Genomic DNA, 54,602 nt, shown 5'->3' with positions numbered 1-54,602 from the left:
CGGGCGCCAGCTCCGTGCCGTCCTTCAGCGTCATCCTCTGCCGTGCGTTGTGCGTGTCGAAGCAGTACCAGGGCTGCCCGCGCCGACAGGCGCGGCACCGCCCGCACACCGCCCGCCAGTTGAGGATGACGAAATCACCGGGGGCGACGTCGGTGACGTCTTCACCGACCGCTTCGACGACTCCCGCGGCCTCGTGGCCTAGCAGGAAGGGGAAGTCGTCCCCGATGGCGCCCTCCCGGTAGTGCAGGTCGGTGTGGCACACCCCGCAGGCCTGCACCCGCACCAGGGCCTCCCCCGGTCCGGGGTCGGGCACCAGGATGGTCTCCACCGAGACAGGGGCGCCTTTGCTGCGGGCCACGACAGCGCGGACTTCATGAGACATGTCTGTGTTCCTCTGGAAAGTTGAGTGGGTCGCCGACGCGTCGGCTGGGCTACCGGATGCTCCAGGCGCCGCGGAGATCCCGCCGCAGCCGCCCGAACTCCCGTGGGCTGTCGACCGCGAGGACGCCGGAGATCTCGCCGTCGCGCCGGTACACGGCTGCGAAGCTGTCGTCGAACGAGCCCGAGACGAGTTCGAGCACGTCGTCGACGCCGGGTCGGCCGGCGATCTGGAGGTGGACGCCGTACTGGTCCGACCACACATAGGGCAGCGGGTCGTGGACCGGTTGCGCCGTGGGGTCCTGCCCTCGCAACGTGGCCAGCAGCGATCCGGCCGCGATGACCGGCATGTCCCGCGCGTTGGTCCAGTGCTCGATGCGCAGCCGCCCCCCGCGGCAGCGGTACGCGGCCACGTCGCCCGCCGCGACGACCCCGGGCACGGTGGTCCGGCACCACTCGTCCGTGAGAACGCCGTTGTCGCAGGCGACACCGGAACCCGTCAGCCACTCGGTGTTGGGCGCGGCTCCCACGCCGACGACCACCACGTCCGCGAGAAGGGAGCGGCCGTCGGACAGCTCCACCGCTCGCACCCCGTCCTCGCCGACGAGGCCCGTGACACCCACGCCGGTCACCAGAGCGACCCCGTGGTCCGTGTGCAGGCGACCCAGGATGCCGGCGGCATGCGGCCCCAACTGACGTAGCAGCGGCTTTTGTTCGTACTCGACGATGGTCACCTCGTGTCCGAGGGCACGCGCCGAGGAGGCGACCTCCGCGCCGATGAACCCGCCTCCCACCACGACGACCCGGCCGGGCCGGGACAGGTCCTCGCGCAGTCGGTGTGCGTCGTCGAGCGTGCGGAGGGTGTGCACCCCACGCAGCCGCGGCATTCCGGGGAGTGTGCGAGCGCGGGCTCCCGTCGCGATGACCACACCGTCCGCGTGCAGGCCTCGCCCGTCGGCGAGGGTGAGCGCGCGTGAGGCCGGATCGAGAGCGGTGGCGCGGGTACCGAGCAGCCATTCGGCGTCGAGCACGGCACGCAGGTCTTCGTCCGTCAGCGCGATGTCCTGGCTCTCGCACTTGCCCAGCAGCACCTGCTTGGACAACGGAGGCCTGTCATAGGGCTGCGCGGCCTCCTCGCCGACCAGCACGAGACGCCCGTCGTAGCCGTCGGCGCGGAGGGCTTCGGCGGCTCTGACACCGGCCAGCCCGGTGCCGACGACGGCGATCGTGGTCATCGCGCGGTCTCCATGGTCGGAGCCAAGGACGTTGCGTCGACGCACACCATGCCGTCGACGACCTGCACGACATGTGTACGGATGGGCCGCCGCGCGGGCGGGCAGTCGGGCTTGCCGGTGCGCAGGTCGAAACGCGACTCGTGCAACGGGCATTCGATCTCGTGGCCGTCGAGCCAGCCGTCGGACAGCGAGGCGGTCTCGTGGGAGCAGGTGTCGTCGATACAGAAGACACGTTCGCCGACCTTGACGAGTGCCAGCGGAACCGGCACGTCGGGCCTGGCGATCCGGGTGACCACACCGGGGGTGAGGTCCGCGATCGGACAGAGCTGGATCACTGCGCCGCTCCCTTCACGCCCTGGGCGTCGTGACGCATGAGGACCGATTCCGGTCCGCGGAACATCCAGCCGACGAGGTTCGGAGTGCTGGTGACGCGCAGCCCGGTGAGCGCGCCGAACAGTGCGGGCACCGCGGTACGGAGCTGCTCCCGCGCCAGATAGGTGCCGAGGCAGTAGTGGGCGCCGAGCGAGAAGGCGAGGTGGTCCGACAGTCCGGGACGGTCGATGTCGAAGGCGTCGGGGGCGGCGAACTTCCGGCCGTCCCGGTTGGCCGACGCGGCGAGCGCGAGCAGCTTGTCCCCGGCCCGCAGGGTCACGTCCCCCACCGTGTGGTCGACGGCGAGCTGGCGCGGGAAGGCTCCGACGGGGGTGAGCCAGCGCATCGTCTCCTCGATGGCCGCGTCGAGGGCCTCGGAGTCGGCCAGCACGCGGTCGCGCAGCTGAGGCTGTTCACACAGCTGCCAGACCAGGGTGGCCAGCGCGTGCCAGGGCTCGTTGAAGCCGCCGGAGATCATCAGACGCACCTGAGTGGCGATCTCCTCGGCCGTCAGCGGTTCGGCGAGCTCGGCGTGCACCATCGCGGAGATCACGGTGTGGTCCGGTAGGGCCGTCACGCGGGCGACTGCCTCGCGGACCAGCTCCCCCACCTCGGCCCTGGCGCGTCCGGCCCGTTCCCAGACCTCCGCGTCGTCGTCGTGGTTGGCCAGGCCCGCGATGAAGGCACGCGACCACTCGACCACCTGCTCGGTGGTCACGTCGGGCAGCCCCGCCGTCCGCGTCAGCGCCTGAGCGGCGAACGGCGCCGCGAAGTCCGTCACCAGGTCGAACTCCGGCTTCTCGGCCAACCGCGCGGCGAGTTCCGTGGCGTGCGAGGTGAGCCCCGCCGACCACTGCTGACGCACGTTGCGGCGCTTCAGCGGGCCGTCCACCGCCGAGCGCAGCCTGCGGTGGGCGTCGCCGTCGGTTCGGATCATGACCAGACCCATGGTGCGTTCGGCGAGGGAGTTCACCTGGTGCGCGGAGAAGATCTCGGGGTGCTCGTCGACGAAGACGACGTCCTCGTAGCGGCTGACGAGCCACAGACCGAGCCCGTCCGACCAGGCCCAGGGCTCGTCGTCCCTGAGTTCGCGGTAGACGGGATACGGGTCGGCGTAGAGGTCCTTGCTGGTGAGATTACGTGCGATGGGCATTGCGGCTCCTCACGTGTCGGCCACATCCGGACAGGGGATGTCGGCCGCATCGGGCTGCAACGACTGTGCGGTACGCCGCCTGAGCACGGAATACCCTGGAAACCAGCAATGCGCCGACAACAACCACAGGAATCCTGAGGTATGGACCATGACGCTCTCACTGCGCCAGCTCCGGTTCTTCGTGGCGGCGGCCGAGGCCGGAACCATCGCGGGCGCCGCGGCACGCGAGCACATCTCCCAGTCGACGATCGCCCTGGCCGTCAGCGAGCTCGAGCGCACCCTCGGCGTCCAGCTGTTCCTACGCCGTCAGGCCAAAGGGCTGACGATCACTCAGGCCGGCCTGGCCGTGCTCGCCGACGCGCGCCCGTTGCTCGCCCACGCGGACGAACTGGTCTCCAGTGCACGCAACCTGGGCGGGGAGCTCTCGGGGAACCTGACGGTCGGCTGCTACACGACCCTGGCCCCGTTCCTGATGCCCGGCGTCCTGGAGGGCTTCGCCACCGAGCATCCGACGGTGCGGCTGAGCTTCGCGGAGGGCACTCAGGTGGAACTGCAGGAGAAACTTCTCGACGGCAGCTGCGAGATGGCCCTGCTGTACGACCTCGACCTGCAGCCGGGCATTCAGCAGGAGACGCTGTACATCACCCGGCCGCATCTGCTCCTGCCCCGCGCACACCCTCTGGCCGGACAGGGGCCGGTGAGCCTGCACGACCTCGCCGACGAACCGATGGTCATGCTCGACAACCCGCCGAGTCGGCACTACTTCACGGAGCTGCTCGCTTCACTCGGCATACGGCCTGTGATCCGGCACACGACGAGCAGCTTCGAGACGGTGCGGTCACTGGTGGCGCGGGGCCTCGGCTACTCACTTCTGATCCAGCGGCCGGCCTCCGGCATCAGCCACGAGGGCGTACCGCTGGCCGAATGCGAGATCCGGGAGGAGGTGCCGGACATGCCCGTGCTGCTCGCCTGGCCCGCCCGCGCCAACCTCACCAGACGCGCCAAGGCGTTCGCCGACTTCTGCCGCCGGGCCCTTGCGGACGGACCGGTACGGCCGGCGGTCGGGGATCGCACGTGATCGGCTTCGGGGGTATCTCGGTGTAGCCACCCTTGCCGAAAAGCGCGCACGGGATTGCGGACGGTGCGGCCGCCACTTAATGTGAGCATGAATCGAAACGATACGTACCGCATCGAAGGGAGTGGGCCGGTCGCCCGACTCGTGCCCACCGGATCCCCCGCGACCTGCTCGGCCTCGCCGTCAATGAGCCCATGCGCGCGAGGAGATGGCGTGTTTCGGCCTGTCGTGCGCCCCCTTCCTCCGGTCGACCGGCTCACCCGCAAGGAGCTTCCCCATGGCCGTGTATCTCACCGACGACGACGTCCGTTCCCTGCTCGACTGGGAGTCCGCGCTGAAGGCTCTGCACGAGGCCTACGCCGCCCCGGTCTCCGAAGCGCACTTCCCCCCGCGGACGATGGCCAGGGGCGAGGAGGAATGGATGCGCACCCTCAGCGGGATACTCCCGAGCAGCGGTGTGATGGGAGCCAAGCTCATCGCCGTGTCGAACGGCAAGCGGCGGGGCGCCTACCTCGTGACGCTGTTCGACCTTGAGACCACGGAGCTCGTCGCCCTGCTGGACGGCCGGTCGATCACGGGCTTCCGTACCGCGGCGACCTCGGCCCTCGCCGTCCGGTACCTGGCACCGCAGAGGCCGCTCTCGGTCGCCGTCATCGGCTCGGGGTTCGAGGCGACGAATCACCTTCGGGCCCTGGCCGCGACGCGGGAGCTCACCTCCGTACGGGTCTACAGTCCGAGCGCGGCGAGCCGAGCCCGGTTCGCCGGGTCGTTCACCGACCTGGCGACCGAGGTGGTCCCCGCCGAGACGCCCGAGGACGCGGTCGACGGCGTGGATCTGGTGCTGTGCGCCGCCCGGTCCCGTGACGAGACGCCCACCGTTCGCGGCGCCTGGCTCAAGGCGGGCACGACCGTCGTGTCCATCGGGTCGACACTGCCCGAGCAGCGTGAACTCGACCCTGTCGCCATCGACCGCGCGGATGTCGTGGTGTGCGACCTTGTCGATGAAGTCGCCCACGAGACCGGCGACTTCATCGCCGCACGGGCCGAGGGCCTGGAGTTCACCGACAAGCTCGTTTCTCTCGCCGACGTGGTCTCCGGTCGCGCACCGGGCCGGACCGGAACCGATGACATCGTGCTCTACAAGTCGGTCGGGTCCGCTCTGCAGGATCTGACCGTGGCGGCGCTGTGCGCGCGTCTCGCGGGCGAACGGGGCGCCGGCGTGTCGCTGGACGCCCGTGTCAGCCGTGCCTTTCAAGAACACTGAACGGACATCAGGCCCTTGAGCCGGGCCACTACGGCCCCCGGGGGTGGTAGCCGCAGAGCAGCCACCCCGGGGGGCGGTCCGAACTCGCCGACGCCGACGCGGCCTCGTGCGTGATGTCACCCGTCTCAGGGGATAGTCCGTAAGACCACGGGGCGCGACTGGGAAAGCACGTTGTGCGGGTCGTACTTACCCTTGGCCGCGAGCAAGGCCGCCCAGGCATCACCGAAGTACCCCTCCCCGTCCCGACGGGTGTAGCCGAACCCCCGATGACGTCGGCCGCTCCGCGGGTACCGCATCCGCCGCCACGAGGTTGCTCGTCGTCCTGCACCGGTGTCGCGGTAACAGGCGGTACTACCGAAGCGGGGACGCCGAGCCGTCGAGCCAGGCCGGCTCGCGCAGGACGCCGGCCTGGGCTCCGAGCGCGGTGACGACGGCTCCGTCAGATCTTCACGCAGACCGGGCGCACGACCGAGGTCAAGCAGCGCCTCTTTGCCGCCATCGCCACATCGCTGGCACGGGTGGGTGTGGCCCCGGCGAGGACGTCTTCATCGGATACGTTGAGAACACCCCCGCCGACTGGTCCTTCGGCTCGGCCGCGCCCAGTACATCGAAGGCGATCTCCGCGCCTCCGCTGTAGCGGCCGCGTCCTGACCACCGACTGCCACCCGCCCGCGGAGCACGCGGCGCTCTGGGGGGCGGTGGCTGCGTGGTGGACGGCGGCGGCCAGGGGCGAGGGTCACGCCAGAGGGCCGCCCAGCAGTTCCGTGACGGTCGTGACGCGGACGAGCGGCCGGTACAGGTCCATGACGTGCAGGGCCTGGGCGTGATAGTCGTCGTCCACGCCCGCGCAGGCGTCGGCGACGACCAGCACCTCCACTCCGGCGTCGGCGGCGGCGAGCGCCGTGGACAGTACGCAGCAGTCTGTGCTGACGCCTGCCAGGACCAGGCGGCCTCCTGGTGCGGCTCGGGCGGCGAGTTCGGGGGTCCACTTGCCGAGAGTGGACGCGTCGAGGACGTCGTGCGCGAGGGGCGCGAACTCGTCCGTCAGCCGCCAGAGCGGGGCGTCGGGCGGTTGGAGCGCGAAGGGCCAGCGGTCGTAGTAGGCGCGCCAGGCGCCGGTGGGCTGCGCGGGGGCGATGAAGCGGGTGAAGGTGACACGCTCGCCGAAGGCCGGCAGCAAGCGTCGTACGCCTGCTGCCGCCTCGGTGTAGCGGGGAGCCGCCCAGGGGCTCGCGGGGTCGGCGAAGACGTCCTGCATGTCGATGACGGCAAGCCAGCCGGTCGTCATACGGTCACCGCCCCCTCCTGTGCGCGGACGCGGTCCCGGCCCAGGGCCGGCGTGCCGAGGAAGCCGCGGGCGGTGGCAGTGGCAGGCAGGGGGAACAGCGGCGGGACGGCGGGCACCTCGCCGTAACGGTCGTCGGGGTGGTGGAGGGACAGCGGTCGGTCCGCTGTCGTGTCGGCTCGGTGTTCCGTCATCGTCGACCTGTCTGTCCTGGTGAGCGGGTGGGTGGGGTGGCGGGAGAGTAGCCGACGCCGCGATCCACGGAGGGGGCGGCAGGGGGTCCAGCGGGAGTGGCTCTCCCCCGCGGCCGGAATCGGCTCAGGCACCGACCTCAGTGACGCGTAACGCGAAGGGGACTGGAAGGGGCGAAGACGGAGAGCGGGATGACCGCCGTCGGGTCGTCCTTCCGTGCGCAGACTCGTTCAGAGGAGTCTAACCAAGAGAAAGTTTGTTTCACAACAGTAGACAGGGGCGTCATGGGACAGCTCCGCGGCTGATCAAGGCCGAGCTTCAGTGCTGGGGGCTGTCCCCGAAGGCCGTCACAGGGAGGAACCGGGTGGGGAGACCTCTTGGGTGTCACGGCCGGATTTCCGCCGTGGAGGGTCCCCGTAAGCCGAAGGGCCGGGTCCGCCTCCGAAGGGGCGGACCCGGCCCTGAGGTTCCGTCAGGACACAGCAGCCGTCGATTCGCTGGAGCCCAGCTCGGACGAACCTCGGGAAGAGCCCCGCACCCACAGCGGCTTCAGCCGGTACGTCAGCAGGTACAGCACCGCGCCCGCTCCGGCCGCGACGAACATGCTCAGGTCGCCCGCCCCCGGATACGCGGCCGAGAAGGGGCCGGTGTAGAAGCTGGACTGCCAGAACGGCACCGAGGCGGCCACCCCGCCTGCCCACGAGACGAAGCCCCAGTCCAGCACCCGGCGGCGGTCGTAGAGCTCGGAAATACGGGCCGGGTCGGAGCGGCCGCCCAGATAGAAGTCGAGGAGCAGCACGGCCGCGAAGGGCGCGATGAAGTACGCGGTCAGGTTGAGGAACACCTTGAACTTGTCCTCCGTGCCCGCCTCGCCCCACAGGCTGATCGCGTAGGCCAGCAGACAGATGACGGTGACCGCCTGGGAGCGGCTGACCGGGATCTTCAGCGTCTGGACGGAGATCGCGCCACCGTAGACGTTGAGGAAGTTCTGCGCGAGGGCGGACAGGCCGACGGCGAGCAGGGCGGGCACGGCGAAGGGGCCGGCCAGTTCGTGCAGGGCGCTGATCGAGTCCGAGCTGGTCGTGCTGCCGCCGACGACCACGCCCAGGATGCCCAGCCAGCAGATGGTGACGAAGTTGCCGAGGCCGGTGTACCAGGCGGTGCGGGTGACGACCTCGGGGGTGTCCGGCAGATAGCGGGAATAGTCCGAGGCGAACGGCGCCCAGGCAACCAGGAAGGACAGGAACCAGCCACCGAAGGTGACCCAGCCGCCGGCGGAGCCGATGTAGCCGGCCGCCTTCGGGTCGGCGTGGAACAGGCTTCCGCCGCGCACGACCGCGACCACGGTGATGAGGAGGAAGAGCGGGGTGAGGACGTAGGTCAGCGCCTTCTGGAGGTAGTTGATCATGTTGTATCCGTAGATCGACACCACCAGCTCGACCGCCGTGAGTACCGCGCCACACAGCCAGAACGGCAGATGTGTCAGCTCGGCGAACGCCTTGCCGCCCAGGATGACGGTGACCGCCGCCCAGCCGATCCCGGCGAACACGTTGATGTATGCCACGGGCAGGAAGTTGCCGAAGAATCCGAGCGGGCCGCGCGCCTGGACCTGCTGCGCCACGCCGAGCCGTACACCCATCCGGGACATAACGGCCATCAGCAGCGAGCCGAGCGCCGCCCCGACGACGATGGCCGTGACGGCGGCGCCGAAGCTCAGCCCGAACCAGGCCGCACTGAAGCCGAGCAGGATGATCGGGAAGTTGAGACCGGCCGCGAACCAGACGAAGAACTGCGAGCTGGGCTTGCCGTGCCGTTCGCTGTCGGGGATGTGGTCGATCCCGAAGGGCTCGATCTTGGTGACCGCGCTGCCGTAGACCGGCGCCGGTGTTCCGTCTGTCATGCGGTGCTCCTGCTCGGGTGGGTCGGGGTCACCACGGCAACGGCGCCGTGTGCGAGATGTCGAAGAAACCGCCGCCGCTGTAGACCAGCGGGGCGAGGTCGTCGTGCCGGGCGGAGACCACCCGGCCGGTGAACACGGTGTGGCTGCCGGCCTCGAGCCGCTGTCCGATCTCGACCTCCAGCTGGGCGCAGGAGCCGTCGATCAGCGGGGCGCCGAAGTCACCGGGGGTCCAGGAGATACGGGCGAACTTGTCGTCGCCCTTGGAGGCGAAGGTCTTCGCCACGTCGAGCTGGTCGGCGGCCAGGATACTGATGCCGAGATGGCTCGACCGGTGCAGTGCGGGATGGGTGCTGGAGCTGTGCTGCACGCAGACCAGGACCATTGGCGGGTCGAGCGAGATGCTGGAGAAGGCGTTGACCGCGAGGCCGCGGGGCGCGCCGTCGTCGTCCGTGGTCACCACGGTGACGCCGGTGATGAACTTGCGGTGCACCCCGCGCACCAGGTCGGCGTCGACGGCGGCCTGCTGGACGGTGGAAATGATCCCGAGCGCCTCCAGGAGCTGCCGGGAGTCGAAGGTCACCCACTCCTCGGCGACCGAGGGCCCCTCGAAGCGGGCGAAGGTCGCGCCGGACACCTCGACCGGTTTCCCGGTGGGCGGCACACCGAGGAAGTCCCCGGTGTGCCGGCCGGCGCTGCGCCAGCGGATCGCCAGCCGGTCGCCGTCCTCGACGATGTCCTCGATCTCGGTCCGCAGGTCGGGGAACGCCTCACGGACAGCCCGGATGGAGTCCTTGAGCTGGTCCCGGTCCTGTGTGACGGACGCGGGCCCGCGGCGGCGGACGTAGGAGGGGCTGAGCAGCTCATCCAGCGCGTCGAGGTGTCCCTGGTCCCAGGCGGCGCGCCAAGCGGAGCGGACACGGGAGCTGCGATCGGCGGCGGCGGGGCGGTCAAGAGTGTGGGTCATGGTGGGTTCCTCAGTCAGCTCTTGTATGGCAGAGGACCGTAGGGAGGGGATGGTTCGGTGTCAACACCTCATCCGGAAAAGCCTGGTGATTACTGCAGTGGCGATCAAATGCACAGGTCAGACTTGTTTCTGAGTAGTTAACCCTTGACGGCACCGATTCCGGACTCCTAGCCTCACTGCCATGGCACAGTGAGAGAGGGAAGGTCACGGGATGCGATTCTCGGCATTCCACAACCTCGGAGCCCCCGGGCGGCTCGGCGAGTACGCCCAAGTGATGGACGAGGCCCGGGAGTTCGCAGTCGCCGCGGAACAGGCCGGCTTCTGGTCCACCTGGTACACCGAGCACCATTTCGGGCACGAGGCGATCGAGATCACGCCGAACCCGGTCCGGATGGGCGCCGACATCGCGGCCCGTACGTCACGTATCCGCATCGGCCAGGCGGCCTCCATCGCCACCTTCTGGCATCCACTGCGGCTGGCGAGGACATCGCGATGCTCGACCAGCTCTCCGGCGGCCGTGTCGAGGTCGGCCTCGGCCGTGGTCTGTACGGCCGCGAGGCACTCAACCTCAGTGCCCTGGCCGACCCGCGCGACCAGGAGCAGAACCGGGCTCTGTACGACGAGACGGTCGAGATCCTGCGCAAGGCGTGGAACGGCGAGTTCTTCTCCCACAAGGGCCGCTTCTACGAGTTCCCGGCCCCCGGCGTGAAGTGGAACTGCCCGCTCTCCCCGGCGACGGACGACTACACGACCGCCGGCCCATCACGAAGATGCAGGTCACTCCCTTCCCCCTGCAGTGTCCGCACCCGCCCCTGTGGCAGGTCATCGACAGCCCCCGCTCCATCCAGGCAGCGGCTGCCGACGGCGTGCAGGGCATGTTCTGGCTCCCGCCGGTGTCGGCCCTCAAGGACCGCTTCGAGCTGTACCGCGCCACGGCGAACATACGCCACGATCCGCTCGCACCACCAGACGATCGAGGTCCGCGTGCCGGACGGCCCGCGCGCGGACGAGATCGTCATCGGCCTGGCGGCCGCGGCGCAGGGGCGGCCGCAGGCCCGGCTGGCGCCGCTGTCGACGGAACGATGACCACGGTGGGCCCGTCGGTGGCGCTGAGCCACGAGGTGCACGGCACCGGTGCCGACCTCGTGCTGCTCCACGGTGTAGGGCTCGAGCGGTCGATGTGGGAACGCTGCCTGCCCGCACTGGCCGAACTGCACCGCGTGAAGGTGGTCGACCTGCGCGGACACGGCACCTCTCCGCCGACGGCTCCCGGGGTGTCCCTGCCGGAGCTGGCGGCTGACGTGGCGGCACCGCTGGAAGGCCCCGCGCACCTCGTGGGCTTCTCTCTCGGCGCCCTGATCGCGCAGCAACTGGCCACCGTGAGGCCCGAGTTGACGGCCTCAGTCACCCTGGTCAGCTCCGTCGCCGGACGATCGCGGGAGGAGCGGCCAGCCGTGGCACGGCGCCGGGAACGGGCCGTGACGGATTTCGAGGCGTCGGCGCTCGCGGCGGTGGAGCGCTGGTTCTCGCCGGCGTGGCGGACCAGGGAGCCCGAGCTGGCCCGGTCGGGTCCTCACCACCCTGCTGAAGAACGACCGCACGTCGTACCTGGCCTGCTCAACGCGGCTGGTTCTACTCCCCCACGGTCTTCACCGGCACGGACAACTCGATGCGCATCCGCCAGGAGGAGATCTTCGGTCCGGTCGCCACGGTCATGCCGTTCGCGTCCGAGGAGGAGGCCCTCGCCATCGCGAACGACTCGATCTACGGTCCGGCCGCGGGCGTGTGGACCCCGGACGTCAAGCGCGTCCACCGCATGGCGGCGCGCCTGGAGGCGGGCACCGTCCGGGCCAACACCTACCGGTCGATGTCGCCGATGTCACCGCGCTCGGGCTTCATGAGCAGCGGCACGGGCGTCGAACACGGCACGGAGGTCATCCGGGAGTACACCCGGCTGAAGAGCGTGTGGGTCAACACGAGCGAGGAACCTGTGGGTGATCACTTCGTCCTGCGGTCATGAGCCGCCTTGCATGGCAGAAGGCAGTGCCGAGGGTGGTTGACGCCGCGCGCCTCTCCACACTACGTTCACGTACCATGCAACAACCCAGTGGACGGGCACGGAAACCGCTGCAGCAGACCAGCATGCAGGCCAGGGTCGCCGAAGAGCTGCGCCAGATGATCATCAGCGGGGAGCTGCCGCCACGTTCCAGCCTGTCCGAGATGGCCCTGTCGGAGACGTTCGGCGTCAGCCGCACACCCATCCGCGAGGCACTCAAACAGTTGCAGATCGAGGGTCTCGTGGAAGTCCGCCCGCGGGTGGGCACGTTCGTCGCCGTGCCGTCGCGGCGCGAGATCACCGAGCTGTTCCAGATGAAGGAACTGCTGGAGGGCGCCGCCGCCCGGCTGCTGGCCTTCCGCGGCAACGTCCCCGAAGTGGCCCGCATCGAGGAGAACATGCGGGAGGCCGACGAGGCCGTCCGCGCGGGCGACGCCGAGCGGTACGCGCAACTGGTCCACGAGTTCCACGACCTGATCGTCATCGGCGCGGACAACTCCAAACTGGAGGCGCATTACCGCACGCTCATGAACCAGCTGGCCTACGAGCGCCTGGTCCGCACCTCGCTCGCCCAGCCCGGCCGACTGAGCGAGTCCGACCACGAGCACCACCGCGTCCTCGACCTCATCCTCGCCAAGGACGGCGACGGCGCGGAACGCGTGATGCGCCAGCACGTCAGCCGCAGCCACCAGGCCCTCATGGCGGGCATGGACGAACGACAGCAGCGGAGTTGAGGATCTGCCGGGGCACACACCCTGCACGGACTGGCGGCGGGCGCGAGCAGCCGGCCCGCGGAGTCGAGCAGCCGGCCGCCGACGAGTGCGGCGCGCCGGCCGCTGACGCATCCGCTGTCCAAGATCAGGCGTGAACTTCAGTCACCGTCAGCCCGTGTCCGACCCGCAACCGCACAGCGGGCGGACAGGACGCCTGTACCCGGTTGCGGCGGTCCTCGCCCCCGCTCGCCGCCGTGTCAACGTCATCTGGGCCCTCCTGCGTGATGGGCGGTGCTACCTGCCGGCGCCGCCCATCGCTTTGGCGGCTTGACGAGCAAAGCAGTACGGGAGGGCATGCGCGCTGAGTCCGGCCAGCCACGCCAGACCGAGAGTGTGTATAGCACTACCGGTTCGTCGCACGCGATGTGGGCGACCCGGTCGATCGTGGACGGCGGCGCGGATGTCGGCTCCCCGCGCAGGACGCTGGCGGCGCAATCCGTCGTCGGCAACGACCGCTCAGCGCGGCGTCAACGGGACCTGCACAAGCCAGACTCCGCAGAGCGGCCGTCCTCCACGCGACATTGTTCGATATTTCGAACGGTGAAGAACGGCCGTACTGCTGTCTCACGAGGACGACAAGATCAGCAGGTCAGGTGCCCCGGCGCAGTTGAAGATCAAGCTCAGGCCCGGTTGCGTCCAGTGAAGAACTCACGGATGGGATCCATGCTCGGCTCCAGGCCGGCGTCCACGAGTCCCTTGCGCAGGGCGGCCATCTGGCTGTCCTGGAGGCGCATCGTCGGCTGGCGGAGCGGGCCGCCGTTGTAGCCCTGAAGCCACCCCTGGAACTTCCAGGCCTGGCGGTTGAGGACCGACCCACCGTGCAGGGTCCCGAACAGTGCGGCCTTGGTCTTGCGGGCCGGGTGCAGCTGCCAGTAGATCTCCGTTGCCTCGTCGTACTTCCCGTCGCGCAGCAGTTGCATGACGCGCGGGATCATCGGGCCGAAGTACTCGTGGTCGCTGGTCGCCGACAACTGAATGGGCATCACCTGCGACAGAGGGATCAGATCGCCCTCGATCGGCACCGATATGACCACCTCGTCGCCGAAGAGCCGGTTGCACTCGACGGCGCTCTGGATGTTGGGGTATCCGCCTTCGGCCTTGATGACCGCGATGTTGGGGATGTCGTCGATCAGACGGCGGATCAGCCGGGTCGGGAGATCGGAGGGGTGGATGCGAGCGCCGAAGTTCCAGATGGTCATCGGGAACAGGATGATCCCGAGGCTCGTGGCCTCGCAGACCGCCTTGGTGTAGTCGTAGATCTCCTGCTCTGACTCCGGGTAGAAGTTGGGCGGGTAGGCCAGCAGCACCAGGTCCGCTCCCGCCGCTTCGGCACCACGGACCGCTTCGAGGTTCTGCTCGAGGTCGTTCCAGCTCGCGTGGTGGACGACGTAGAAGTCGTCGCCGGCCTCGTCCTTGGAGATGCGGAGGAACTCCAGGTACTCGTCGAGGGTGATGCTGATCTCGGAGACACCGAGGGTGCCGATGAAGCCATGTTCCTTGGCGAGGCGGATGTCGTGGCGGACGGCTCGCTCGTTGACGGCCCGCAGGTCGCCGGTGAACGAGGGGATGGTGCAGTTGACCGCGCCGACAAGCTTCTCGCGGGCCCAGTCACGTGCCTCGGCACGGGTGTATGCGGACATGCCTGTCCCTTTCGTTCGTCGTGTGCGTTGAGTCCGTGGAGGTCTACCGGGCACCCGCGCCTTCCCAGGAGAGGTACTTCATCTCCAGGTACTCGTCGATGCCGTGTACCGAGCCCTCACGCCCGAGGCCCGACTGCTTGATGCCGCCGAACGGTGCGACCTCGTTGGAGATCAGCCCCGAGTTGATGCCGACCATGCCCGCCTCGATCGCGGCGGAGACCCGCCAGATCCGCTCGGCGTCGCGGCTGTAGACGTAGGCCGCGAGCCCGTACTCGGTGTCATTGGCCATGCGGATCGCGTCCGCCTCGTCGACGAACCGGATGAGCGGGGTGACCGGACCGAACGTCTCCTCCCGCGTGATCTTCATACCGGGGGCCACGTCGGCGAGCACGGTCGGCTGGAAGAAGAACCCGCCACGTTCGTGGCCCGACCCGCCGCACAGGACGCGTGCGCCGTGGCCGGTGGCATCGGTGATGTGTTCCTGGACCTTGTCGACGGCGGCGGCATCGATGAGCGGCCCCTGCTCCGCGCCGGGTTCAAAACCGTCGCCGACAGTCAACTCGCTGACCCGCTTGGCGAGTTCCTCGGCGAAGCGGTCGTAGACGCCGGCCTGGACGTAGACCCGGTTCGCGCTGATGCAGGCCTGGCCGGTGTTGCGGTACTTGCTCGCGAGGACGCCCTCGACAGCCGCCTCGAGGTCGGCGTCGTCGAAGACCAGGACCGGCGCGTTGCCCCCGAGCTCCATCGAGACCTTCTTCACCGTCTGCGCGCACTCGGTGAGCAGGACGCGTCCCACCTCGGTCGAGCCGGTGAAACTCACCTTGCGCACCGCTGGGTTGCCGGTCAGCTCCGGACCGATCTCACGGGCCTTGCCCAGGACGACGTTGAGGACGCCCGCCGGGACGCCGGCGCGTTCGGCGAGCTCAGCGAGCGCGAGCGCGGTCAGCGGCGTCTGGGCGGCCGGCTTGACGACCATCGTGCATCCGGCGGCGAGGGCCGGAGCGGCCTTGCGCGTGATCATGGCCGCCGGGAAGTTCCAGGGTGTGATGGCGACGCACACGCCGACCGGCTCCTTGAGTACGAGGACGCGGCGTGACGGGTCGGGGGCCGGGAAGATGTCGCCGCGCACGCGCTTGGCTTCCTCGGCGAACCACTCGATGAACGAGGCCGCGTACGCCACCTCGCCACGTGCTTCCGCGAGGGGCTTGCCCTCCTCCAGGGTGATCAGGCGAGCGAGATCCTCCGCATGTTCCGTCACGAGCTCGAACCAACGGCGCAGGACCTGGGCCCGCTGCTTGCCGGACCGGGCGCGCCAGTCCGGGAGCGCGCGGCCGGCCGCCGTGATGGCATCGGCCACCTGGGCCCGGCTCATGGACGGCAGATCCGCGATCGTCGCGCCCGTGGAAGGGTTGTCGACGGAGAACCGCCCGGACTCCCCGTGGCTGACCCAGCGTCCGTCGACATAGGCCGACTCCTGGAAGAGCGACTTCTCGCTGAGGACTTCCGCGGCAGCGGTCTTGGTGCTCATAGAGGCTTTCCTCTTATCCCTGGGACATTCGATACGTTTCGGAATACGGGGCGCGGTACGCGGCAGGGTCCGGCTGGAAGGCGGGCCGGAGGATGATCGGCCGTCCGGCCTACACTCCTGGTGTGAACCACGAGCACCCGGACAACGAGGACCTGCATTTCTGGTCGTTCATCGATCACGCGATCAGCCGCGCGAGCCGTGAGCTCCCAGGCATCGATCCGCTGGCGATGCGGTTGGTGCTCACCCTCCACCGGGCCGCGAACATGCTGGCCTATGACCTGGAATCAACCGTCCACCGGCCCCGCGGATGGTCGTGGCCCGGCTTCCGCGTGCTGTTCGCGATCTGGCTGTCGAGCCCGGTCGAGGCGAAGAAGGTCGCGGAGCTGTCCGGCATGAGTCGCGCGGCCGTGTCGGCGCTGGTGAACACGCTGGAGAGGGACGGCCTCGTCACCAAGGCACGTGCCCCGCACGACGGACGCGCGGTCAACCTCAGCCTCACCGAGAGCGGTCTGCACGCGATCACCACGGCTTTCCAGGCGCACAACGAACGTGAGCAGGAATGGGCGGGCTCGCTCAGCGAGGATGAACTGAGGACGCTGATCGCACTGCTGGAGAAGCTGACCACCCACTCGCTGCGGTTCGAGGTCAAGCAACGGATGTGACGGCTGCTACCTGCAGAGGTTTCGCTGCGCGCCGAGTCCGGTGATCTCGCTGTCCATCACGTCGCCCGCCCGCAGGAAGCGGCCGTAGTGCGAGCCGTTGCCCTGCGGAGAACCAGTGATGATCATGTCGCCCGGCTGCAGCGTCACCCGGTGCGAGATGTACGAGATGAGGGCCGCGATCCCGAAGATCATGTCGTTGGTGTTGCCCTTCTGCATGACCTTGCCGTTGAGCCGGAGCGTGATGTCCAGGTCCTGCGGGTCGGGCACGAAGCGCGCCGGCACGAGGTAGGGGCCCGTGGGGTAGAACGTGGGCTGGTTCTTCGCCCGCATCCAGTCGGTGCCCATCATCGGGATCTCCGGGCGGGGCACCAGGCTGCGCGTCGTCAGGTCGTTGCAGATGGTGTACCCGGCGACGTGCTCCATGGCCTCGTCACGGCTCACCTCGCGTGTCTCGCGCCCGATGACCACGCCCAGCTCGAGTTCCCAGTCATGGTTCTCACCGAGCAAGGGCAGGATCACGTCGTCGTACGGACCGCTGATCGCGGACGGGACGCCCACCCACACGTAGGGCTCGCCGTGCGCGGCACGCTCGTCCATCTCCCGGGCCGCCTGCTCGCGCAACTCCTCCTCGGTGGCGTCCGCCTTTCCCAGGCGGTGCGCCACCGTGATCTGGATGACGTGCTCGCGATAGTTGGCTCCGGCGCCGAAGATCTGGCCCGGTGGCCGGACCGGGGCGAGCACCGTGAGCTCCCCGACCGGCCGCCCTTCGCCCTCGGGTGCGTCGGCCAGCGACTGCAGCGCGTCCAGCGATGCGTCCCAGTCGGCCAGCAGGAGCGACGTGGTCGTGGCCGCGGGCAGGACGGTCCGGGTGTCGTACACCCTGTCGTTCACGACGATGCCGGGGAACGGACCGGACGGCCCGTCGGCGAACGTTCCCAGCGAGAAGGGGGTCTGGCTCATGGTTTCCTCATGCTTTCCGGCGGGTGTGGGCGAACTCCGCGTACTCCTGGAGCAGTGCGCTGTCGTCCACCGCGCCCAGGTCCACGACGTCGTTCAGGGAAGCTCCCTGCAGCAGGCGCTTGACCGGCACCTCGATCTTCTTTCCCGTGCGGGTGTGCGGGATCCCGCGCATGGGCACGACCTCGTCGGGCACGTGCCGCGGTGACAGCTCCTCCCGGATCACCTGGTTGATGCGATGCGCCACCGCTTCGAAGTCGGCGTTCTCCTGGAGGGCGACGAACAGCGGCATGTAGTAGGCGTCCTCGCCCAGTTCGGCGCCCACGACGAGGGCTTCGCGCACCTCGGGCAGCGCCTCGACGACCCGGTAGATGTCCGCGGGACCCATGCGCACGCCCTGCCGGTTCAGGGTGGAGTCCGAGCGGCCGTGGATCACACTGCTGCCGTCGGACTCGAACTCGATGAAGTCCCCGTGCCGCCAGGCTCCGGCATACACCGAGAAGTAGCTCTGCCGATAGCGCCGGCCGTCTGAGTCGTTCCAGAAGCGGAGCGGCATCGAGGGCATCGGTTGCGTGACCACCAGCTCGCCCCGCTCGCCGACCACGGGCTTGCCGTCCTCGTCCCACGCCTCGACGGCAACGCCCAGGGCGGGCGCCTGGATGCGGCCCACGCGGACGGGCAGCGTGGGGGCTCCGCCGACGAAGATCGAGCACACGTCGGTGCCGCCGCTCATGGAAGTCAGCCACACGTCGCCGAGCCGGTCGTAGACCCAGCGGAAACCGTCGGTGGACAGCGGTGATCCGGTCACCTGTACCGTCCGCAGCGCCCCGGTTCCAGGGGCGAGGCCGGCCTTCAGGCAGGCGTGCAGGTAGCCGGCGCTGACACCGAGCGTGTCGACGTCGTGTTCGTCCGCGACGCGGAAGACGCGCCCGAGGTCGGGGCGGACCGGGTTCCCGTCCAGCAGAACGATCGTGGCTCCGACCGCGAGCCCGGAGACCAGCATGTTCCACACCACCCAGCTGGTGCTGGCGACGGTGAGATAGCGATCGCCGGCCCGTAGGTCCGAGTGCAGCCGCAGGACCTTGAGGTGTTCCAGGAGGACACCTCCGTGGCCGTGCACGATGCCCTTGGGTGCCCCGGTGGTACCGGATGAGAACAGCACCCACAGCGGGTGGTCGAAGGGCAGCTCGTCGAACTCCGGCTCGCCTCCTCCCGCGGCGACCGTGCCCCAGAGCGACACGGGGCGGTCCGCCGTGGGCAGGCTTCCGGGGTGGAGGTGATCGACCCAGAGCACGTGCTCCACCGACGGCAGCCGGTCGAGCAGGGTGCGCATCTCGTCCGTGCGTTCGTGCGTCCGTCCGCCGTAGTGGTAGCCGTCCGTGAGCAGCAGCACCTTGGGCTCCAGCTGGGCGAACCGGGAGGTCACCCCGTCCGCGCCGAACTCCGGGGAGCAGACCGACCAGACGGCCCCCACCGCCGCGCAGGCGAGGAGCCCCACGACGGCCTCCGCGCGGTTGGGCAGGACGGCGGCCACCCGGTCGCCGTGGGCCACACCCATCCGGCGCAGCGCGGCGGAGACGGCGGCGACCTGGCTGCGGAGTTCGGCTCGCGAGAGCGTGTGGGACGTGCCGTCGTCGTCCACGACGACGAGCGCCTCGCCCGGGCAGCGGCGCAGCACATGCTCGGCGTAGTTCACGGTACGCCCGGGGAACCACGTACCTCCGGGCATCTCCCGCGGCGCCACCGGACCGGTCGGGGTACCACCGAGTCGTACGTCCTCGAACGCGGCGACGGACTCCCAGAACCGGCCCAGGTCTCGCGTCGACCAGCGCCAGAGGTCAAGGTAGTCGGCACCGCCGTCGTAGTCCTTCAGTCCACGGCGGTAGCGAGCCAGTTCGCTGCCGTCCTGCCGGGCGCTGCTGGGCCTCCACAGAATGTCCTGTGCGGTGCTCATGAGACGGCGGTGTCGACAGGCAGGGCGCCGATGAGGACGAAGGCGATGCGACAGGTCGTGTCACTGCGGTTGGACCAGGAGTGGCTGGTGCCTCTCTGGATGATCACGTCGCCGGCTCTGGCGAGGGTCTCTCCCTCGTCCGTCAGCAGCCATATCTCACCCTCGAGGACAAGGGCGTAGTCCAGGCTGTCGGTGCGGTGGAACCAGAAGTGGCGGCCGCCGACGGTGTGTTGGGCGGCGTCACGGGCGTGCTCGCCGTCGATGTCGTCGAAGAGGGAGTCGGCGGCGGCGTCGGTGTAGGCGCTGTCGGGCGGGAAGCTCGCGATCCGGAAGACGGTTCCTCCGGGCTTGGGGTGCATCGGAACCTGGACGTCGGCGGAGGCCGCGTCCTGGTTGCCGTCGTTGCTGACATCGCCCGGCTCGGTCTGCCAGGGGACGATCGCGCCGAACCCTTTGACGGAGTCGGACACGAAGACGTTGGGAGCCGGGCCGTCGCTGATGACGGTGGAGCGGCCGTCGACGGTGTGGCCGGTGACGATGCGCCGTATCGGCTTGATGGCGTGCGGGTTGGTCATCTTTGTCGGTCCCGTCGTCAGTTCGCCGGCGTACCGAAGGGGTACGGGCGGGGCTCGGGCCACCAGGGGGCCTTGTCCGGCTCGGCGCTCAGTCGGTTGCGCAGGACACCGACGCCTTCCAGTTCAAGTTCGATGACGTCTCCGAGCGACAGCCGCCGGTCGATCTCCAGGCCGGAGCCGTTGGGCAGCGTGCCGGAGCCGATCAGGTCGCCGGGCTGAAGCCTGTCGTTGATGGAGACGTAGGCGAGCATCTCTTCCGGCGTGTAGATCATTCCCTCGGCAGCGGTCTCACTCCAGACCTCACCGTTGACGCGGACAACGCCCTTGAGCCCGTCGATGGAGGGCAGCTCGTCGACGGTCGTGATCCAGGGACCGATGCCGTACGCGTAGTCCTTGCACTTCTGCGGGCCCATGCTCATGGCCATCTCGTAGCCCTGGATGTCGCGCGCGCTGAAGTCGTTGAAGATCGTGACGCCGAACAGGTGGGCGCGTGCGCCGTCGGGGGTCAGATTGCTGCCCGCGGCTCCGACGATGAGGCCCATCTCCAGTTCGTAGTCGACGTATTCGGAGTAGCTCGGGTAGGGGATCTCCTCGTCGTGGCCGTAGACCACTCCGGTGGATCCCTTGAAGTAGCCGGGCGTCTTGAACAGCTGGGGGTTGGGCAGTCCGCCGCCCACCCTCTCGTGGAACCCCTTCATGTGCGCCGGGAAGGTCAGTCCGTCACGGATGACCGGCGGGTCGACGGCCGCCACCCAGGACAGGCCCTCGATCGGCAGGGAGGCGTCATCGGCGGCACCGTCCACGGCCCGGTGCGCGGCGTCGAGGAAGGCCGGCCCGGCGGCGATGGCGGCGGCCATGCTCGACGGGAAGTGGGCCGCGGCCAGTCGGCGGGCCGCGTCCGGCGTCGCACCCTCGGCCTGCCTGCCCAGGGCGTAGGCCCTGGCCAGGTCGATGACCCTGCCCTCGTCGGGCCGCGCGGCGACGATCCTGATCTGGTCGCCGTCGGGAGAAGGTACTGAGATCCGACCGAGCTTCATGTGTACGACTCCTTCATCTATTCGAAACGTTTCGTATCGTATGTCAGACTCGTCCCCTTGTCGATCCTGCGCTGACATTGGGGAATGAGGCCGTGCGTGGGTTAACTTGACTCCGTGGCTGTACGAAGCGAATTGAGTCGTCGCGCGATCCTCGACGCGACCATGGACCTCCTTGTCCGCGACGGCCGGCGCGCCACCACGGTGCAGAAGCTGACCATGGAGGCGATCGCCAAGCGGGCCAAGGTCAGCAAGGCGACGATCTACCGGTGGTGGCCGAACAAGGCCGCGGTCGTCATCGACGCCTTCATGGAGAACCACCTGGCGCACACCCGCATCCCCGAAGGGGTACCGGTGCACGACGCCCTCCTGGCACACCTCAAGTCGCTGATCTCCCGCTACGCCGGCCCGCAGGGCAAGCTGGTCGCCCAGATCATCGCCGAGGGGCAGTACGACCCCGAGACGATGGCCAACTTCCGCGAGCGCTTCTGGCAGGAGCGCGCCGCGGCCGTCGAGAAGCTGATGCGCAGGGGAATCGACGAAGGCGTCTTCCGGTCCGACCTCGATCCGAAGTCGGCCGCCCAGTTGTTCTACGCACCGGTCTACTTCCATCTCCTGTTCGGCGTCAGCCCGCTCGACGACGCGCTCGCGGAACAGCTCGTGGAACTGGGGATCCGCGGTCTGGAAGCCCATCCGTCGCCGGACGGTGAATCCTGAGCCCTCCCCCGGCGGCGCCCCGAGTGCGCCTCAGGCGCCGGCGGGGTCACACCGGTGGCGGGATGAACAATCCCCGGTCCGGGTCGTTGAACATCTCCTTGGACACGAACTCGTTCATCGGGTTGGACGTCCCCCACACGTCCGAGGTCTCCGGGTCGTCGGTGCTGTACAGGTGGGGATGCCAGGTGTCCTCGTCGAGGATCTCCAGCTCCGTGGTGTATTCCATGGTGTTGCCGTTGGGGTCGTGGAAGTACGTGAACGTGTTGTCGCCGGCACGGTGCCGACCGGGCCCCCACACTTTGTGGACTCCGTCGCGCATCAGGCGGCCACTGCCGCGCATGTACTCCTCCAGGCCGCGCATCTCGAACGACGCGTGGTGCAGCGAGACATGGGGGCAGCGGGCGATCGCGATGCTGTGGTGCTGCGGGTTGCAGCGCAGGAACCACATGATCCCGCCGAGCTGGGGGTGCACGTTGGTGTCGGTGAGCCGGAAGTCCAGGTACTTCTCGTAGAAGGCCATCATGCGCTCGGGCTCGGGGGAATTGAGGACGACGTGGGACAGCCGCACCGGGATGTCCTCGCGCTCCTCGACCTTGCGGTGGGTGCGTGCGGCGACCTCCGCGGAGATCTCGACGGTGCGCCCCTCCACGTCGAAGAACCGGAAGCCGTAGCCACCGCCGGGCGTCTGGAGCGTGTCCGGCTCGCTGACCAGCTTCACGCCGTCGGTGGCGAGGCGGGTGGCGAGGCCGTCCACCGCGGCGCGGTCGGCGGCGCCGAAGGAGACCAGGTCGAGGCGCTTGTCCTGGGAGCGGCGGACCCGGACGACGTACTGCTCGGGCGAGCCCTCGGCGGCGAAGTACGTGACATCGCCGTCGGTGCCGGCCTTGGTCAGCCCCCACTGCTGCTCGTAGAAGGCGACCTGCTTGTCGTAGTCCTGCACGGCGATGTCGACGTGCCGAAGGTGGGTGATGGGCTGGTCGTGCATGGTGAACTCCTGGGAGTGAAACAGTGTTTGCACGCGCGCGGGTCAGGCCTGCAGGGTGTTCTCTTGCTGCGGCGGGCTCATCTCGCGCCGGGGTTCCGGGGCGCCTGCGAGAGGCAGGAGTCGGAGCAGTGCTTCGAGCTCTTCGGGGGTGTGTGCCGTCCCGAGCACATAGCGATCGGGACGGACCAGGACCGCGGGGGCCTCGACCGAGGTGAGCAGTTGGCCGACGTGCTGCGGGGAGGTCAGTACGGCCACCTCGGGCTCCGCCTCCAGCGCCTTGCGTACGGGATCGGGCAGCCCGGCCGTCAGTTCGGGCGTGGCCGCGAGCAGGAACCGGCGTCCCACGAGGTCGTCGAGCCGTGTCCCGTCGGACAGCATCGGCTGCATCGAAATACGTCCGGCCTGCGGGTCGGCCGGGCCGGTGTGCACACCCGGGCCCAGGGCAGGTGCCGACGGGTAGCCGTCGGCCGGGTTGGCACGGATGTGAGCATCCCGCCGGGCGGCCATCACGGGATCGGTGGTCTGGACGAGTCCGGCCATCGTCGCCGCCTGCTGGACCCAGTACCTGGCGTGGTCCTTGCGTTCGGACTCGTAGGTGTCCAGCAGGGACTCGGAGGCTCTGCCCCGCGAGACGAGCCGGATCTTCCACACCAGGTTGGCCACGTCACGCAGGCCGGCGCACAGCCCTTGGCCGAACAGCGGAGGCGCCAGGTGAGCGGCGTCGCCCGCGAGGAACACATTGCCGACCCGCCACGACGTGGCCAACCGCGCGCGGAATGTGTAAACGGCGACGCGGTCGGGCTCGAAGTTCTGCGGTGTGAGAACCCCTCGGCTCAACCGGGCGATGCCCGCCGGTGTGGCGATCTCCTCCCGGTCGTCCTCCGGGAGAACTTTGAACTCCATGCGCACCCGGTCACCGGGGAGCCTGATCCAGAGCGCGGGACGGGTGTGCCGGCCGAGGAAGACCATGTCACCCTTGATGCCCGCCGTCCCGCGCAGGTGTCCGTCGACGACGAGCCACGGATCGTCGGTGCCGAGGTTCTCGCCGGATACCCCGAGGGTGCGCCTGACGGTCGAGGTGGCACCGTCACAGGCGATGACCCATCGCGCGGTGAGCGTCTGTGTCGTTCCGTCCGGCGTACGGACGGTGCAGCGGACTGAGCCGTCACCCTGCTGGATGTCCAGCAGCGTAGTACCGAGCCGGAGTTCCACATCGGCGAGCCGCTCGACTTCGGCGCGCAGCAGCGCGTCGATCTCAGGCTGGTGGAACAGGACCTCCGAGTGCCATGCCTGAGGTCCCATCTGCCCCGTGGCATGGGCCACCAGAGTCTCGCCGGCCTCGTTCTCCATGCGGTAGTCGCACATCGGCTTGATCCGGGCGGAGAGTTCCTCCCCCAGCCCCATGGACTGGAAGGAACGCACCGTCTCACCGTCGAAGTGCACGGCCCGCGCCTGTTCCCACAGCTCGGGCTCGCGTTCGATCCCCACGGCCCGTACACCGGCATGGCCCAGCAAAGCAAGGGCCATCACCCCGACGGGTCCACCACCCACAACGATGACTTCGCAGTCCTGTGACACCTGAACTCCATTTGCGGCTCGGGTACTTGGAAGTACCGTTTGATCTCTGCACCCGTACGTCCGCCGGACGACCTGCGCGCTCGGCGTCCGCGGCTCTAGCGGCCCGGCGTGTGTCCTGGCACGGCGGGGCCGTCCACCGCGTCGGTGTCCGCGCCCGCCGGACGGGCGCGGTGCTCCTCATGGCCTGCTCGTCCGGACAGACTGCCCGGAACCGGATGGCTCCCAGCCGACGGCGCCCCGTCCGCCAGGGCGATCTGCGCCCCCCGCCCGCTGAACTTGACGATGACCTCGTCACCGCGGCGCACCGTGACCTCACAGATCACCGAGCGGCCCTGCCAGGAGCGGGTCACCGCTTCGGCGATCAGGTCGTCGCCGAGGTGGCCGGGGCGCCAGAAAGTGATGTCCGCGCTCGCCGTGACGACCGGCGGGCCGAAGCTGTTGACGGCGCAGGCGAAGGTGGTGTCGGCCAAAGCGAACACGAGCCCGCCGTGCACGATCGCGTGCCCGTTGACCATGTCCGGCCGGACCCGCATCCGTGCGCGCGCCCGACCGTCGGCCGCCGACTGGACCTCTATTCCCAGCAGTTCGCAGGTACGGTCCTCGCTGAGCAGATGACGCACGCTCTTCGCCACCTGCCCGTCCGTGACGCACTCCGTGTCATCGCGACGGCCGTCGGGAGTGAACGGGTCGGGCGTCATGGACGCAGCTCCAGACCGAGCGGGCGGCCGTCGTACAGGTCATCGGCACCAGGCGCCCGGTCGGGCATCATGCCGAGCTTGTCGCGCATCGTCAGGACACATTCCAGACCGGCACGAGCCGGAGCCAGTGAAACGGGGCGGGTGCGCAGCGCGGCCCGAGCCGAGGCCGGTCCGTAGCCGCCTCTCGTCAGCACGTCCAGGATCTGTTCGTCCTCAGTGGCGTGCAGCCACTTCCGCGCCGCATCGAGGGCCGTGAGGTAGAGCGAGAGCTTTTCCCGCCCCGCCCCCCGCGTCGTGGGGCCGGCCACAACACCCTGCCCGGGGAAGTCCGGCACCTCGTCCTCGACCGCGAGCAGCGAGACGAACCCCTCCTGTTGCGCCATTTCGTCCAGCGGCGGCCCCAGCCACGCCGCGTCGATCGACCGTGAGCGCAGGGCCTCGAAGCGCTCGCGCACTCCGCCCACCGGCTCGAACTCGTAAGCGCCGGGCGGAAGGCCATGTTGACCGAGGAGATGACGGAGCAGGACGGCGAAGCCGTTGTCCGGCGCGTCGACGCCGAGCGTTGCGCCGCGCAGGTCTTCCAGCCCCCTCACCGAGGGCTGCGCGACCAGGCGGAGCGGCGTCGTCGACTCGATCTGGGCGACGACTCGCAGGTCGCCTCCGCCGGAGTTCCACACGATCAGGTTGTCGATGGCCGTGACGCCCGCATCGACGTCGGCGGTCAGGAGTCGGTCACGCTGGTCCGTCGACGACTCGATCAGCACGGTCTCGACCTCAAGGCCGACATGGGCGAAGAAACCCAGCTCATGGGCAACGACACACACGGGTGGCGGAACGAATACCGCCTGTCGAAAGCACGCCGTCATTGGAGTGCTCCTCTCTGCACGAGGTGGCCTCACACTAGGTCAATCGAAACGGAACGTCTAGGATCGCAGCCGGTAATCTTTTCCTGTGTATGGCACACCGGGGCGCGGGCCCAGGCCCGCAATCATCAGCCTGGATGACCTGGAGAAATAGAGACGCCTACGCCCCCATTCGAAACGGTCCGTACAGTATCTTCTGCGCTGGACAGCCGCCTTCATGCCGGCCTGCCCACACGCACCCGTTCGCCATCCTGAGAGGTGCATGACATGCCTGAAGCCGTCGTAGTCTCTGCCGTCCGCACGCCCATCGGGCGCGCTTTCAAGGGTTCCCTGAAGGATGTCCGCCCCGACGACCTCGCGGTGACGGCGGTCCGCGCGGCCCTCGACCAGCTACCCGGACTGGACCCGACACAGATCGATGACCTGCATCTCGGCTGCGCCGAGCCGAGCGGCGAGCACGGTGCCAACATCGCCCGGCGGGTGGCCGTACAGCTGGGGCTGGACGAGGTGCCCGGCACCACGGTCAACCGTTTCTGCTCGTCCTCCTTGCAGACCGCCCGGATGGCCTTCCACGCCATCAAGGCAGGAGAAGGCCACGTCTTCGTCAGCGCGGGTGTCGAGTGCGTCTCCCGCTACCGGCACTTCGGACCCACCGGAGCGGATGCCGACGACGTCTTGAACCCGGCATTCGATCAGGCCAGGGACCGTACCGCGGAGGACGCGCGAACCAACGGCCTGTGGACCGATCCCCGCTCCGACGGCCTGCTGCCCGACGTGTACATCGGCATGGGGCAGACCGCGGAGAACGTCGCGGGCCTTCTCAAGATCAGCCGCCAGGAGCAGGATCACTACGCCCTGCGCAGCCAGCAGCTGTACGCCGTGGCCGCCGAGTCCGGGTTCCACGCCCGGGAGATCACCCCTGTCCGAAGGCCCGACGGCTCGGTGATCGCGACCGACGACAGCCCGCGCCCCGGCACGACGTACGAGGCCCTGGAAAGTCTCCAGCCCGCCTTCCGGCCGGGCGGCTCGGTCACCGCCGGAAACTCCTGCCCGCTGAACGACGGAGCCGCCGCCGTGGTCATCATGAGCGACGTCAGGGCGCGAGAGCTGGGCATCACTCCCCTGGCCAGGATCGTGGCCACCGGCGTGTCCGGCCTGTCCCCGGAGATCATGGGCCTGGGACCGGTCGAGGCCACACGACGGGCCCTCGCTCACGCCGGCCTGTCGATCGGGGACATCGACCTGTTCGAGATGAACGAGGCGTTCGCCGTTCAGGTCATCGCCTCTCAACGCGAACTCCGCATCCCGCTGGAAAGGCTCAACATGCACGGTGGGGCCATCGCGCTGGGGCATCCGTTCGGTGCGACCGGCGCCCGCATCATGACCACGTTGATCAACGGTCTGCGTACGCGCGACGCGCGGTGGGGCGTGGAGACCATGTGCGTCGGAGGCGGGCAGGGCATGGCCATGGTGCTCGAACGCCTCAGCTGAATACCCCTCGCGGTCCGGGGGGCGCCTACCAGCTGGAAGGCCTCGGGCAGACGCCCGACGCAAACGGGTGCAGCTTGGCGTACCCGCCCTGGCGACCCGCGTGGAGTTCGCAAGGGCGGGTGCAGCTTGGCGTACCCGCCCTGGCGACCCGCGTGGAGTTCGCAAGGGAGCGCCTGGGGGGACGGACCGACCGGCCCAGTCCCTCCCGGATTCCGGGCGGGACTGGCTCCCCGGGGCAGCCGAGTGGGCTCCGAAAGTCGACTGAAGCGTGATCCGCGCGCAGTCCGCGGCTGCTGGGCCGGCAAGACCACTCCCATGACCGCGGCAGCTACGAGGAGGTGAATCGAGTGGAGGGCAGGGTATTCGGCCCGGCCGACGAGACGGCCGACGGAGCCGCCCCTGAGACAGCGCAGGAGACGAGTTCAGTAGAGCCCGCAGCATCTTCCGGGAAGCGGCAGTGCCGGAGGCGCCCCAGGGATCAGGACCGCCAACGCGATCCCGCGGGTACCCGACGCGCCATCCTCGCGGCGGCCGACGCCGAGTTCGGCACCCTCGGATTGGACGCGGCCCAGGTCGTCCGCATCGCCGAGGCGGCCGGTGTCAGCCACCAGCTGATCACCTACCACTTCGGAGGCAAACGCGGGCTGTACGAGGCACTGAGTGAGCGGCCGCTCGAGGAGTCCATCCAGGTCACTCGGACTCGCAGCTTCGCGGAGGCCGTACGAGGTTCCGTGCACTGGGCATGCGAGAACCCGGCGTGGGTGCACATGCTGACCCGCCAGGACCCCGGCATGCGCCCGCCCGCCGAGGACGCGCGGGTCGCCGAGTTGTTCAAGAGCGTCGAGGACATGTGTGCACGACAGGCGCGCGGTGAATTCCGCGGTGATCTCGACGTCGGAGCCGTGGCCCTCGTCTTCTTCACCGCCTCGATCGCACCGGTGGCCTTCCCGTGGCTCGCCCGTGAACTCACCCAGCAGGACCCAGCCTCACCGGAGTTCATTGACCACTACGCGAAGCAGATGAGCCGGAGCATCTCCGCACGCGCTGAAGCGACGGTCGCCGAGAGGTCGTGAGTGTCGCGCCGGCCCGGTGCCGAGCCCCGGCCGAGACCGGCACCTCGACAGGCAGACACTCCGCGTTCGGTGCGTTTCGCTCACCGGGTGGAGGCCAGAGACGCGACATGCGGACTGCGTGCGCTTCTGACCTCACGTAAGCCTCTCAGGTGTGCGCCGGCCCAGGACGCCGCCGGTCGGCGCGGCTGCCGAACGCCCAAGCCGGCACCGTCAACACGCTGAGCGTCAGACCGAGCACACACACCCCGGTCCAGGCTCCCGTCCCGTATACGGCGCCCGTCAGCCCGGAGCCGACGGCTCCGCCGATGAAGTATGCCGTCATGTAAGCCGAGTTGACACGGCTCAGCGCACCACTGTCCAACTGGTAGATGCGGCTCTGGTTGGCGACCTGGAGTCCTTGCACTGCCAGAGTGAACAGCGCGGCTCCGATGATGACCGGCGCGATGTGGTGGTTCCCGAAGAACAGGACCACCCAGGACAGGGCGAGCAACAGGCAGCTGAGGGTGGTCAGCAGGCCCCCACGTCCCGGTCGGTGAGTGATCCGACCGGTCGGGCCACCAGACTGCCTACGACTCCAAGCAGCCCGAACAATCCGATGGTTCCCATGGAGTAGTGGTAAGGCGATCCGCTCAGCAGCTTGGTCAGGGCCGTCCACAGCACCGAGAACCCGGCGAAGCTGAGACCACCGAGCGCCATCCGCACGCGAAGCACCGGCTCCCGCCTGATGATTCGGAACGTGGAGGCCAGCAGCGCCCCGTAGCCGATCCGCGTGGAGGACGTCACCACCGGCATCCGTAGCCGCAGGACCAGGGCGAGCACCCCCATGGCCACAGCGGCAGCGCCGTAGACCGTGCGCCAGCCGGCGAGATCGGCAAGGTAACCGGCCACGGTGCGCGCCAGCACAGAGCCGAGCAGCAGCCCCGTCGCCATCGTGCCGACGACCCGGCCGCGATGATGCGCCGGCGCAAGTTCGGTGGCGAACGGGACCAGCACCTGCGCGGTCGAGGCGCCTGCTCCGGCGACGGCCGCGGCAGCCAGGAAGAGCGGGGCGGAAGGAGCAATCGCCATCACCGCCAGGGCGACCGCCGTCGTCAGCGACATCAACGGCACGAACTTCGCTCGATCGACGAGGTCACCCAGTGGCAGCAGAAGGAGCAGTCCCACCGCGTAGCCTGCCTGCGTCAGCGTGATGAGGAGTGCGGCCGTGGACGAGGACGTATGCAGCCCGCGCGCGATGGCGTCGAGCAGCGGTTGCCCGTAGTAGAGATTGGCCACGCACAGCCCCGTGGCCGTGGCCAGGAGCCCGGTGACCCCTCGCGTCTTGTGCGACGTGTGCTGTTGAAGCGAGTCGGCCTTGACACCGACAGACATGATTCTCCTTGGAGTTGAGACCGTGGGGCAGTCCCGGCGGCCGGCATGCCACCGTTCGGCGCGCAGGGGGAAGCAGGTCTTCGGACGACGCCGGCCGAATCAGGTGGTCCGTGGGTGCCGCCGCGGTCGACAGACGACCGCGGCGGCACCCACGGCAATCGCTACGGTCCGCCTCCTCGCCGGGGTCTCCGGCGACGGACCTCCGTAGGCAGGGCCGTCCCTACGGTCCCCTCAACCAGGCAACCAGGTGATGGTTCCGTGGGGACGAAACGAGCGTGCCTACCTGCAGACGTTGCGCTGCGACCCGAGGCCGGAGATCTCACTCTCCATCACGTCCCCCGCGCGCAGGAACCGGCCGTAGTGGGAACCATTGCCCTCCGGCGAGCCGGTGATGAGCATGTCGCCCGGCTGCAGGACCAACCGGTGGGAGACGTAGGAGATGAGGGCGGGGATGTCGAAGACCATGTCACCCGTGTTGCCCTTCTGCATGACCTTGCCGTTGAGCCGCAGGGTGATGTCGAGATCGTGCGGGTCGGCCACGAACCGCGCCGGGACGACGTACGGTCCCGTGGGGTAGAAGCCGGGCTGGTTCTTCGACCGCATCCAGTCCGTGCCCATCATGGGGATCTCCGGGCGGGGCACCAGACTGCGCGTGGTGAGGTCGTTGCAGATGGTGTAGCCCGCGACGTAGTCCAGTGCCTCGGCAGGGCTCACCTCTCGCGCCTCGCGACCGATGATCACGCCCAGCTCGAGTTCCCAGTCGTGGTTCTCACCGATGGAGGGCAGGACGATGTCGTCGTAAGGGCCGCTGATGGCTGACGGAACGCCGATCCACACATACGGCTCACCGTTCGCCCGGCGCTCGTCGATCTCCCGGGCGGCCTGCTCGCGCAGCTCCTCCTCGGTGGCGTCCGCCTTTCCCAGGCGGTGCGCCACCGTGATCTGGATGACGTGCTCGCGATAGTTGGCTCCGGCAGCGATGATCTGCCCCGGCAACTGGACCGGGGCCAGCACCCTCAGGTCGCCGAGCGGCAGCCCGGGGCCTACGGGCGCGTCGGCGAGACCCTGCAGCGCATCGAGGGCCGCCTCCCAGTCAGCGAGCAGGTCCCGGGTGGTGGCGGCCTCGGGCAGAACGGCCCGGGTGTCGTGCACCTTGTCATCCAGGACGATGCCGGGGAAGGGGCTGCCGGACGCTTCGGCGAACGTTCCCAGGGAGAAGGGCGTACTGCTCATGGGTGTCCTCAAATTTCTGGTGATGGCGGGCGGACCAGCCGGGCGGGAATCTGCTCGGCGTCATCCGCGGTCCCCGGGGCCACGGCGTCGCTCAGAAGGCCGGCTTGAGCGAGCGGCTGACCGGGAGTTCGGTCTTGTCTTGTGTACTCATGTGCGGGATCCCGTGCGTCAGCCCGACTCACCGGGCATGCGAGGGGATCCCGTCCGGAGTCACCGGCCGTAGAAGGCCGGCGACTTGTCATGGCGGGGCGGGCTGCCGACGCATGGGCAGCCCGCCCTCGTCTCATACGGGGGGTGCGATGAACAGTCCGCGGTCGGGGTCGTTGAACATCTCCCTGGACACGAAGTCGTTCATGGGGTTGGAGGTTCCCCACTGGTCCGAGGTCTCCGGGTCCTCGGTGCTGTAGAGGTGGGGATGCCAGGTGTCCTCGTCCAGCGTCTCCAGCTCCGTGGTGTATTCCATGGTGTTGCCGTTGGGGTCGTGGAAGTACGTGAACGTGTTGTCCCCCGCGCGGTGCCGGCCCGGGCCCCACACCTTGTGGACTCCGTCGCGCATGAGACGGCCGCTGCCGCGCATGTACTCGTCCAGCCCGCGCATCTCGAACGACGCGTGGTGCAGCGAGACATGCGGGCACCGGGCGATCGCCATGCTGTGGTGCTGCGGGTTGCACCGCATGAACCACATGATCCCGCCCAGCTTCGGATGCACATTGGTGTCGGTGAGCCGGAAGTCCAGGTACTTCTCGTAGAAGGCCATCATGCGCTCGGGCTCGGGGGAATTGAGGACGACGTGAGACAGCCGCACCGGGATGTCCTCGCGCTCCTCGACCTTGCGGTGGGTGCGGGCGGCGACCTCGGTGGAGATCTCGACGGTGCGCCCCTCCACGTCGAAGAACCGGAAGCCGTAGCCGCCGCCCGGCGTCTGCAGCGTGTCCGGCGCTCCCACCAGTTTCACGCCGTCCCTGGCCAGTCGCGTGGCCAGAGCGTCCACCGTCTCACGGTCGGCCGCGCCGTACGCCACCAGGTCCAGACGCTTGTCCTGGGAGCGGCGGACACGGATCACGTACTGCTCCGGCGAGCCCTCGGCGGCGAAGTACGTGACGTCACCGTCTGTGCCGACCTTGGTCAGCCCCCACTTCTCCTCGTAGAAAGCGACCTGCTTCTCGTAGTCCTGCACCGCGATGTCCACGTGCCGCAGATGAGTGATCGGTCGATCAGGCATGACGAACTCCATTAGTGACGATGATGAGTGATTACGGGGTTGCGACGATCAGCCCAAGGCCGCCGTCTCCTCGGTCCGAGTCATGTCGCGGTGGGCCTCCCGCTCGAGTCCCAGAGGCAGCATGCGGAGCAGTTCTTCGAGGCTTCGGGCCGTCCGCGCAGTCCCGGCCACGTAGCGGTCGGGACGGACCACGACGGCCGGGGACATCACGGAATGGAGCAGCTCACCGATCTGCTCCGTCGAGGTGAGCACAGTGATTTCGGGCTCGTCCTCCACAACTGCACGGAGGGAGGCGGAAAGCCCGGCCAGCAGTTCGGGCTCGGCGGCGAGCAGGAAGCGATTCCCCACTATGTCGTCGAGACGTGTCCCGTCGTGCAGCAGCGGCTGAATCGAGAGGCGCCCGGCGTGCACGTCGACGTCTCCCGTGTGCGACCCGGGTCCCAGGGCTGGGTCTGCGGGGAAGCCCTTCTCGGGCTCGGCGAGAAAATGAGCATCCCGCTGGGCAGCGACATGAGCGTCGGTGGTCTGCACGAGGTTGGCCATCGTCGCCGCCTCGTTGACCCAGTACCAGGCGTGGGGCCGACGCTCGGACTCGTAGGTGTCGAGCAGGGACTCGGGGGCCCTGCCGCTGGAGACGAGCCGCAGTTTCCACACCAGATTGGTCACGTCCCGCATACCGGCGCACAAACCCTGACCGAACAGGGGCGGCGCCTGGTGGGCGGCATCACCCGCGAGGAACACGTTGCCAACCCGCCACCTCTCCGCAACGCGGGCGCGGAAGGTGTAGATCGAGCGACGATCCGGGGTGAAGTTCTCAGGTGTGAGGACGCCCTTGCTGAGCCGGGCAATCCCCTCGGGCGTGATGATCTCGTCCGGATCGTCGCCCGGCAGTACTTTGAGCTCGATGCGCGCACGGTCGCCGGGCAGCCTGAGCCACAGCGCGGGCCTCGTGTGCCGGCCCAGAAGCACCATGTCGCCCTCGATGTCCGCGGTCCCGTGCAGGTGCCCATCGGCCACTAGCCACGGGTCGTCGACGCCGAGGTTCTCGACGGGGATGCCGAGCGCCTCCCTGACCGTGGAGTTGGCACCGTCGCAGGCCACCACCCAGCGCGCGGTGATCGTCTGCCGCCCTCCCTCGGTCGTCCGGACATGGCAGTGGACGCCTTCCCCGTCCTCCTCGATCTCCTCGAGCGTCGTCCCGAGGCGGAGATCCACACCAGGGAGCCGGTCGACCTCGGCGCGCAGCAGCGCGTCGATCTCCGGCTGATGGAACAGGTTCTCGCCGTGCCACGCCTGCGATCCCCACTGTCCGGTCACGAAGGACAAGAGGGTGTCCCCGGCCTCGTTCTCCATCCGGTAATGGCGCATCGGACTTGTCACAGCGGACACCTGAGACGCAAGGCCGATGGGCTGGAAGGAGCGCATCGCCTCGGCATCGAAGTGCACGGCCCGGGCCTGCTTCCACATTTCGGGCCACATCTCGATACCCACGGCCCGCACGCCGGCATGGCCCAACTCGGCCAGCATCTTCACCCCGATGGGGCCACCGCCGACGACCAGGACTTCGCAGTCTTGGGACACCAAATTTCCCCTGATTCTCTCTGGTACTTGTTGGAAGTACCGCTCTTACTTGGGCACTCCGCAGGCCTGTGCCGAACCTTCCGGCCACCCCGGCTGTGCGCTCCTGTTGGCCCGGAGTCAGCCCCGGCGTGAGCGGGTGACGAAACCCGCGTCACCGCCCGGCCTTCTCCTCTGCGCGGGCTCGTGTGCTGGGCGGGGCAGTGGACGTCGGGGGTGGGCAGTGCGGGCCGATGTCACGGCCGCAACTCCGCGCCAAGAGGCCCGTCGGCGTACAGATCCCCGGCGCCCGGTACGGGCTGCGGCAGCAGGCCGAGCCCGTCGCGCATAGACAGGATCCGCTCCAGACCCGCACGCGCGGGAACCAACGACTCCGGACGCGTCCGCAACGCCGCCCGCGCCGAAGCCGGCCCGTGACCACCCTTCGCCATCAGGTCCGTCACTTGCTCGTGCGAGGCATCGCGGAGCCACTGCCGTGCGGCTTCCAACGCCGCCAAATACCGCACAAGCCCGTCGCCGTGCGCCTTCAACACCCCTGGGCCGGCTACGACACCCTGCCCGGGAAAGTCCGGCACCTCCGCCTCCACAGAGGCCAGCGACACGAAGCCCTCCCCCGTCGCCTGCTCATCCAGGGGCGGCCCGGGCAATGTCGCATCGATCGACCCCGCACGCAGCGCCTCCCACCGCTCACGCACCCCACCCACCGGCAGCAACGTGTAGTCGGCGGTCGACAGACCACGCCGAGCGAGCAGATGACGCAACACCACGGCGAACCCGTTGTTCACGGCATCGACGCCCAGCACCGCACCCCGCAGCCCCAGCACCGGTCACCGAGGGCCGGGCAACCAGCTCAAGAGGTGTTGTCGACTCCACCTGGGCCACGATCCGAAGATCCCCGCCGTCGGCGTTCCAGACCAAGAGGTTGTCCATGGCTGTGACGCCTACGTCGACGTTCCCACTCAGCAACCGGTCTCTCTGATCCGCCGACGACTCGACGAGCACCGTCTCGACGTCCACACCCATATCGGCGTAGATCCCCAGCTCGTCAGCTACGACACAGACGGAAGGCGGAACGAACACCGCCTGTCGAAGGCACACCGTCATCGGGCGCCCTCCTTCCTACGAAAGGCAAAGCAACACTACATGCGAAACGATACGTTTCGCATCTCATACGCTCCACCCGGCCCCCTCGCGCAGCAAAGATCCAGTCGCACCATCCCTGACGGAGTGACACCAGCCGCAGGCCTCCCTCGGGCCATACGAACCGTTCGGGCTGAGGAAACAGTGGAGCGCGAAATGCTCAAGAGCACGAAGGGTCACGCCTGCATGGATCGCTCGAACCGCGACGGTCGGCACGGACACCCCCGGGAGCAACCGCCTGACCGGCGTCAAAGATTCGATACGTGTCGTATCCTTTTGCACGAGCATGCCAGTCGCGCTGGCATGGGGATTGCGGTCGCGCCCGAGGTGAATTTCTACTGTGGCTGTACGAAGCGAATCGAGCCGTCGTGCGATCCTCGACGCGACCATGGACCTGCTGGTCCGTGATGGACGGCGTGCCATCACGGTGCAGAAACTGACCATGGAGGCGATCGCCAAGCGGGCCAAGGTCAGCAAGGCGACGATCTACCGGTGGTGGCCCAGCAAGGCCGCCGTGGTCATCGACGCCTTCATGGAGAACCACCTGGCGCACACCCGCATCCCCGAAGGGGTGCCGGTGCGCGACGCCCTCCTGACGCACCTCAAGTCGCTGATCACTCACTACGCCGGCCCGCAGGGCAGACTCGTCGCCCAGCTTGTCGCCGAAGGCCAGTACGACTCCGAGACGATGGCCAGCTTCCGCGCCAGGTTCTGGAACGAGCGTGCCGCGGCTGTTGAGAAACTGATGCTCCGGGGCATCGAGGAAGGCGTCTTCCGCCCGGACCTGGACCCGAGCGCGGCAGCCCAGTTGTTCTACGCTCCGGTCTACCTGCATCTGCTCTTCGGGATCAGCCCGCTCGACAACGCGCTCGCCGAACAACTCGTCGACTTGGGGATCCGAGATCTGCAGCCCGTTCAGTCCAGGACGGAAGGGCCCGCGTTCCCCGCACGCCCGCCCCACGCCGCACCGCGCAGCCCGTCCTTGTGTGCTCCTGACTGATCTGAGGTCTCGACGCCAGCTCGATCAGGGTGCGGGCACCCGTCGCCGCGGCGATCTCCCCGGAGCGGGCGACCTGGCGGTCGACTTCGCGGCGGGAGAGGAGCTGCGCACCGAGGTGTCGGCCAAGTCTCGCAAGGAGGGTGTGCGCGCCGAACTGTCCGCGGCGGGCCCGGATCTCGCCCACTGGCGGACGGACCGGGAGGGCCGGTTCGCGCTGTCGCTGAGCGTGGCGCGGTGACGGCGTGCCGCGGGCCGTCTCGCGCTCCGCCACGGCTTGGGGCACGGTGGAGTGACGCGCGCCCGGACGCACACGGACGCGCCCGGCACAGGTGACACCGCCGTCACCGCGGAGAGGAGCCCCGCATGTCGAACCACACCTACCGGGTTACGGAGATCGTCGGTACCTCGCCCGAGGGAGTCGACCAGGCCGTCCGCAACGGCATCTCCCGTGCCTCGCAGACCCTCCGCAACCTCGACTGGTTCGAGATCACCCAGGTGCGGGGCCAGATCGAGGACGGGCAGGTCGCGCACTGGCAGGTCGGCCTGAAGGTCGGCTTCCGCCTGGAGGAGTAGGACTGACGGCCCGGTGTCCCGTCGGGGCCTCAGGTCCGCCCCTCCCCCTCCTGCGCCACCTTCAGCGCGGCCGAGTCGGCCGCCCAGCGTGCCCGTACGACGGTGAATCCCGCCCGTTCGGCGTCCTGGCACACCAGCTCGTCGTCGTCCACGAGCACCCGGATCTCACGGGTGCGGGCGAGCCGGCCGAGGATCTCCAGCTTGGTGTGCCGGGCGGGCCGGCGGTCGTTGTTGCGTCTCATGTACACGCGCCCCTCGGGCAGCTTGTGCGCGGCGAGCCAGTCGAGCGTGTCCCTCCGGCAGCGCTCGGGCCGCCCGGTGAGGTAGACGACCTCGCACTCCCGGGCGCTCTCCAGGACCAGTGCGATGCCCGCGGCGAGGGGCGGATCCTGTGGCGCGGCCGCGAAGAAGGCGTCCCAGTCGCGGGGTTTGCTCTCCAGGAACCGCTGCCGGTGGGCCGTGTCGGCGAGGGTGTTGTCCAGATCGAACACGGCGAGCGGGCGTGTGCTGCTGTCGGTCACACCGTTCACCCTAGACGGATCCCGCACCCCGGCAACCTTCGCGCCCTGTGCGGCCACTGCTGTGCGACATGGCATGCACGGCAAAGGCGGGAGACCTCATGCGCAACACGTCTGTCTGGACGGCGGCACTGGTGAGCGCGGCGCTGCTGACGGGATTAGGGCCGGTGGGCGAGGCGTCCGCCGCCGCGGCGACCCTGATCGTGGCCCCGGGCGGCAGCGACTCCGCGCCGGGGACCCTCGCCCAGCCGCTCCGTACGATCCAGCGGGCCGTCGACCTGGCCAAGCCCGGCGACACCATCGCCGTACGCGGCGGCACCTACGCCCTCACCGACAACATCACCATCACCACCTCGGGCACCGCGTCCCTGCCCATCACGCTGGGCGCCTATCAGGGCGAGCGGGTCGTCATCGACGGCGATCGGCTGCCCGCGAGCCACACCCCCGTCGGCGGGAGCATCGCGCGCGCCGATCGCGGGGCGATCCACCAGGAGGCGTCCTACTGGCGGATCTCGGACCTGGAGATCGTGAACGGCCCGTACGGGGTGTACTGCGACGGCTGCAACGGCAATGTCTTCGCGCGCCTGAAGACCCACGACAACTACGAGTCCGGCTTCCAGCTCCAGGGCGCCTCCAGCAACAACCAGATCCTGAACCTTGACAGTTACGCCAACCGCGACCCGCGCAAGAACGGCGAGAGCGCGGACGGTCTCGCCATCAAGGAGGGCACCGGCACGGGCAACGTGGTGCGCGGCGCCCGCCTGTGGAACAACGTCGACGACGGCTTCGACAACTGGAAGTTCACCTCGCCGGTCGTGGTCGAGAACACGGTCGCGTACGGCAACGGCTTCAACCGCTGGGGTTTCCCGGATTTCGCGGGCGACGGCAACGGCTTCAAGCTCGGCGGCGGCAGCCCGGCCCCGGCAGTGGCGCACATCCTCCGCAACAGCGTCTCGTTCAAGAACGCGGCGCACGGCATCACGGACAACAGCAACGCCGGCGCCCTCGCCCTGACCCGCAACTCCACCCACGGCAACGCGGGGACGGGCTTCGACGTCGACGTCTCGGGCGGCAAGGCCGTCCTCACCGCCAACCTCTCGGTGGCCGACGCACGTGCCGTGGCGCTCGGCTCGGCGACCGTGTCCAGCGGTAACTCCTGGAACGTGGGCGGTACCTGGAACGCGGCCTCGGTCCTGAGCACGGATTCGGCTCCCCTCACGGGCGCGCGGGCGGCGGACGGTTCCCTGCCGTCGGCACCGTCGTTCCTCGTCCCGCGGAGCGGGGCGGCCATCGGGGCGCGGTTCTGACGCCAAGGGCACCCCGGCGGCCCCGGGTGATCACCGAAGGCCGCATGCTTGTCCCATGCCTTCGACGCCCCGTACGCGCCTGACCGGCTCCGGATCCGGTTCCTGCACCCTCGTCGTCTGCCGGGGCTGCTGCTGCGGAAACGCCCGCAAGCAGCCCGGCACCGACCCGGCGTGGCAGCTGGAGCTGCTGCGCGCCGGAGCGGCCGAGCACGGCTTCCAGGTGCGTACGACCGACTGCCTGGGCCCCTGCGACCAGGCCAACGTCATCGTGGTCCGCCCCTCGGCCGCCGGACGCCGGGCCGGAGGGCGGGCCGTCTGGATCGGGTTCGTCATGGACGACGACAGCACCGAGGAGGTCGTGCGGTGGGCCGCCGCCGGCGGACCCGGCGTGGCCGAGCCGCCGCTCACGCTGGAGATGCAGTTCATCCGGCCACCGCGGGACGCACGCGTGCGGTCGCGGCGCTGACATCCCTCGACTGTTAATGGAATCCATTTTCATGTAGCGTCCTCGGTGCTCACCCCACCGAGGAGGACCGTCATGGCCGTACCCAAGCGGAAGATGTCCCGCAGCAACACCCGCCACCGCCGCGCGCAGTGGAAGGCCGCCACGCCCACGCTGGTGCCCGCCACGATCGACGGCGTGCGTCACCTCGTACCGCAGAACCTGGTCAAGGCGTACGAGCGCGGGCTGCTGCGCCCCGAGGGCTGAGGCCGGTGTCGCACGACCTGCTGCCCGTCACCGTGCTGTCCGGGTTCCTCGGCGCGGGCAAGACCACGCTCCTCAACCACGTGCTCACCAATCGGCAGGGCCTGCGCGTCGCCGTCATCGTGAACGACATGAGCGAGGTCAACATCGACGCGGCCCTGGTGCGCGGCGGTCAGGCGGCCCTCTCGCGGACCGAGGAACGCCTGGTCGAGATGACCAACGGCTGCATCTGCTGCACCCTGCGCGACGACCTGCTGGAGGAGGTCGACCGGCTGGCCCGCGAGGGCCGCTTCGACCACCTGCTGATCGAGTCCAGCGGAATCTCCGAACCCATGCCGGTGGCGGCCACCTTCGCCTTCGCCCGCGACGACGGCGCCACCCTCGGGGAGGTCGCCCGCCTGGACACGATGGTCACGGTCGTGGACGCGGCGGGCTTCCTGCCCGAGCTGGCGGCCGGCGACGAACTCGCCGAGCGCGGACTCGCCCCCTTCGAGGACGACGAGCGCACGGTCAGCGACCTGCTGGTGGACCAGGTCGAGTTCGCCGACGTCATCGTGCTCAACAAGCTCGACCTCGTCGACGAGGAGTCCGCGGCCCGGCTCAGGGCGGCGCTCGGCCGCCTCAACCCGGTCGCCCGGATCGTCCCGGCCACAAACGGGCGGGTCGGCCTGGAGGAGGTTCTGGGCACCGGCCTGTTCGACCTGGAGCGGGCCCAGCAGGCGCCGGGCTGGGTGCGGGAGCTCAACGGCGAGCACGTGCCGGAGACCGAGGAGTACGGGGTGTCCTCCACCGTCTTCCGCTCCGAACTCCCCTTCCACCCCGCCCGGTTGTGGGACTTCGTGGTCGAGGAGCTGGACAGCGGCACGTACGGGAGGATCCTGCGGTCGAAGGGCTTCTTCACCCTGTCCAGCCGCCCGCACGTGACGGGCCTGTGGTCGCAGGCCGGCTCGGTGGCCCGGTTCGAGCCGTCGGCCGCCCGCGACCACGACGCCCCCCACTCGCAGGAACTGGTCTTCATCGGCACCCGGTTGGACGCCGACGCGCTCCGGGCCGCCCTCACCGGCTGCCTCCTGCGCCCGGCCGAACCCGCCCCCCAGGCGGATCCGTTCCCCGCCTGGGACACCTACGGCATCGACGAGGCCTGCGACCACTCCGAGGCGTAGAGGAGGCCGCGCACTCTGCGCAGCCACGCCTCGACGGCCGCCTCCCCGGGCTGCTCGGGCAGCACGGTGGGCGTCTCGTCGAAGGCCGCCTCGTAGTGCCGGAGCAGGGGCATCGCGGCCGACGGGTCGGCGGCGACGCGCTCGCCGAAGGCGTGGTACTCCTCGGGATCCTCGACGCGGATCTCCAGTCGGCCGGTCGTGTACAGCAGGAGGCCCTGGTGGCACAGCCTCTTCAGATGCCGGGCGTGCTTCGCGGTGCGCCTGCGGGTGTCCGCGGAGAACGAGCCGTCGCCGCGGCTCTCCAGCCGCCGGAACTGCTGGGTGGCGTAGCCGAGGTAGGCGTCCCGGACGCGCTTGGCGCTCAGGAACGACGTGCGGATGCCGATCAGTTCCTCGCCGAGGGGGGTGCGGACCTCGTACAGGTCGTCCGGGAGCCACACCAGCTCCATGGCCGTCGGGTTGCCGCCCAGGGCGAGCCGGCACCACTTGGCGGCCTCGTGCAGGGTGCGGTCCGGTGCCGTGGTGACGTGGGACTCCTTCGGCCCGCGCAGACCGTGCAGCTCCACGGTGGGTGCGGCGAAGAGGCCGAGCCGGTCGACGTCGGAACCGGCGTGGGCGAGGCCGTACGCGGTGGAACCGACGATGCCGGACAGTAGGATGTTCGGGACGGTCACGGTCGGCCGCCTTTCGGAGTGCGTGGCTGTGCGGACGAGCGGCCGCCGCGGAGACGTCTCCATTGTGCTGACCTGCGAGGGCGTGGTCATCCGGATTTCCGGGGACCGGCGGACCATGTGAGGGCAATCCCCCGAGCCCTCCCTCGCCGCCCCGCACCACTGCCGGGACGGAGCAGTCGCCGGCCGCGCTCAGTCGTCGCGGTCCACCCACTCCAAAGCCATCGCGCGGACAACGTCGAGAGCCGAGGTATCGGCGTCGATATCGTCGTACGCGGCGGCGAGCTGGAGAAAAGCGGCCGCGAATCCGCCGGTCAGCAGGGCGATCCGGTCCTGTGCCCTGCCCAGGGTGATCGCCGCGGCCTCCTCCGCCGAGACCTCCGTGGGCAACTCCCCGTCAAGACGGGCGAGCTCGTCCATCAGCAGCGACAACCGGTCCGGCTCACCGTCCCACGGCTCCTCGGGCATCAGGGTCAGCGCCAGGATTCCCGCGACCAGCCGCCAGATATCGCTCTTCTTCATGCACAGCATGGTGCCCGACCCGCCCGCTCGTGCCGCACCGGGCCTACCACTGCTGCGACACGCAACCGCAGACGGGCACCGCGGCTCGTGGGAAACCGGCCGTAGCCGCCCGCATCGGAATATTGACGGCCTCGTACGGCGTCAGAACAACGTGCTCCGACAGGCACGCGACCGCGGGCCGGACGATCCGTTCGCTCGAGCCCTGCGGCGGAACCACGGACAACCGGAGGCCGAGGGAACGCGAGCGCAGCGGCGTTCGCCCTGGTGACGGAGAAGTTCCAGCCGCGGCGACAGCTCACGCGGATCATGGAAACCGCAGAGGAGATCAGCAAGGTGACCGCCGAGTCGACGAAGTCCAGTCCCACCGGAGAAACCATGGCGAGCCGGCAGGATCGCGACGCTCGACAGGGCCAGGGCCCTCGTACGGAAGCGGCCCGCTTCTCCGTCCTCGACCGTTCCCGCACCCGGGAGGGCCACACGGACGCCGAGGCGCTGCGCGACACCGTGCGGCTGGCGCGGGAGCTGGAGGGGCTCGGCTATCACCGCTTCTGGGTGTCGGAGCATCACGGGGTGCCCGGGGTCGCCGGTTCGGCGCCGACCGTGCTGGCCGCCGCCGTGGCCGCCGCGACGCGGACGATCCGGGTCGGCACCGGCGGCGTGATGCTGCCCAACCACCAACCGCTCGTCGTGGCCGAGCAGTTCGGCGTGCTGGAGTCCCTCTTCCCCGGGCGCATCGACATGGGGCTCGGCCGCTCGGTGGGCTTCACGGACGGGGTGCGCAAGGCGCTCGGACGGGACAAGGACGTCGCCGAGGACTTCGCGGGGCAGCTGGAGGAGCTGCTCGGCTGGTTCCGCGGCACGTCCCCGACGGGCGTGCGCGCGCGGCCCTCGGAGGGCCTGACCGTGCCGCCGTTCGTGCTGGCCATGGGCGAGGGCGCGACGATCGCGGCCCGTGCCGGACTGCCGATGGTGATCGGCGACCTGCGCAACCGCGAGAAGATGCGGCGCGGCATCGACCACTACCGCACCCACTTCCGCCCCTCGCCGTGGGCGCCGGAGCCGTACGTCGTCGTCTCCGGCACGATCGCGGTGGCCGCCACCCCGCAGGAGGCCCGGCGGCTGCTGGTCCCCGAGGCCTGGTCGATGGCGTACTCGCGCACGCACGGCACCTTCCCGCCCCTGCCGCCGGCCGAGCACGTGGAGGCGTTGACGATGAGCGCCAAGGAGCGCGGCCTGTACGAGTCGGGGCTCGCCGGGCACCTCGCCGGCACCGAGGAACAGGTCGCGCACGAGCTGGCGACCCTGCTGAAGGAGACGGGAGCCCAGGAGGTGCTGGTGACCACCAGCACGTACGACCGCGAGGCCCTGCTCGACTCCTACCGCCGGCTGGCCCGGATCATCACCGGTGCCCCGCTCGCATAGAATCGCGGCCCGGCGGACACCGAGGCGCTGCTGACGGTGCTGGCGCGGCTGAAGGCGGCCGGGAACTCGGTGTTCGTGGTGGAGCACCACCTCGACGTCATGCGCGGCGCCGACTGGCTCGTGGACGTGGGACCACTGGCCGGTGAGCACGGCGGGCGGGTGCTGCACAGCGGGCCGGTGGCCGAGCTGGCGGGTGTCACCGAGTCGGCCACGGCCCGCTTCCTCTTCGACCGCTCCCCCGCGCCGGTACGTGAAGTCCGCCCGGCGCGCGGCCGGTTGAAGGTCGGTCCGATCACCCGGCACAACCTGCGCGCGGTGACCGCCGAATTCCCGCTCGGGGTGTTCACCGCGGTCACCGGCGTCTCGGGCTCCGGGAAGTCCACGCTCATCGGGGAGCTCACCGAGGATCTGCCGGGCGTGCGGCGGCTCGTGCGGGTCGACCAGAAGCCCATCGGACGCACCCCGCGCTCCAACCTGGCGACGTACACGGGCCTCTTCGACGTCGTACGGAAGGTGTTCGCGGCCACCGACGAGGCCCGCTCGCGGAGGTACGGCGTGGGCCGGTTCTCCTTCAACGTCGCGGGAGGGCGCTGCGAGACCTGCCAGGGGAGGGGTTTGGAGCTGCTGTCGCTGGGGTGTGTTGAAGAGCGTTTTGGTGAGTGGGAGTGAGTGCTGGTGGTCGGTGTCGTGTCGCGTGCCTCGGTCGTGGGGCCGATTGCATCCTGGAACTGACGTTCTCTCATCGAATGCGTGACCTTCGCGGGTGGTGCTCGTTTCTCATGGCGACAGGGTTCTTCGGGCGGGGGTGTGACGGGGTGGGTGAGCTGAGGAGCGTTGCGGAGCCGTTCGTCGCGTCCGTACCGTCTGGCGTGGCTGTCCGGACCCGTCTCAAGCACCTGACACCCAGTGATGAGAAGGTGCTGCGTCTGGTGGGCGCACATCTGGGGTCGCTGGCCTCGAAGGACCTCAAGGCGCGTTGCCGGGACGGCCTGGAGCATTCCGCTGAGGCGTGGGCGGTGCGTAAGCGGGAGCTGACGCCGTTGTCGTCGTCGCGGTGGGCGGGCAGTATCACCAAAGCCACGCACGACCAGTGGGCGCTGGCCCGCCGCTGCCAGCTCGCACACATCCACAACCTGGAAGCCGGTATCCGCACGATCGAGGACCGGTTGTCCCTGCCGGTGGGGCAGAAGGGGACGAAGAAGGCGCCGGGGGGTTACCGGTCCCAGCGGGAATGGCACGCGAAGTCGCGGCGCCTGCGGGTGCTGGAGGACCGGCTGACTGCCGCCCGGGCCGACCGTGAGGCCGGCATCGTCCACGTCGTACGCGGCGGCAAGGCTTTGGCTCGCACCCGGCACCACCTGGACGCGGCCGGGCTCACGGAGTCACAGTGGCGGGGGCGTTGGGAGGCGGAGCGCTGGTTCTGTCAGGCGGACGGCGAGTCCGGCAAGCGCTACGGCAACGAGACCATCCGCATCAGCCCAGGCGGCGAGGTGAGCATCAAACTCCCCGCACCGCTCGTGCATCTGGCCAACGCCCCGCACGGCCGGTACGTCCTGGCCTGCCGGGTCACGTTCGCGCACCGGGGCACCGAGTGGGCCGACCGCGTCGCGGCCGACCGGGCGATCGCCTACCGCATCCACTACGACACCGGCCGGAACCGCTGGTATGTGACGGCCTCCTGGCAGATCCCGCCCACCCCCACCCTCCCGCTGGAGGCCGCGCTCGCCGATGGCGTGATCGGTGTCGACATGAACGCCGATCACCTGGCCGCCTGGCGCCTGGACATCCACGGCAACCCGACCGGCAACCCGCGCCGCTTCTTCTACGACCTCACCGGCAGCGCCGAACACCGTGACGCGCAGGTCCGCCACGCCCTCACCCGCCTCCTGCACTGGGCCCGCGCCTGCGGCGTGAAGGCGATCGCGGTGGAGAACCTGGACTTCGCCGCCGAGAAGACCCGCGAGAGACACGGACGACGTAAGCGGTTCCGGCAGCTGATTTCCGGTATGCCCACCGGGAAGCTCCGTGCCCGGCTGGCGTCGATGGCGGATCAGCCGGGTATCGCGGTCACCGCCGTGGACCCGGCCTACACCAGCCGCTGGGGCGCCCAGCACTGGCAGAAACCCCTCACCACAAAGAACCGTAAGACCACTCGCCATGACGCTGCCGCCGTGGCGATCGGAAGGCGCGCCCAGGGACACCCGATCCGGCGACGGACGACACCGCCCCCACGGCACCGGAGTGATGCGGTGGGGCATCGGACCGTCCAGGCCCGACCAGGCGTTCCTGGGCGTGAGGAAGCCCGCCCCCGCATCCCCGGACCACGGACACGATCCGTGCCGCCCGGACGCGGAGCGAACGCGGGCAACCAGAACGCCCAACACCGTCCGGGGCGTTCGGCCGAGCATGAGACCTGGCAACAGGACTCACTCCCGCTCAGTCTCTAGGAACGGTACGTGACCGTCGAGCTGCTGTTCCTGCCGAGCACCTACACGCCGTGCCCGGACTGCGGCGGGGCGCGCTACAACCCCCGGACGCTCGACGTGACGTACCGGGGGCGGAACATCGCGCAGGTGCTGGACCTCACGGTGGAGTCGGCGGCCGAGTTCTTCGCGGACACTCCGGCTGTGGCGCGCAGTCTGACGACGCTGCTCGACGTCGGTCTCGGCTATCTGCGTCTCGGGCAGCCCGCGACCGAGCTGTCCGGGGGCGAGGCCCAGCGCATCAAACTGGCAGGCGAGTTGCAGCGCGCGCGGCGGGGCCACACCCTCTACCTCCTCGACGAGCCGACGACCGGTCTCCACCCGGCCGACGTCGAGGTGCTGATGCGCCGGCTGCACGGCCTCGTCGACGCCGGGCACACCGTGATCGTGGTCGAGCACGACATGGCGGTCGTCGCGGGCGCGGACTGGGTGATCGACCTCGGGCCCGGCGGGGGCGACGAGGGCGGCCGGATCGTGGCGGCGGGGGTGCCGGCGGAGGTGGCGCGGGCGGAAGGCAGCGTCACGGCGGCCTACCTGGGGCGGGTGCTTCGGTAGTGCGGCTTCGTCAGGCGCCGGTCGTCGTCGGTTCGCTGTCCCGGTGCGGCCGGGCTGCTGCCGGGCCTACCGAGTGCCCGGGCCGTCGGCCGTCGCGGCGCTCGCCCTGACCGTCGCTGTCTCGCCGTCGCGGTCGCCGTCGCCGTCGCGGGATGACGGTGCCGCGCGGGGGCTCGCGACGTGCACGACGGCGACTGCCGCGAGGGCGACCGCCAGGCCGGCGGCGGTCTGCGCGGTGAACGGTTCGCCGAACATGACGGCGCCCCAGACGGCCGTGACGGGAGCCATCAGGAACATGAGCGTGTTGACCTTGGTGACCCCGAAGCGCCGCAGCACGATCCAGTAGAGCCCGTATCCGCCGAAGGTCGACAGCGTCACGAGCCACACGGTCGCGATCCAGAACGAGGGCGCGGAGGAGGGCGCGGCCGACCCGGCCGCGAGGGCGGCGACGGTGAAGACGAGCGCACTGGTGACGCAGTGGACGGTCATCGACACCGCGGGCGTGACGTGCGTGGGGGAACGCTGGTCGATGAAGGTGGCCGCCACCAGCGACAGCATCCCCGCGAACGGCACCAGAAAGGTCCACCACGCCACGCCGGGGTTGGCTCCGGCGTCGGCGGTGGCGACCAGGGCGACACCGGCGAGCCCCAGGCACAGGCCGAGCCACTGCCGGCGCGAGACGTACTGGTGCAGGAGCGGGCCCGCGAGCGCTCCGGCGACGAGGGGCTGGGTGCCGTCGATCAGGGCGGTCGTGCCGCTGGAGACGCCGAGTTGGATCGCCCAGTAGACCGTGAGCAGGTAGCCGCTCTGGGAGAGGAGCCCGATCACCGCCTGCCGGCCTGCGTCGCGTGCCGTCAGTCCTCGCCACGAGGCCCTGTGGCGGGTGACGGCCGCCGCGACGAGGACGACCGCCAGGGGCAGGAACCGCCACATCAGGATCGTCAGCGCACCGGCGTCCTCCGTGCCCAGCTTGGCGCCCACGAATCCCGAGCTCCAGCAGAGCACGAAGGCGACGGAGAGGAGGAGGTTCACGACTGATCACCCACCAGCAGTTACTAAACAGATCGGTATACCTGTCGGACGCCTCTCACTATACAGATCGGTATACTCTCTGGCATGGGCACCAGACGGATCACGATGACCCCGGGCGCGCGCCGCGTTCTCGCCGCCGCCTCGCGGCTCTTCTACGACCAGGGGATCCACGCGGTCGGAGTGGACCTGATCGCCGCCGAGGCCGGGGTCACGAAGAAGACGCTGTACGACCGGTTCGGCTCCAAGGAGCAGATCGTCGTGGAGTACCTGGCCGACCGTGACGAACGCTGGCGGGCGTTCGTCACGCAGTGGCTGGAGCGGACGGAGCCGGGTTCCGTCGACCGCGTCCGCGCGGTCTTCGACGCCTCGCGGGCGTGGATGACCGAGAGCAGTCCCAAGGGATGCAGCATGGTCAACGCGCATGCCGAGATCAGCGATCCCTCCCATCCGGCCTACGCCGTCATCACCGGCCAGAAGGAGTGGATGCTCGCGCTGTTCGTCGGCCTGGTCCGGGACGTCGCCCCGGCCCGGGCCGACGATCTGGCCCGCACCCTCATGCTGTTCCACGAGGGCGCGATGGTCGCCCACGGCCTGCGGGTCTTCCCCGACCCGATCGGCCACGCGCGCGACCGGGCGGCCGAACTCCTCGGCCACTCCGGTGCCGGCTCCGGCTCCGGTGAAGGGCGTTAGGTCGACAAGGCCGCATGGGCCCGTGCCGGTTCCGGCAGCGCGTCTCCCTGCGCGGCCCGGGCCAGGGCGCGGCGGTCGCGGTGGCGGCCCGGCGGAATGACGGCCCGGACCTCCACCTCGGCCACCAGTCCTCGTGCCGACGCGACCCGCCACAGGGAGGCGACCAGGGTGTCCTCGCCGACGAACGCCGGCACCGTGCTGGCCGCTCCCCGGGCCGCGCGGTAGTGGACGCGGACGGGCTGGACGGGGACACCCGCGTCGAGCGCGGCCTGGAACACGGCCCGGCGGAAGGATCCCTGGGCGCGGCCGCACCAGGTGCTCCCCTCGGGGAAGGCGACGACCGCGCAGCCGTTCCGCAGCGCCTCGGCGACACCGGCGACCGTGGCCGGGAGCGCGCGCAGCCGGTCCCGCTCGATGAACAGCGCGCCCCGGGCCGTCAGCGGCCCCACCACCGGCCACCGCCGGATCTCGGCCTTGGCGAGCATCCTGGCCGGTCGTACGGCACCCAGCAGCGGGATGTCCAGCCAGGAGATGTGGTTGGCGACCAGAAGGAGTCCACCGGTGGGCGCGGCGCCACCGGTCACCCGGATCCGCACCCCCGCCGCCCGCACGACCGCCCGGCACCACCGCCGCACCACGGCGGCGGGCATGAGCCCGCCGAGCGGCGACAGGAGCACCCCGGCCACCACCAGGACGGTGACCGCCAACAGCCGCAGCACGGCGAGCGGAACGCCGACGGCGGACCCCGACGGCTCCACGCACGCCCTGGGGGTGCAGGGAGCGCCGGGCAGCCAGACGCTCATCAGGCGGGGACGAGGGAGAGGAAGTGCCGCAGATAGCGCGGGTCGACCCGGCGCATCGACAGCAGCACGTAGAGGTCGGCGACCCCGAAGTCCGGGTCGTGGGCGGGCTCCGCGCAGACCCAGGCGCCCAGGCGGAGGTAGCCGCGCAGGAGCGCGGGCAGCTCGGTGCGGGCGGCGGGCGAAGCGCCCTTCGGGACCCAGGGCAGCAGCGGCCGTACCCGGAACTCCTCGGGGGCCAGGTGCTTTGCGCGTACCCGGTCCCAGGCCCCGGCTGCGAGGGTGCCGCCGTCCGCCAACGGGATCGAGCAGCAGCCGGCGAGCCACTCGTGGCCGCGCTCCACCATGTAGCGGGCCAGACCGGCCCAGATGAGCCCGATGACCGCGCCGTCCCGGTGGTCGGGGTGGACGCAGGAGCGGCCGACCTCGACGAGTCCGGCGCGGATCGGGTCGAGCCGGGTGAGGTCGAACTCGCCCTCCGCGTACAGGCGTCCGGCGACCGCGGCCCGCTCCGGCGGCAGCAGCCGGTACGTCCCGACGACCTGGCCCGTCGCCGTGTCCCGTACGAGCAGGTGGTCGCAGTAGGCGTCGAAGGGGTCGGCGTCGAGCCCCGGCTGCGGGGAGTTCAGGAGGGCGCCCATCTCCCCGGCGAACACCTCGTGCCGCAGCCGCTGCGCGGCCCGTACGTCGGCCTCGTCGCGGGCCAGGGTGACGGTGTAGCGGGCGGGGCCGGTCTGCTGCGGGGGACGGTCGAGCGTGGAAACGCCGGTCATGGCACTCTCCTGGTCGGGCCGGGGCGGCGAGCGGTGCCGCCGCTTCTGTTCTTCCGACCTCGGTTGACCGGCGCATGACGAGTGCCAGGAGCAGGGATGTGAGGATGCTGAATGCCGGGGGCGCCCTCCGGGAAGCGAGACGGGACCGGGGATGAGCACCACTCCCGGCCCCGCCCGTCCGCACCTTTTCGGCGAACGCTTCTTGTGGCAGTCGGCCTCTACGGCCTACCGCTTCCCCGCCTTCCGCGCGGCCCGCAGCCACTCCTTGTTCATCCCGGTGATGGACACGAGCGGAATCCCCTTGGGGCAGGCGGTCGCGCACTCCCCCGCCAGCGTGCACCCGCCGAACCCCTCGTCGTCCATCTGCGCCACCATGTCCAGCACCCGCGTCTCCCGCTCCGGCGCCCCCTGCGGCAGCACGTTCAGGTGGTTCACCTTCGCCGAGGTGAACAACATCGCCGCCCCGTTGGGACAGGCGGCCACACACGCCCCGCACCCGATGCACTCCGCGTGCTCGAACGCGAAGTCCGCATCCGGCTTCGGCACCGGCGTCGCGTGCGCCTCGGGCGCCGCACCGGTGGGCACGGTGATGTACCCGCCGGCCTGGATGATCCGGTCGAAGGCGGTCCGGTCGACGACCAGATCCTTGATCACCGGGAACGCCGACGCCCTCCACGGTTCGATGTCGATCGTGTCGCCGTCCTGGAAGGACCGCATGTGCAGCTGACAGGTCGTGGTGCGCTCGGGCCCGTGCGCGTCACCGTTGATGACGAGCGAACACGCCCCGCAGATGCCCTCCCGGCAGTCGTGGTCGAAGGCGACGGGGTCCTCGCCGCCCAGGATGAGCTGCTCGTTGAGGGTGTCGAGCATCTCCAGGAAGGACATGTCGGAGGAGATTCCGTCCACCTCGTACGTGGACATGGCGCCTTCGGCGTCGGCGTTCTTCTGCCGCCAGACGCGCAGGGTGAGCTTCATGCGTAGCTCCGCTGAGTGGGGTGGACGTACTCGAAGACCAGGTCTTCCTTGTGCAGGACGGGGGCGTCGCCGGTACCGGTGAACTCCCAGGCGGCCGCGTAGGCGAACTCGTCGTCCCTGCGGGCGGCCTCGCCGTCGGGGGTCTGGGACTCCTCCCGGAAGTGACCGCCGCAGGACTCGGCCCGGTGCAGCGCGTCGAGGCACATCAGCTCGGCGAGTTCCAGGTAGTCGACGACCCGGTTGGCCTTCTCCAGCGACTGGTTGAACTCCTCGCCGGTGCCGGGGACCTTGATCCGCCGCCAGAACTCCTCGCGGATCTGCGGGATCCGCTCCAGCGCCTTGCGCAGTCCGCTGTCGCTTCGGGCCATGCCGCAGAACTCCCACATGAGTTCGCCGACCTCGCGGTGGAAGGAGTCGGGGGTGCGGTCGCCGTCGACGGACAGCAGCAGGTTCAGCCGGTCCTCGGTCTCCGCCAGCACCTCCTGCACGGCGGGATGTTCAGCGGTGACGGCCTCGTGGTGCGGGTTGCGGGCGAGGTAGTCGTTGATGGTCGCCGGCAGCACGAAGTAGCCGTCGGCGAGACCCTGCATGAGGGCGGAGGCGCCCAGCCGGTTCGCCCCGTGGTCGGAGAAGTTGGCCTCGCCGACGGCGAACAGGCCGGGGATCGTGGTCTGGAGGTCGTAGTCCACCCACAACCCGCCCATGGTGTAGTGCACGGCGGGATAGATGCGCATCGGCACCACGTACGGATCCTCGTCGGTGATCCGCTGGTACATGTCGAAGAGGTTGCCGTACTTGGCCTCGACGGCCTTGCGTCCCATGCGCTCGATCGCGTCGGCGAAGTCGAGGTACACGCCCTGCCCGCCGGGCCCGACGCCCCTGCCCTCGTCGCAGACGTTCTTCGCGGCGCGGGAGGCGATGTCACGCGGGACCAGGTTGCCGAAGGACGGGTAGATGCGCTCCAGGTAGTAGTCGCGCTCGTCCTCGGGGATCTTGTTCGGCGGCCGGTCGTCGCCCTTGGCCTTCGGCACCCAGATCCGGCCGTCGTTGCGCAGCGACTCGCTCATCAGCGTCAGCTTGGACTGGTGCTCGCCGGTGCGCGGGATGCAGGTGGGGTGGATCTGGGTGAAGCAGGGGTTGGCGAAGTAGGCGCCGCGCCGGTGGGCCCGCCAGACGGCGGTGGCGTTGGAGTTCATGGCGTTCGTCGACAGGTAGAAGACGTTGCCGTAGCCGCCGCTGGCGAGGACGACGGCGTCCGCGAAGTACGTGTCGATGCGCCCGGTGATGAGATCCCGGGCCACGATCCCCCGCGCCTTCCCGTCGATGACGATCAGGTCCAGCATCTCGGTACGGGGATGCATCTCGACGTTCCCGGCCGCGATCTGCCGGGACAGCGCCTGATAGGCGCCGAGCAGCAGTTGCTGTCCCGTCTGGCCGCGGGCGTAGAAGGTCCGGGACACCTGGACGCCACCGAAGGAGCGGGTGTCCAGCAGACCGCCGTACTCCCGCGCGAACGGCACGCCCTGCGCCACGCACTGGTCGATGATCTCGACGGAGATCTGCGCCAGCCGGTGGACGTTCGACTCGCGCGCCCGGAAGTCACCGCCCTTGACGGTGTCGTAGAACAGCCGGTGGATCGAGTCGCCGTCGTTGCGGTAGTTCTTCGCCGCGTTGATGCCGCCCTGCGCGGCGATGGAGTGGGCGCGGCGTGGCGAGTCCTGGTAGCAGAACTGGACGACGTGGTAGCCCTGTTCGGCGAGGGTGGCGCCGGCCGAGCCGCCCGCCAGGCCGGTCCCGACGACGATCACCGTGTGCTTGCGCCGGTTGGCGGGGTTGACCAGCCTGGCCTCGAAGCGGCGCTTGTCCCAGCGCTCGCCGATCGGGCCGGCAGGGGCTTTGGTGTCGACGACCGGCTCGCCGGTCGCGTACTGCGTGTATTCGGCGGAAGAGTTCATCTTCAGCTCACCACTCCGGTCATGACGCCCACGGGTACGGCGATGAAACCGACCGTGAGCAGCAGCGCTAGTACGTTGGCGACGGTCTTCAGGGCACGGTCGCGGGCCCGGCTCCCGACGCCGAGGGTCTGGGCGGCGCTCCAGAAGCCGTGCCGGACGTGCAGGCCCAGCGCGAGCATCGCGACGATGTAGATCACGTTGCCGTACCAGGTGGAGAAGGTGTCCACGACGTTCTGGTACGGGTGGCCCTCCTGGAAGCCGCCGGAGTGCACGGTGCCGGTCGTCAGGTCGAGGATGTGCCAGACGATGAACAGGCCGAGGATGATCCCGCCCCAGCGCATGGTGCGGGTCGCGTAGCTCGCCCGGGGCTTCTTGTGGACGTACTTGCTCGGACGCGCCCTGATGTCGCGGCGGCTGAGCTGGTACGCCGAGACGGCGTGGGCGACGACGGCGGCCACCAGCACCACGCGGACGAGCCAGAGCGTCCACTCGTAGTGCATGAACGGCTCGCCGACGGTGCGCAGCCAGTGCGCGTAGTGGTTGAACTCGCCGGACCCGAAGAAGATCTTCAGGTTGCCGATCATGTGGACGACCAGATACAGCAGCATGATCAGGCCGCTGACGGCCATCACGCTCTTCTTGCCGACGGTGGAGTCCCACATGGTGCGTGCCATGGACGACCGTCGGTCCGTCCGCGTTGCCAGAGCCATGTCACAGCACGCTACGGGCGCGCCGCCGATCGGTCCAAGACATGGTCCGGCTTGATTCCATAGCCTGCGGCTATCATGGAGGCATGCAGTTCCAGCAGCTCCAGTACTTCGTGGCCGTCGCCGAGACCCGGCACTTCACCCGGGCCGCCGAGGTGGTGCATGTCGCCCAGCCGTCCCTGTCACAGCAGATCAGGGCGCTGGAGCGGGAGTTGGGCGCGGACCTGTTCCTGCGGGCCCGCGGCAACATCAAGCTCACCGACGCCGGGGAGGCGCTGCTGCCGCTGGCCCGGCGCATCCTCGCGGACGCGGACACCGCCCGGCACGAGGTGCAGGAGCTGGTGCAGCTGCGCAGCGGACGGGTCCGGCTGGGCGCGACGCCGAGTCTGTGCACGGGCCTGCTGCCGGACGTGCTGCGCGCCTTCCACGACCGCTATCCCGGGATCCGGTTGCTGATCGAGGAGGGCGGCTCCCACGATCTCGTACGGGAACTCGCGCGCGGGGCCCTCGACCTGGCCCTCGTCGTCCTCCCGCTGCCGACGCCCTCTCCCGCGCTGACCACGGTGGAACTGCTGCGCGAGGACCTCGTCGTGGTGTCCTCGCCGGACGCCCCCAAGCCGGGCCAGGGCCGGCGCACCGTGCGCGTCGCCGACCTGGAGGGTGAGCGCCTGGTGATGTTCCGGCACGGCTACGACCTGCGGGAGCTGACCGTGGCCGCGTGCCGCGCCGAGGGCTTCGAGCCGGACTTCGCCGTGGAGGGCGGCGAGATGGACGCGGTCCTCGGTTTCGTCCGGGCGGGCCTCGGCATGGCCGTCGTCCCCCGCATGGTGGCGGCCCGCTCCGGGCGCGGCCTGCGGGTCACCCCGCTGGCCCGCCCCGGACTGCACCGCGCGATCGCCCTCGCGCACCGCAGTGACGTGGCCCCACCGCGGGCGGCGCGCGAACTGCAACGGATGCTGCTGGAGCGCTGAGGGCGGCCAGTTCCGGACGGTCGGTGCGAGCGTCGCCTCTCAGCGCGGGCGGGACGGTCCCCCTCGACGGGACACGGTTGCCCTCGGGCCCGAGAAGGCCGCGGGATGCCGGCTCCGGGGGGCGGCGGCCCGGGGCACTGGAGGCGCCGCGTGACGACGGGCCTGACAGGCGACCGCCTCGGAGCCGGCCGCGGGGGCCACCGGACGACGGCCCGGCGCACAGCACCCCCGCAGCCGAAGCCAGTCCCGACCGTCAAGGCCGGCCATTCCCGCTCCTCCCCCGGCTGCCCGCCTCACCGCTCGCTGTCGCGGCCCGCGTGTGCTGCGCCGGCCGGTCGTGCGCCGGCACCCACGCCGACCTGACGGTGACCGTCACCCCGTCCAGGGTGCGCCGGGACGCGCCACACGGCCTTCGTTCAGCCCGTCGCGTCCACCAGTGCCAGTTCGTGCAGCCGCTCCGGCGGGCCGGGGCGGGCGTAGTACCAGCCCTGGGCGGTGTCGCAGCCCAGTATCCGCAGCTGCTCGGCCTGGGCACCGGTCTCGACGCCCTCCACCGTCACCGCGAGGTTCAGGCTGTGGGCAAGCGAAACGATCCCCTCGACGATCTTGAGGTCGACGGGGTCCGCCGGGAACTGCTGCATGCTCTGGGTGAAGGAGCGGTCCAGCTTGAGGATGCTCACCGGCAGGCGACGCAGGTTGGCCAGGTTCGAGTAGCCGGTGCCGAAGTCGTCCAGGGCGATGTCGACGCCCATCTCGGCCAGGCGCCGCAGCGGCTTCAGCAGGTCGTCGTCGGCCCCGATCAGCGCCGACTCGGTGACCTCCAGGCAGAGCGC

At 69.7% G+C, this 54,602-nt stretch carries 53 protein-coding genes and 6 pseudogenes (2 of these 59 only partly in view); 24 read left to right on the top strand and 35 right to left on the bottom strand.

All coding sequences use genetic code 11. The features are described from left to right. The 4 genes in view from ACZ5XS_RS19825 to ACZ5XS_RS19810 are tightly spaced (at most 49 nt apart) and all read right to left on the bottom strand, a layout consistent with a single transcriptional unit that may run on beyond the window. Positions 1 to 382, bottom strand: the beginning of a protein-coding gene (locus ACZ5XS_RS19825) for an S-(hydroxymethyl)mycothiol dehydrogenase (RefSeq protein WP_468652978.1). The gene continues 701 nt to the left of window position 1, outside the view; 382 of the gene's 1,083 nt are visible here — the first part of the coding sequence; the start codon lies at positions 380 to 382; its stop codon lies beyond the left edge, outside the window. Positions 383 to 431: 49 nt separating this feature from the next. Next, positions 432 to 1,613 carry an NAD(P)/FAD-dependent oxidoreductase gene (locus tag ACZ5XS_RS19820; RefSeq protein WP_468652976.1) on the bottom strand — a complete coding sequence of 394 codons (1,182 nt, stop codon included), beginning with the start codon at positions 1,611 to 1,613 and terminating at the stop codon, positions 432 to 434. Further along, entirely contained in the window at positions 1,610 to 1,948 is a 339-nt protein-coding gene (locus tag ACZ5XS_RS19815; protein WP_468652974.1) for a bifunctional 3-phenylpropionate/cinnamic acid dioxygenase ferredoxin subunit, read from the bottom strand. The genes ACZ5XS_RS19820 and ACZ5XS_RS19815 overlap by 4 nt, the downstream gene beginning before the upstream one ends. Beyond that, a complete protein-coding gene (locus tag ACZ5XS_RS19810; RefSeq protein ID WP_468652972.1) occupies positions 1,945 to 3,138 on the bottom strand; it encodes a cytochrome P450 in 1,194 nt (397 codons plus the stop codon). The genes ACZ5XS_RS19815 and ACZ5XS_RS19810 overlap by 4 nt, the downstream gene beginning before the upstream one ends. A 148-nt stretch (positions 3,139 to 3,286) precedes the next feature. On the opposite strand from ACZ5XS_RS19810, the gene ACZ5XS_RS19805 reads away from it, so the two are divergent. Then, positions 3,287 to 4,216, top strand: a complete 930-nt coding sequence (locus ACZ5XS_RS19805) for a LysR family transcriptional regulator (protein WP_468652970.1) — start codon at positions 3,287 to 3,289, stop codon at positions 4,214 to 4,216. Between the two features lie 274 nt (positions 4,217 to 4,490). Continuing rightward, positions 4,491 to 5,477, top strand: coding sequence for an ornithine cyclodeaminase family protein (locus tag ACZ5XS_RS19800; protein ID WP_468652969.1), 987 nt, complete (start codon positions 4,491 to 4,493; stop codon positions 5,475 to 5,477). Between the two features lie 736 nt (positions 5,478 to 6,213). On the opposite strand, the gene ACZ5XS_RS19795 is transcribed toward ACZ5XS_RS19800, so the two are convergent. The 4 genes from ACZ5XS_RS19795 to ACZ5XS_RS19780 form a co-directional block, all read right to left on the bottom strand. Further along, positions 6,214 to 6,765 carry a cysteine hydrolase family protein gene (locus ACZ5XS_RS19795; protein WP_468652967.1) on the bottom strand — a complete coding sequence of 184 codons (552 nt, stop codon included), beginning with the start codon at positions 6,763 to 6,765 and terminating at the stop codon, positions 6,214 to 6,216. Further along, positions 6,762 to 6,956, bottom strand: coding sequence for a hypothetical protein (locus ACZ5XS_RS19790; protein ID WP_468652965.1), 195 nt, complete (start codon positions 6,954 to 6,956; stop codon positions 6,762 to 6,764). Before ACZ5XS_RS19790 ends, ACZ5XS_RS19795 begins: the two co-directional genes overlap by 4 nt. A 470-nt stretch (positions 6,957 to 7,426) precedes the next feature. Beyond that, complete coding sequence (locus tag ACZ5XS_RS19785) at positions 7,427 to 8,854, bottom strand: purine-cytosine permease family protein (RefSeq protein ID WP_468652963.1); 1,428 nt, start codon at positions 8,852 to 8,854, stop codon at positions 7,427 to 7,429. Between the two features lie 28 nt (positions 8,855 to 8,882). Continuing rightward, entirely contained in the window at positions 8,883 to 9,818 is a 936-nt protein-coding gene (locus tag ACZ5XS_RS19780; protein ID WP_468652961.1) for a flavin reductase, read from the bottom strand. 211 nt (positions 9,819 to 10,029) lie between these two features. Between ACZ5XS_RS19780 and ACZ5XS_RS19775 the strand changes: the two are divergent. The 5 genes and pseudogenes from ACZ5XS_RS19775 to ACZ5XS_RS19755 all read left to right on the top strand — a co-directional run. Continuing rightward, positions 10,030 to 10,454, top strand: a pseudogene (locus ACZ5XS_RS19775) (LLM class flavin-dependent oxidoreductase); the annotation flags it as partial. Positions 10,455 to 10,523: 69 nt separating this feature from the next. Further along, entirely contained in the window at positions 10,524 to 10,904 is a 381-nt protein-coding gene (locus ACZ5XS_RS19770; protein WP_468653149.1) for an amino acid synthesis family protein, read from the top strand. Next, positions 10,901 to 11,332, top strand: a pseudogene (locus ACZ5XS_RS19765) (alpha/beta fold hydrolase); the annotation flags it as partial. The gene ACZ5XS_RS19770 and the pseudogene ACZ5XS_RS19765, both read left to right, overlap by 4 nt. Positions 11,333 to 11,487: 155 nt before the next feature. Further along, positions 11,488 to 11,838 carry an aldehyde dehydrogenase family protein gene (locus ACZ5XS_RS19760; RefSeq protein WP_468652959.1) on the top strand — a complete coding sequence of 117 codons (351 nt, stop codon included), beginning with the start codon at positions 11,488 to 11,490 and terminating at the stop codon, positions 11,836 to 11,838. 74 nt (positions 11,839 to 11,912) lie between these two features. Then, positions 11,913 to 12,608 (top strand): GntR family transcriptional regulator, encoded by a 696-nt coding sequence (locus tag ACZ5XS_RS19755; protein WP_468652957.1) that lies wholly within the window; start codon positions 11,913 to 11,915, stop codon positions 12,606 to 12,608. 659 nt (positions 12,609 to 13,267) lie between these two features. On the opposite strand, the gene ACZ5XS_RS19750 is transcribed toward ACZ5XS_RS19755, so the two are convergent. Next, positions 13,268 to 14,287, bottom strand: a complete 1,020-nt coding sequence (locus tag ACZ5XS_RS19750) for a dihydrodipicolinate synthase family protein (protein WP_468652955.1) — start codon at positions 14,285 to 14,287, stop codon at positions 13,268 to 13,270. Positions 14,288 to 14,330: 43 nt separating this feature from the next. After that, positions 14,331 to 15,815, bottom strand: coding sequence for an NAD-dependent succinate-semialdehyde dehydrogenase (locus tag ACZ5XS_RS19745; protein ID WP_468652953.1), 1,485 nt, complete (start codon positions 15,813 to 15,815; stop codon positions 14,331 to 14,333). A gap of 122 nt (positions 15,816 to 15,937) precedes the next feature. Between ACZ5XS_RS19745 and ACZ5XS_RS19740 the strand changes: the two genes are divergently transcribed. Then, the gene (locus ACZ5XS_RS19740; RefSeq protein ID WP_468652951.1) at positions 15,938 to 16,477 is read left to right on the top strand and encodes a MarR family winged helix-turn-helix transcriptional regulator; all 540 of its coding nucleotides are present in this window, start codon (positions 15,938 to 15,940) and stop codon (positions 16,475 to 16,477) included. A gap of 6 nt (positions 16,478 to 16,483) precedes the next feature. Here the strand turns inward: ACZ5XS_RS19740 and ACZ5XS_RS19735 are convergent, their stop codons facing one another. Genes ACZ5XS_RS19735 through ACZ5XS_RS19720 form a run of 4 tightly spaced genes read right to left on the bottom strand, consistent with a single transcriptional unit; the run spans position 16,484 to position 21,000 of the window. After that, on the bottom strand, positions 16,484 to 17,437 hold the full coding sequence (locus ACZ5XS_RS19735; RefSeq protein WP_468652949.1) for a fumarylacetoacetate hydrolase family protein: 954 nt from the start codon (positions 17,435 to 17,437) through the stop codon (positions 16,484 to 16,486). Between the two features lie 7 nt (positions 17,438 to 17,444). Continuing rightward, on the bottom strand, positions 17,445 to 19,388 hold the full coding sequence (locus ACZ5XS_RS19730) for an acetoacetate--CoA ligase (RefSeq protein ID WP_468652948.1): 1,944 nt from the start codon (positions 19,386 to 19,388) through the stop codon (positions 17,445 to 17,447). Then, positions 19,385 to 19,963, bottom strand: a complete 579-nt coding sequence (locus tag ACZ5XS_RS19725) for a cupin domain-containing protein (RefSeq protein WP_468652946.1) — start codon at positions 19,961 to 19,963, stop codon at positions 19,385 to 19,387. The genes ACZ5XS_RS19730 and ACZ5XS_RS19725 overlap by 4 nt, the downstream gene beginning before the upstream one ends. Positions 19,964 to 19,980: 17 nt before the next feature. Continuing rightward, positions 19,981 to 21,000 carry a fumarylacetoacetate hydrolase family protein gene (locus ACZ5XS_RS19720; protein ID WP_468652944.1) on the bottom strand — a complete coding sequence of 340 codons (1,020 nt, stop codon included), beginning with the start codon at positions 20,998 to 21,000 and terminating at the stop codon, positions 19,981 to 19,983. 114 nt (positions 21,001 to 21,114) lie between these two features. Here ACZ5XS_RS19720 and ACZ5XS_RS19715 point away from each other — a divergent pair, with 114 nt between their 5' ends. Continuing rightward, positions 21,115 to 21,714, top strand: a complete 600-nt coding sequence (locus tag ACZ5XS_RS19715) for a TetR/AcrR family transcriptional regulator (RefSeq protein ID WP_468652942.1) — start codon at positions 21,115 to 21,117, stop codon at positions 21,712 to 21,714. A 46-nt stretch (positions 21,715 to 21,760) separates the two neighbouring features. On the opposite strand, the gene ACZ5XS_RS19710 is transcribed toward ACZ5XS_RS19715, so the two are convergent. The 4 genes from ACZ5XS_RS19710 to ACZ5XS_RS19695 all read right to left on the bottom strand — a co-directional run bounded on the left by ACZ5XS_RS19710 (position 21,761) and on the right by ACZ5XS_RS19695 (position 25,799). Further along, positions 21,761 to 22,699: a VOC family protein gene (locus ACZ5XS_RS19710; RefSeq protein ID WP_280860042.1), complete on the bottom strand. Its 939-nt coding sequence runs from the start codon at positions 22,697 to 22,699 to the stop codon at positions 21,761 to 21,763. 42 nt (positions 22,700 to 22,741) lie between these two features. Continuing rightward, a complete protein-coding gene (locus tag ACZ5XS_RS19705) occupies positions 22,742 to 24,277 on the bottom strand; it encodes a bifunctional 3-(3-hydroxy-phenyl)propionate/3-hydroxycinnamic acid hydroxylase (RefSeq protein ID WP_468652939.1) in 1,536 nt (511 codons plus the stop codon). 95 nt (positions 24,278 to 24,372) lie between these two features. Beyond that, positions 24,373 to 24,975, bottom strand: coding sequence for a PaaI family thioesterase (locus ACZ5XS_RS19700; RefSeq protein ID WP_468652937.1), 603 nt, complete (start codon positions 24,973 to 24,975; stop codon positions 24,373 to 24,375). Further along, positions 24,972 to 25,799 (bottom strand): ABC transporter substrate-binding protein, encoded by an 828-nt coding sequence (locus ACZ5XS_RS19695; RefSeq protein ID WP_468652935.1) that lies wholly within the window; start codon positions 25,797 to 25,799, stop codon positions 24,972 to 24,974. The genes ACZ5XS_RS19700 and ACZ5XS_RS19695 overlap by 4 nt, the downstream gene beginning before the upstream one ends. Before the next feature lie 306 nt (positions 25,800 to 26,105). On the opposite strand from ACZ5XS_RS19695, the gene ACZ5XS_RS19690 reads away from it, so the two are divergent. Together ACZ5XS_RS19690 and ACZ5XS_RS19685 are read left to right on the top strand one after the other, a co-directional pair. Continuing rightward, entirely contained in the window at positions 26,106 to 27,329 is a 1,224-nt protein-coding gene (locus tag ACZ5XS_RS19690) for an acetyl-CoA C-acetyltransferase (RefSeq protein ID WP_468652933.1), read from the top strand. Positions 27,330 to 27,676: 347 nt separating this feature from the next. Next, entirely contained in the window at positions 27,677 to 28,402 is a 726-nt protein-coding gene (locus tag ACZ5XS_RS19685; RefSeq protein WP_468652931.1) for a TetR/AcrR family transcriptional regulator, read from the top strand. 145 nt (positions 28,403 to 28,547) lie between these two features. Here ACZ5XS_RS19685 and ACZ5XS_RS19680 read toward each other — a convergent pair whose 3' ends face one another. The 7 genes from ACZ5XS_RS19680 to ACZ5XS_RS19650 form a co-directional block, all read right to left on the bottom strand. Continuing rightward, entirely contained in the window at positions 28,548 to 28,892 is a 345-nt protein-coding gene (locus ACZ5XS_RS19680; protein ID WP_468652929.1) for a hypothetical protein, read from the bottom strand. Positions 28,893 to 28,909: 17 nt separating this feature from the next. Continuing rightward, the gene (locus ACZ5XS_RS19675) at positions 28,910 to 29,773 is read right to left on the bottom strand and encodes an MFS transporter (RefSeq protein WP_468652927.1); all 864 of its coding nucleotides are present in this window, start codon (positions 29,771 to 29,773) and stop codon (positions 28,910 to 28,912) included. A gap of 279 nt (positions 29,774 to 30,052) precedes the next feature. After that, complete coding sequence (locus tag ACZ5XS_RS19670) at positions 30,053 to 31,006, bottom strand: fumarylacetoacetate hydrolase family protein (RefSeq protein WP_468652925.1); 954 nt, start codon at positions 31,004 to 31,006, stop codon at positions 30,053 to 30,055. A gap of 283 nt (positions 31,007 to 31,289) precedes the next feature. Continuing rightward, entirely contained in the window at positions 31,290 to 32,228 is a 939-nt protein-coding gene (locus ACZ5XS_RS19665) for a VOC family protein (protein ID WP_468652923.1), read from the bottom strand. A gap of 48 nt (positions 32,229 to 32,276) precedes the next feature. Further along, positions 32,277 to 33,809: a bifunctional 3-(3-hydroxy-phenyl)propionate/3-hydroxycinnamic acid hydroxylase gene (locus tag ACZ5XS_RS19660; RefSeq protein ID WP_468652922.1), complete on the bottom strand. Its 1,533-nt coding sequence runs from the start codon at positions 33,807 to 33,809 to the stop codon at positions 32,277 to 32,279. Positions 33,810 to 34,042: 233 nt separating this feature from the next. Then, on the bottom strand, positions 34,043 to 34,609 hold the full coding sequence (locus ACZ5XS_RS19655) for an ABC transporter substrate-binding protein (RefSeq protein WP_468652920.1): 567 nt from the start codon (positions 34,607 to 34,609) through the stop codon (positions 34,043 to 34,045). Further along, on the bottom strand, positions 34,494 to 34,910 hold the full coding sequence (locus tag ACZ5XS_RS19650) for an ABC transporter substrate-binding protein (protein WP_468652918.1): 417 nt from the start codon (positions 34,908 to 34,910) through the stop codon (positions 34,494 to 34,496). Before ACZ5XS_RS19650 ends, ACZ5XS_RS19655 begins: the two co-directional genes overlap by 116 nt. A gap of 376 nt (positions 34,911 to 35,286) precedes the next feature. Between ACZ5XS_RS19650 and ACZ5XS_RS19645 the strand changes: the two genes are divergently transcribed. From ACZ5XS_RS19645 to ACZ5XS_RS19635, 3 genes and pseudogenes are all read left to right on the top strand, one after another. Beyond that, the gene (locus ACZ5XS_RS19645) at positions 35,287 to 35,946 is read left to right on the top strand and encodes a TetR/AcrR family transcriptional regulator (RefSeq protein ID WP_468652916.1); all 660 of its coding nucleotides are present in this window, start codon (positions 35,287 to 35,289) and stop codon (positions 35,944 to 35,946) included. Between the two features lie 70 nt (positions 35,947 to 36,016). Next, positions 36,017 to 36,184, top strand: a pseudogene (locus tag ACZ5XS_RS19640) (L-histidine N(alpha)-methyltransferase); the annotation flags it as partial. Between the two features lie 125 nt (positions 36,185 to 36,309). After that, positions 36,310 to 36,519 carry a dodecin gene (locus ACZ5XS_RS19635; RefSeq protein WP_217237658.1) on the top strand — a complete coding sequence of 70 codons (210 nt, stop codon included), beginning with the start codon at positions 36,310 to 36,312 and terminating at the stop codon, positions 36,517 to 36,519. Between the two features lie 29 nt (positions 36,520 to 36,548). Here the strand turns inward: ACZ5XS_RS19635 and ACZ5XS_RS19630 are convergent, their stop codons facing one another. Further along, complete coding sequence (locus ACZ5XS_RS19630; RefSeq protein ID WP_468652914.1) at positions 36,549 to 37,040, bottom strand: phosphatase domain-containing protein; 492 nt, start codon at positions 37,038 to 37,040, stop codon at positions 36,549 to 36,551. Positions 37,041 to 37,138: 98 nt separating this feature from the next. Here ACZ5XS_RS19630 and ACZ5XS_RS19625 point away from each other — a divergent pair, with 98 nt between their 5' ends. The 4 genes from ACZ5XS_RS19625 to ACZ5XS_RS19610 all read left to right on the top strand — a co-directional run bounded on the left by ACZ5XS_RS19625 (position 37,139) and on the right by ACZ5XS_RS19610 (position 40,213). Further along, on the top strand, positions 37,139 to 38,344 hold the full coding sequence (locus ACZ5XS_RS19625; protein ID WP_468652912.1) for a right-handed parallel beta-helix repeat-containing protein: 1,206 nt from the start codon (positions 37,139 to 37,141) through the stop codon (positions 38,342 to 38,344). Positions 38,345 to 38,399: 55 nt separating this feature from the next. After that, the gene (locus tag ACZ5XS_RS19620; RefSeq protein ID WP_468652910.1) at positions 38,400 to 38,810 is read left to right on the top strand and encodes a (2Fe-2S) ferredoxin domain-containing protein; all 411 of its coding nucleotides are present in this window, start codon (positions 38,400 to 38,402) and stop codon (positions 38,808 to 38,810) included. A 72-nt stretch (positions 38,811 to 38,882) separates the two neighbouring features. After that, complete coding sequence (gene rpmF, locus ACZ5XS_RS19615; RefSeq protein WP_468652908.1) at positions 38,883 to 39,053, top strand: 50S ribosomal protein L32; 171 nt, start codon at positions 38,883 to 38,885, stop codon at positions 39,051 to 39,053. A gap of 5 nt (positions 39,054 to 39,058) precedes the next feature. Continuing rightward, positions 39,059 to 40,213 carry a GTP-binding protein gene (locus ACZ5XS_RS19610; protein ID WP_468652906.1) on the top strand — a complete coding sequence of 385 codons (1,155 nt, stop codon included), beginning with the start codon at positions 39,059 to 39,061 and terminating at the stop codon, positions 40,211 to 40,213. On the opposite strand, the gene ACZ5XS_RS19605 is transcribed toward ACZ5XS_RS19610, so the two are convergent. Both ACZ5XS_RS19605 and ACZ5XS_RS19600 read right to left on the bottom strand, forming a co-directional pair. Then, positions 40,174 to 40,887, bottom strand: coding sequence for a nucleotidyltransferase domain-containing protein (locus tag ACZ5XS_RS19605; protein WP_468652904.1), 714 nt, complete (start codon positions 40,885 to 40,887; stop codon positions 40,174 to 40,176). The genes ACZ5XS_RS19610 and ACZ5XS_RS19605 overlap by 40 nt on opposite strands. A 189-nt stretch (positions 40,888 to 41,076) precedes the next feature. Then, a complete protein-coding gene (locus ACZ5XS_RS19600) occupies positions 41,077 to 41,406 on the bottom strand; it encodes a hypothetical protein (RefSeq protein WP_468652902.1) in 330 nt (109 codons plus the stop codon). Between the two features lie 375 nt (positions 41,407 to 41,781). Between ACZ5XS_RS19600 and ACZ5XS_RS19595 the strand changes: the two genes are divergently transcribed. The 4 genes and pseudogenes from ACZ5XS_RS19595 to ACZ5XS_RS19580 form a co-directional block, all read left to right on the top strand. Further along, on the top strand, positions 41,782 to 42,828 hold the full coding sequence (locus tag ACZ5XS_RS19595) for an LLM class flavin-dependent oxidoreductase (RefSeq protein ID WP_468653146.1): 1,047 nt from the start codon (positions 41,782 to 41,784) through the stop codon (positions 42,826 to 42,828). Positions 42,829 to 42,837: 9 nt separating this feature from the next. After that, positions 42,838 to 43,461, top strand: a pseudogene (locus ACZ5XS_RS19590) (ABC transporter); the annotation flags it as partial. Between the two features lie 182 nt (positions 43,462 to 43,643). Continuing rightward, positions 43,644 to 45,275, top strand: a pseudogene (locus ACZ5XS_RS19585) (nuclease/transposase family protein). Beyond that, positions 45,276 to 45,866 (top strand): annotated as a pseudogene (locus ACZ5XS_RS19580) (ABC transporter); the annotation flags it as partial. Between the two features lie 66 nt (positions 45,867 to 45,932). Here the strand turns inward: ACZ5XS_RS19580 and ACZ5XS_RS19575 are convergent. After that, positions 45,933 to 46,898 carry a DMT family transporter gene (locus tag ACZ5XS_RS19575; protein ID WP_468652900.1) on the bottom strand — a complete coding sequence of 322 codons (966 nt, stop codon included), beginning with the start codon at positions 46,896 to 46,898 and terminating at the stop codon, positions 45,933 to 45,935. 84 nt (positions 46,899 to 46,982) lie between these two features. Here ACZ5XS_RS19575 and ACZ5XS_RS19570 point away from each other — a divergent pair, with 84 nt between their 5' ends. Further along, a complete protein-coding gene (locus ACZ5XS_RS19570; RefSeq protein WP_468652898.1) occupies positions 46,983 to 47,588 on the top strand; it encodes a TetR/AcrR family transcriptional regulator in 606 nt (201 codons plus the stop codon). Here ACZ5XS_RS19570 and ACZ5XS_RS19565 read toward each other — a convergent pair. The 5 genes from ACZ5XS_RS19565 to ACZ5XS_RS19545 all read right to left on the bottom strand — a co-directional run bounded on the left by ACZ5XS_RS19565 (position 47,585) and on the right by ACZ5XS_RS19545 (position 52,765). After that, complete coding sequence (locus tag ACZ5XS_RS19565) at positions 47,585 to 48,391, bottom strand: lysophospholipid acyltransferase family protein (protein WP_468652896.1); 807 nt, start codon at positions 48,389 to 48,391, stop codon at positions 47,585 to 47,587. The two genes, ACZ5XS_RS19570 and ACZ5XS_RS19565, sit on opposite strands and share 4 nt — an antisense overlap. Beyond that, the gene (locus tag ACZ5XS_RS19560; RefSeq protein WP_468652894.1) at positions 48,391 to 49,161 is read right to left on the bottom strand and encodes a GNAT family N-acetyltransferase; all 771 of its coding nucleotides are present in this window, start codon (positions 49,159 to 49,161) and stop codon (positions 48,391 to 48,393) included. The genes ACZ5XS_RS19565 and ACZ5XS_RS19560 overlap by 1 nt, the downstream gene beginning before the upstream one ends. 225 nt (positions 49,162 to 49,386) lie before the next feature. Beyond that, positions 49,387 to 50,136 (bottom strand): succinate dehydrogenase/fumarate reductase iron-sulfur subunit, encoded by a 750-nt coding sequence (locus ACZ5XS_RS19555; RefSeq protein WP_468652892.1) that lies wholly within the window; start codon positions 50,134 to 50,136, stop codon positions 49,387 to 49,389. After that, a complete protein-coding gene (locus tag ACZ5XS_RS19550) occupies positions 50,133 to 52,091 on the bottom strand; it encodes a fumarate reductase/succinate dehydrogenase flavoprotein subunit (RefSeq protein WP_468652890.1) in 1,959 nt (652 codons plus the stop codon). Before ACZ5XS_RS19550 ends, ACZ5XS_RS19555 begins: the two co-directional genes overlap by 4 nt. Before the next feature lie 2 nt (positions 52,092 to 52,093). Next, positions 52,094 to 52,765, bottom strand: coding sequence for a succinate dehydrogenase (locus tag ACZ5XS_RS19545; RefSeq protein ID WP_468652888.1), 672 nt, complete (start codon positions 52,763 to 52,765; stop codon positions 52,094 to 52,096). Between the two features lie 119 nt (positions 52,766 to 52,884). Between ACZ5XS_RS19545 and ACZ5XS_RS19540 the strand changes: the two genes are divergently transcribed. Next, complete coding sequence (locus tag ACZ5XS_RS19540) at positions 52,885 to 53,769, top strand: LysR family transcriptional regulator (protein WP_468652886.1); 885 nt, start codon at positions 52,885 to 52,887, stop codon at positions 53,767 to 53,769. Between the two features lie 416 nt (positions 53,770 to 54,185). Here the strand turns inward: ACZ5XS_RS19540 and ACZ5XS_RS19535 are convergent, their stop codons facing one another. Next, on the bottom strand, positions 54,186 to 54,602 hold the 3' portion of the coding sequence (locus ACZ5XS_RS19535) for a putative bifunctional diguanylate cyclase/phosphodiesterase (protein WP_468652884.1). The gene runs 1,719 nt beyond the window's last position; the window shows 417 of its 2,136 coding nt (coding positions 1,720–2,136); its start codon lies beyond the right edge, outside the window; its stop codon occupies positions 54,186 to 54,188.

This window comes from Streptomyces sp. NPDC033131, from assembly GCF_055578365.1.
Note: the sequence above shows the minus strand (reverse complement) of the source record. Positions and strands in the feature narration are given on the sequence as shown.

What these genes read in the sequence shown, in the direction of transcription:
- ACZ5XS_RS19650 (WP_468652918.1), bottom strand. Translation starts at nt 34,910, where the DNA reads ATGACGGTGTGCCTTCGACAGGCGGTGTTCGTTCCGCCTTCCGTCTGT.
- ACZ5XS_RS19625 (WP_468652912.1), top strand. Translation starts at nt 37,139, where the DNA reads ATGCGCAACACGTCTGTCTGGACGGCGGCACTGGTGAGCGCGGCGCTG.
- ACZ5XS_RS19745 (WP_468652953.1), bottom strand. Translation starts at nt 15,815, where the DNA reads ATGAGCACCAAGACCGCTGCCGCGGAAGTCCTCAGCGAGAAGTCGCTC.
- ACZ5XS_RS19760 (WP_468652959.1), top strand. Translation starts at nt 11,488, where the DNA reads ATGCGCATCCGCCAGGAGGAGATCTTCGGTCCGGTCGCCACGGTCATG.
- ACZ5XS_RS19800 (WP_468652969.1), top strand. Translation starts at nt 4,491, where the DNA reads ATGGCCGTGTATCTCACCGACGACGACGTCCGTTCCCTGCTCGACTGG.
- ACZ5XS_RS19720 (WP_468652944.1), bottom strand. Translation starts at nt 21,000, where the DNA reads ATGAAGCTCGGTCGGATCTCAGTACCTTCTCCCGACGGCGACCAGATC.
- ACZ5XS_RS19785 (WP_468652963.1), bottom strand. Translation starts at nt 8,854, where the DNA reads ATGACAGACGGAACACCGGCGCCGGTCTACGGCAGCGCGGTCACCAAG.
- ACZ5XS_RS19665 (WP_468652923.1), bottom strand. Translation starts at nt 32,228, where the DNA reads ATGCCTGATCGACCGATCACTCATCTGCGGCACGTGGACATCGCGGTG.
- ACZ5XS_RS19805 (WP_468652970.1), top strand. Translation starts at nt 3,287, where the DNA reads ATGACGCTCTCACTGCGCCAGCTCCGGTTCTTCGTGGCGGCGGCCGAG.
- ACZ5XS_RS19780 (WP_468652961.1), bottom strand. Translation starts at nt 9,818, where the DNA reads ATGACCCACACTCTTGACCGCCCCGCCGCCGCCGATCGCAGCTCCCGT.
- ACZ5XS_RS19600 (WP_468652902.1), bottom strand. Translation starts at nt 41,406, where the DNA reads ATGAAGAAGAGCGATATCTGGCGGCTGGTCGCGGGAATCCTGGCGCTG.
- ACZ5XS_RS19710 (WP_280860042.1), bottom strand. Translation starts at nt 22,699, where the DNA reads ATGCACGACCAGCCCATCACCCACCTTCGGCACGTCGACATCGCCGTG.
- ACZ5XS_RS19735 (WP_468652949.1), bottom strand. Translation starts at nt 17,437, where the DNA reads ATGAGCCAGACCCCCTTCTCGCTGGGAACGTTCGCCGACGGGCCGTCC.
- ACZ5XS_RS19820 (WP_468652976.1), bottom strand. Translation starts at nt 1,613, where the DNA reads ATGACCACGATCGCCGTCGTCGGCACCGGGCTGGCCGGTGTCAGAGCC.
- ACZ5XS_RS19545 (WP_468652888.1), bottom strand. Translation starts at nt 52,765, where the DNA reads ATGGCACGCACCATGTGGGACTCCACCGTCGGCAAGAAGAGCGTGATG.
- ACZ5XS_RS19690 (WP_468652933.1), top strand. Translation starts at nt 26,106, where the DNA reads ATGCCTGAAGCCGTCGTAGTCTCTGCCGTCCGCACGCCCATCGGGCGC.
- ACZ5XS_RS19795 (WP_468652967.1), bottom strand. Translation starts at nt 6,765, where the DNA reads ATGACGACCGGCTGGCTTGCCGTCATCGACATGCAGGACGTCTTCGCC.
- ACZ5XS_RS19550 (WP_468652890.1), bottom strand. Translation starts at nt 52,091, where the DNA reads ATGAACTCTTCCGCCGAATACACGCAGTACGCGACCGGCGAGCCGGTC.
- ACZ5XS_RS19560 (WP_468652894.1), bottom strand. Translation starts at nt 49,161, where the DNA reads ATGACCGGCGTTTCCACGCTCGACCGTCCCCCGCAGCAGACCGGCCCC.
- ACZ5XS_RS19570 (WP_468652898.1), top strand. Translation starts at nt 46,983, where the DNA reads ATGGGCACCAGACGGATCACGATGACCCCGGGCGCGCGCCGCGTTCTC.
- ACZ5XS_RS19725 (WP_468652946.1), bottom strand. Translation starts at nt 19,963, where the DNA reads ATGACCAACCCGCACGCCATCAAGCCGATACGGCGCATCGTCACCGGC.
- ACZ5XS_RS19810 (WP_468652972.1), bottom strand. Translation starts at nt 3,138, where the DNA reads ATGCCCATCGCACGTAATCTCACCAGCAAGGACCTCTACGCCGACCCG.
- ACZ5XS_RS19670 (WP_468652925.1), bottom strand. Translation starts at nt 31,006, where the DNA reads ATGAGCAGTACGCCCTTCTCCCTGGGAACGTTCGCCGAAGCGTCCGGC.
- ACZ5XS_RS19675 (WP_468652927.1), bottom strand. Translation starts at nt 29,773, where the DNA reads ATGTCTGTCGGTGTCAAGGCCGACTCGCTTCAACAGCACACGTCGCAC.
- rpmF (WP_468652908.1), top strand. Translation starts at nt 38,883, where the DNA reads ATGGCCGTACCCAAGCGGAAGATGTCCCGCAGCAACACCCGCCACCGC.
- ACZ5XS_RS19540 (WP_468652886.1), top strand. Translation starts at nt 52,885, where the DNA reads ATGCAGTTCCAGCAGCTCCAGTACTTCGTGGCCGTCGCCGAGACCCGG.
- ACZ5XS_RS19790 (WP_468652965.1), bottom strand. Translation starts at nt 6,956, where the DNA reads ATGACGGAACACCGAGCCGACACGACAGCGGACCGACCGCTGTCCCTC.
- ACZ5XS_RS19730 (WP_468652948.1), bottom strand. Translation starts at nt 19,388, where the DNA reads ATGAGCACCGCACAGGACATTCTGTGGAGGCCCAGCAGCGCCCGGCAG.
- ACZ5XS_RS19595 (WP_468653146.1), top strand. Translation starts at nt 41,782, where the DNA reads ATGGCGAGCCGGCAGGATCGCGACGCTCGACAGGGCCAGGGCCCTCGT.
- ACZ5XS_RS19555 (WP_468652892.1), bottom strand. Translation starts at nt 50,136, where the DNA reads ATGAAGCTCACCCTGCGCGTCTGGCGGCAGAAGAACGCCGACGCCGAA.
- ACZ5XS_RS19755 (WP_468652957.1), top strand. Translation starts at nt 11,913, where the DNA reads ATGCAACAACCCAGTGGACGGGCACGGAAACCGCTGCAGCAGACCAGC.
- ACZ5XS_RS19750 (WP_468652955.1), bottom strand. Translation starts at nt 14,287, where the DNA reads ATGTCCGCATACACCCGTGCCGAGGCACGTGACTGGGCCCGCGAGAAG.
- ACZ5XS_RS19700 (WP_468652937.1), bottom strand. Translation starts at nt 24,975, where the DNA reads ATGACGCCCGACCCGTTCACTCCCGACGGCCGTCGCGATGACACGGAG.
- ACZ5XS_RS19565 (WP_468652896.1), bottom strand. Translation starts at nt 48,391, where the DNA reads ATGAGCGTCTGGCTGCCCGGCGCTCCCTGCACCCCCAGGGCGTGCGTG.
- ACZ5XS_RS19635 (WP_217237658.1), top strand. Translation starts at nt 36,310, where the DNA reads ATGTCGAACCACACCTACCGGGTTACGGAGATCGTCGGTACCTCGCCC.
- ACZ5XS_RS19620 (WP_468652910.1), top strand. Translation starts at nt 38,400, where the DNA reads ATGCCTTCGACGCCCCGTACGCGCCTGACCGGCTCCGGATCCGGTTCC.